Below are 54,822 nucleotides of genomic sequence, written 5' to 3'. Positions count from 1 at the left end.
CGTCGGCACGGGTCGGTTATGCGAGCGCGTCGCAGTTCAGCCGCGAGTTCAAGCGGCTGTTCGGCCGCAGCCCGGGAGACGAAGTACGCTGGATGCGCGAAATCGGCAGCCGGCCGGTCGAGTCGGAAGTCGGCGCGTAGCGCCTGGCCTCGTGCGCCGGTGATGCGTGCCGGTGATTCCCGGGGAAGCCGCCGGGTGCGGCGCTCAGCGCCGTACGACCTTGCGCCGCTGCGCGCTGATGCCCGCGTAGTCGGGCAGCGTGTCGACGCGTTTGGCCGTCGCCTTCGCATACAGCGGCATCAGGTCCGGCAGGCGGTTCAGCAGATCCTGCCGCCGCGCGGCGCTGTACGGATGCATGTAGATGAAGCCCGACGCCTTGTTCGCGCGCGTCGCCGCCGCGAGCTTGTCCCACAGCGTGATCGCCGCGCGCGGATCGAAGCCCGCGCGGGCGGCGATGTCGCCGCCGATCACGTCGGCTTCGGTTTCGTCGGTCGGGTCGTAGCGCAGCGTCTGCAGGCGTTCGCCGAGGTTCAGCGCCTGCGGCAACGGATCGCCGACGCCGAACAGCGGCGGCAGCGTGGCGGCGCGCAGCGATGTTTGCGACGTCGCGCTGAAATTGCTGCGCGCGTGTTCGCGCAGCGCATGCGCGATGCCGTGTGCGATCAGCACGCCGAACTCGTCGTCGTTCAGGCGGACGCGATCGAGCAGCCCGCCGTACACGAGCACCTTGCCGCCCGGCAGGCAGGTGATGCGGATGTCGCGCGAGCGGATCACGTTGACGTCCCACGCCCAGCTCTTCACACGATCGTTCCACTTCACCGAATACGGCGCGAGCTTCATGACGATCGCGCGCAGCCGCTTCACGCGCGGCTGGTTCGCGGGCAGCAGGCGGTCGCTGTCGGCGGCGGCCTGGACGATCTGCGCGTATTCGTTCGCGGTGAGTTGTTCGAGCAGCGGCGACGGGATCAGCGTGCGGAACGCGATCGCATTGCCGTAGCGAACCTGCTGCGGCGCCGGCGTATAGGCTTTCGCGGGCACGGCGGCGCCGGTCGGCTGCGCGGCTTCGGCTGCAGGCGGGGGAGCGGATGCAGCCGGTGTGGACGGCGATGCCGGGGCAGCGGGCGCGGAGCCGGCCATGGCCGCAACGGTGTCGGACGCATGAGCGCTTCCCGCCGCGCCGAGCATCGCGAAGCCGACGCCCAGCGCGGCGGCGACGCGCGCCACGCGATGCAGGCGGTCATTGCGCACGGCTGGCCTCGCCGTTGCGCGCGGTGCCGTTCCACGGCGCGATCTTGAACAGCAGCAGCATGCCGGGGATCGCGAGCGCGGTGCACACGATGAAGTAGTCGAACCAGCCGATCTTCGCGACGATGAAGCCGCTCGCGGCCGATGCGAGGGTGCGCGGCACGGACGCCAGGCTCGTGAACAGCGCGAACTGCGTGGCCGTGTAGCGCGGATCGGTCGTGCTCGCGATATACGCGACGAACGCGGCCATCGTCAGGCCGGTCGTGAAGGTTTCGACGCCGTAGACGATCGCGAGCGCGACCGTCATCGGGCTGAATTGCGGCGTGACCGCGACGCCGAACACGGACAGCGCCGCCGCGATCGCATGGCTCGTCGATACCGTGAAGTCGTACAGCATCGCGAGCACCGGCGAGCCGGGGCCGAGTTGCGCGAGCCATGCGAAGCCGAGCGTCGACACCATCTGCAGCGCGCCGAAGATCCACAGCCCGCGGCCGATCCCGATCTTCACGAGCCAGACGCCGCCGATGATGCCGCCGGCGACGCTCGCGACGAGCGCGGTGGTCTTCGCGACGATGCCGATCTCGGTGCGCGTGAAGCCGATGTCGAGGAAGAACGACGTCGACAGCGTGGTGGCCATCGTGTCGCCGATCTTGAACAGGAAGATGAACGCGATGACGAGCAGCGCGCCGCTCCAGCCGTCGCGCTGGATGAATTCGCGGAACGGCAGCACGATCGCGTCGCGCAGGTTGCGCGGCGGCGCGCCGACGACTTCCGGTTCGCGCACGAGCAGCGTCATCAGGATGCCCGGCAGCATGAACGCGCCGGTGAGCGCGAACACGGCGTCCCACGGCATGTGGTCGGACAGGATCAGCGCGAGCGAGCCGGGGATCAGCGCGGCGAGCTTGTATGCGTTCACGTGCACCGCGTTGCCGAGGCCTTGCTCGGTGTCGCGCAGCAGTTCGCGGCGATAGGCGTCGATCACGATGTCGGAGCTTGCGCCGAAGAACGCGACGAGCGTCGTGAGCGCGGCAACCGTCCAGATCGAGTCGCGCGGCGACACGAAGCCGAGCGCGGCGATCGCGACGGCGACCAGCACCTGCGTGAGCAGCATCCAGCCGCGCCGGCGGCCCGGCCGCCAGCCGGGCAGGCGCGGGATGTAGCGGTCCATCAGCGGCGCCCACAGGAACTTCCACGTATACGGGAACTGGATCAGCGCGAACAGGCCGATTTCCTTCAGGTTCACGCCCTCGGAGCGCAGCCATGCCTGCACGAGGTAGACGAGCGTGAACAGGGGCAGCCCCGACGTGAAGCCCAGGAACACGCAGATCAGCATGTGCGTGTTCAGATAGGCGCGCCAGCCGGGGTGATCCTCGTGAGCGGTGAGTGCGGGCGCCTCGTGTGGCGTTTTGGACATGGACGGAAACTGGGTAGCGTTGACTGATGGCGGCGGCAGCGCAGGCGGCGGCGCGGGTAGCACAGGAGCGCGGCCGTACGTGCGTGCGGGCCGTCGGCGTCCGTCAACGGCCCCCCCGGCTCAGCTGCGCTTGACGCGATAGACAGCAAGACTACCACGCCAGTTCGCTCCCCATCGAATCGGCTGGCCTTCGTGCAGCACGATGCGGTCGAGGATCGTGACGCCGACTTCGGGCGCGAGCGCCTCGAAATCCTTGATCGTCAGCACCCGGACGTTCGGCGTGTTGTGCCACTGGTAAGGCAGCGACTTCGACACCGGCATCCGGCCGCGCAGCACCGACAACCGGTGCGCCCAGTAGCCGAAGTTCGGGAACGACACGATGCATTCGCGTCCGACGCGCGCGGTTTCGCGCAGGATCGCGGCCGTCTGGTGGATCGTCTGAAGGGTTTGCGACAGGATCGCGAAATCGAAGCTGTGATCCTCGAACAGGCGCAGGCCGTCCTCGAGGTTCTGCTGGATCACGTTGATCCCGTTCTTCGCGCTGGCGAGCACGCCCGCGTCGTTCAGTTCGATCCCGTAGCCGGACACGTCGAGTTCTTCCGACAGCAGCGACAGCAGCGAGCCGTCGCCGCAGCCGAGGTCGAGCACGGTCGCGCGCGGTTCGACCCAGCGGGCGATCGCGCGGAAGTCCGCGCGGGCGGACAGGGAATTCAGTGCTTGCTGGTTCATGCCCCCACCTCGATGGCGATTCGTTCGTAATACGCGCGGAGCAGGTTGTGATAGCGCGCGTCGTCGAGCAGGAACGCGTCGTGGCCGTGCGGCGCGTCGATTTCCGCGTAGCTGACCGTGCGCTTGTTGTCGAGCAGCGCCTTCACGATCTCGCGCGAACGCGCCGGCGCGAAGCGCCAGTCGGTCGAGAAGCTCGCGATCAGGTATTTCGCCTGCGTGTGCGCGAGCGCGGCCGTCAGGTTGCCGTCGAACGCCTTCGCCGGATCGAAGTAGTCGAGCGCGCGCGTGATCAGCAGATAGGTGTTCGCGTCGAAGTAGTCGGCGAACTTGTCGCCCTGATAGCGCAGGTACGACTCGACCTCGAACTCCACGTCGAAGCTGAAGTTGTACGCGTCGAGCGCGCCGTCCGCACGGCGCAGCGCACGGCCGAATTTCTCGGCCATGTCGTCGTCGGACAGGTACGTGATGTGGCCGATCATCCGCGCGACGCGCAGGCCGCGCTTCGGCTTCACGCCGTGTGCGTAGTAGTCGCCGCCGTGGAAGTCGGGATCGGACAGGATCGCCGAGCGTGCGACCTCGTTGAACGCGATGTTCTGCGCGGACAGCTTCGGTGTCGACGCGATGTCGATGCAGTGCGCGACGCGCTCCGGATACATCAGGCTCCACGCGAGCGCCTGCATCCCGCCGAGGCTGCCGCCCATCACGGCGGCGAAGCGCTCGATGCCGAATGCGTCGGCGACGCGCGCCTGCGCGTGCACCCAGTCCTCGACGGTGACGACGGGGAAGCGCGCGCCGTACGGCTTGCCGGTCGACGGATCGATGCTCATCGGGCCGGTCGAGCCGAAACACGACCCGAGGTTGTTCACGCCGATCACGAAGAAGCGGTTGGTGTCGAGCGGCTTGCCGGGGCCGACCATGTTGTCCCACCAGCCGGTGCTGCGCGGATCGTCCGCGTAGACGCCAGCGACGTGGTGCGACGCGTTGAGCGCGTGGCAGACGAGCACCGCGTTCGAGCGCGCGGCGTTGAGCTCGCCGTACGTCTCGACGACGAGCTGATAGTTGCCGATCACGCTGCCGCTTTGCAAGCGCAGCGGTTCGGCGAAGTGCATGGTCTGTGGAGCGACGATGCCGATCGATTCCATTCGTTCCGCCTTATGCCATATGACTGGGCGGCTAAATGGTGTCGGCGAGGCGCGGAGTCGAAGGTGCGCGGCTGACGACCTCTTTAGCCGCATTTGTAGTGAACCGCCGGGGAACGACGCATCGACGCGTCAAGGCCCCGGCCGGTTCGCGCGCCCGCAATCGAGTCAGCAAATCGGCGCGCTTCCGGCCTGCCGCCAAGGGGGCGGCAAGTCGGCAAAGTATAGCGGAATTCCGCCGGAGGCGGATTGCATCGGGGCGTGCGACCCGCTGGCCGCGTTACCAGCAGCGGTACTTTGCCGTGAATTGCCCCGTGGCCACCGAGTAGTCGGACAGGTTTCCTTCCACGCGGAGGCTGGCCGATATCGAGAAGCGCTGGCTCACTTGTCCGGTCGTGCCGAGTCGGATGGAAGCGCGCGTCACTGCAGAATCAGCCGCAAATGCGCATCGGCCTGTTCCCCGGGCGGCTTCTGGAACCCGCCTTTGGCAAAGCGATGCCACCGGCCGATCACATAGCTGACGAGCAGGCTTGCGCGCGCGGCGGGATCGTAATCGGCCGGCAGCACGAACGGCGCCGCGCCGTCGGGCGCCTGGGATTCGGTGCGCGCGACCCGCAGGCACTGCTTGACGGTCGCCTCGATCCGGTCGAGCAGCTGGTTCACGCGCTCGGTGAGCCGCTCGTCCTCGCCGACCAGCGCCTCGCCGGTCAGCACGCGCGTCATGCCGGGGTTCTTCGCGGCGAAATTGAGCATCGTCAGCGCGATCGTGCGTGCCTGCAGCACGCCGTTCGGCTCCTTCGCGACGATCTGGTTGACGAGGCCGAACAGCGCCTGCTCGATGAACTCGATCAGCCCTTCGTACATCTTCGCCTTGCTGGAGAAGTGCCGGTACAGCGCGGCTTCCGACACGTCGAGCCGGGCCGCGAGCGAGGCCGTCGTGATTTTTTCGGGCTTCGGCGCCTCCAGCATCGCGGCGAGCGTCTGCAGGATCATCACGCGCCGCTCGCCCGGCTTCGGGCGCGGGCGGGACGGCGTGGCCTGGTCTTCCGTTACGGCTTGGTCCTGCGGGTAAGTCGGCTGCATTTTTGTCGCCCCGATCGTGTGCCCAGTCGCAGCGATTTTAACGAACGAATGCGCTGGTCGACATAATGCGGCCGGCCGATGTTCGGCAGATGACCCGGAAGGTGGCCCGTGATCCATACGGTGCCGATGCCGAGGCGCTTGTAGCGCTTCAGGTGGCTGCGGGTATCCTCGACGAGGATCGCGTCGGCGAGCCGCGCGTGCGCGGCGCGCAGCGTGCGGCGCAGCATCGTGTGATCGGGCTTTGCGCGCCACGCACGCCTGTCTCGCATGTGCTCGATCGCGATCACGCGCTCGAACAGGCGTTCGATGCGCAGCTCGCGCAGCACCGCGCGCGCGTAGTTCTCGGGCGCGTTGGTCAGCACGAACTTGCGGCCCGGCAGCGCGGCGATGATGCGCGCGAGGCCGCGCTCGGCGCGCAGCATCGCGGGCAGGTCGGAAAACGTGTGCACGACCCGCAGGAAGTCGTTCGGATCGATCGGATGGTGGCGCGTGAGGCCGAGGAGCGCGGCGCCGTAGCGCTGCGTGTAGCCGGTGCGCAGGCGATCGGCTTCGACGCGCCCGACGTGGAGCGTGTCGATGATGTATTGCGTCATCGCGCGGTTGATCTCCGGGAAGATCGCGTGCGATGCGTGATGAAGCGTGTTGTCGAGATCGAACAGCCAGACAGGCGAGCCGGCGCGCGGCCGGCTGCGGGAGATGCGCCGGCGTCGCAGCGACGCCGGCAGGTCGGGGCGGGTGGTCTTGCGGCGCGCGCTCAATGCGAGCGGATCATCGTGCCGAACGGCTGCTCGGTCAGGATTTCCAGCAGCACCGAGTGCTCGATGCGGCCGTCGACGATGTGCACCGACTTCACGCCGCTCTTCGCCGCGTCGAGCGCCGACGAGATCTTCGGCAGCATGCCGCCCGAGATCGTGCCGTCCTCGAACAGCGCGTCGATCTCGCGCGCCGACAGGTCGGTCAGCAGGTTGCCGTCCTTGTCCATCACGCCGGGGATGTTGGTCATCATCAGCAGCTTCTCGGCGTTCAGCACCGTGGCGAGCTTGCCCGCGACCAGATCGGCGTTGATGTTGTATGAGAGGCCGTCCTCGCCGAAGCCGATCGGCGAGATCACCGGGATGAATGCGTCGTCCTGCAGCGCCTTCACGACCGCCGGGTTGATCGCCTCGACTTCGCCGACTTGGCCGATGTCGATGTACTGGCCCGGATTGTCGCGGTCCGGCATCAGCAGCTTGCGAGCATGGATCAGGCCGCCGTCCTTGCCCGTCAGGCCCACCGCATGGCCGCCGAAGTGGTTGATCAGCATCACGATGTCCTGCTGGACTTCGCCGCCCAGCACCCATTCGACGACTTCCATCGTTTCTTCGTCGGTGACGCGCATGCCCTGGATGAAGGTGCCGGCCTTGCCGATCTTCTTCAGCGCATGATCGATCTGCGGGCCGCCGCCGTGGACGATCACCGGATTGATGCCGACCAGTTTCAGCAGGATCACGTCGCGCGCGAAACCCTGCTTGAGCCGCTCTTCCGTCATCGCGTTGCCGCCGTATTTGATCACCACGGTCTTGCCGTGGTAGCGGCGGATGTACGGCAGCGCCTCGGCGAGGATTTCTGCCTTCAGCGTGGGGGCGATCTGCGAGAGGTCGATGGGCTCGGACATGGCGGCGGCTCTGGCTGGGAACGGTTGAAACAGGGCGAATTGTACAGGAGTGGCGCAGCGCAGCATCGGGTTTTTGGGCTGGCCGGACGGCCGATCGCGCGGGCCCGGCGCCACGCGCGGCGGCCCGCCGGCCATGGCGCCGGCCATGGCGCCGGACCCTGCGCCGGACCCTGCGCCGCCCCCCGCGCCGCCCCCCGCGCCGCCCCCCGCGCCGCCCCCCGCGCCGGCGGCGCGAGCGGGGCGACGTGCGCCGCGTGCGGCGCGGTGTCGGCGGCACGCATCGGCCGGACGGCAGACGTGCAAAATCCGTGCGCCGCGCTATGCTTGTCGCGTAGGGCGACGTGCATGCCCGCTTTCACGCTTCAGCCATGACCGATTCCGCCGCCGCCGCCCGTCCGACCCCGCGCCGAGCGCGTTGCCCGCACTGCGGGCGCGGCTTCGACTGCGGCGCCGGCACGCAGCCGTTCGAGTGCTGGTGTGCATCGATGCCGGCCCTGCCCGGCGGCGCGCCGTCGGCAGCCGGTACGCGTTGCCGCTGTCCGGAGTGCCTCGCCGACGAGATCGCGCAACGCATGACCGGTGCGGCCGGCTGACGGTTGCCGGCCCGTGCAACCCGATGCGACGCCGGCTCGCCCGGTGCTCCGTTCGTCCCCACCGATCCGGCCCCCGGTAGAGGCGCCGGGCGCTAAACGGGTAAACTGCTCGGATGCAACGAATCACCACCACCGGGCGCGTCAACCTCAGTCACCTGTTCTGGCTGCGCAATCTCGCGATCATCGGCCAGCTCGTGACGATCGGCGTCGTGCAGACCTATTTCGGCGTGCATCTGCCGCTGCCGGCGATGCTGATGGTCATCGCGCTCGAAATCGTTTTCAACGCGCTGACCTGGGTGCGCGTGCTGCGCGCGCGGCCCGAGACCAATTTCGAGCTGCTCGGCCAGCTGTGGGTCGACCTCGGCGCATTGTCGGCGCTGCTGTTCCTGTCGGGCGGCACGACCAACCCGTTCGTGTCGCTGTACCTGCCGTCGCTCGCGATCGCGGCGGCCGTGCTGCCGTGGCACCTGATGATCTGGCTCGCGGCGTTCGCGGTCGCGTGCTACGCGGCGCTCGGCTTCGATTCGGTGCCGCTCAACATGGATAACCCGGCGAACCTGTTCGACTACTACCGCACCGGGATGTGGGCGAACTTCATGGTCAGCGTCGGGCTGATCGCATGGTTCGTCGCGCGCATGTCGAACGCGCTGCGCCAGCGCGATGCGGCGCTCGGCGAGGCGCAGGCGCACCTGCTGCGCGACGAGCGGGCGGTCGCGCTCGGCGTGCAGGCGGCCACCGTCGCGCACGAGATGGGCACGCCGCTGTCGACGATCGCGATGCTCGCGGAGGAACTGCGCGACGCGGCACGCGCCGATCCGGGGCTCGCGCGTTACGAGGGCGACCTGAAGGTGCTGGAAGAACAGATGACGCTCTGCACGTCGGCGCTCGCGCGGCTGCGCAGCCGCGCGAGCGCGCCGGCGAGCCGTCAGCCGGTGGATGACTGGCTCGACACGTTCGTCGAGCACTGGCGCCTGCGGCATCCGCACGTGCAGTTCGAGCTGCTGGGTGCGCGCCCGTCTGGCGTCGCGCTCGACGACACGGTCGCGGCCGGCCAGATCCTGACGATCCTGCTCGACAATGCCGCGCGGGCGAGCCCGCACCGCGTGACGCTGGCCGCGAAGCTCGCGCACAACGACCGGGCGGGCGACCAGATCGAATTCGAAGTATGCGACGACGGCCCGGGCATTCCGGCCGCATTGCGCGAATCGCTCGGCGCGATGCCGGTCGACAGCACGCAGGGCGGACACGGGGTCGGCCTGTATCTTGCGTTCAGCGCGGCCGCGCGCCTCGGCGGCGAGGTCGAGCTGTCCGATGTCACGCCGCGCGCGGCGGGCGGCAACGGGCGCGCGGGTGGCGGTGCGAACGGTCACGCCGCTGCTGCGTCGGGCCAGCGCGCGAGCGAACGAGCGCCAGCCGCGCCGGACAGCCGCCCGGCTGGCGTCACCGGCCGCGGAACCCGCGCGGTGCTGCGCCTGCCGGTGGCGCGCGTCACGGCGCCGGCCGCCTCAACCAACACGTAGACGGAGAAACCACATGAGCGAGAACAATTTCCTGGTGATCGACGACAACGAGGTGTTCGCGGGCACGCTCGCGCGCGGCCTCGAGCGCCGCGGCTACGCGGTCCAGCAGGCGCACGACAAGGAGGCGGCGCTGCGGCTCGCGGCCGGCGGCAAGTTCCAGTTCATCACCGTCGACCTGCACCTCGGCGACGATTCGGGGCTGAGCCTGATCGCGCCGCTGTGCGACCTGCAGCCCGACGCGCGGATTCTCGTGCTGACCGGCTACGCGAGCATCGCGACCGCCGTGCAGGCCGTGAAGGAAGGCGCCGACAACTATCTCGCGAAGCCGGCGAACATCGAGTCGATCCTGGCCGCGCTGCAGACCAACGCGAGCGAAGTGCAGGCCGACGAGGCGCTCGAGAATCCGGTCGTGCTGTCGGTCGACCGGCTCGAATGGGAGCACATCCAGCGCGTGCTCGCGGAGAACAACAACAACATTTCGGCAACCGCGCGCGCGCTGAACATGCACCGCCGCACGCTGCAGCGCAAGCTCGCGAAGAAGCCGGTGCGCCAGTAAGCGGTGCGGCGGCAGCGGCCGGCCGCCCCAACGAAAACGGGCGGCCCCGAAGGAGCCGCCCGTTTCGCATTCGCCACCGCGCGCGTTACAGCACGTAGCGCGACAGGTCTTCGTCCTGCGACACTTCGCCGAGCGCACGGTCGACATACTGCGCGTCGATCGTCACGCGCTCGCCGGCGTGGTTGCCGGCCGAGAACGACACTTCCTCGAGCAGCTTCTCGATCACCGTGTAGAGCCGGCGCGCACCGATGTTCTCGGTCTTCTCGTTGACCGCGTACGCGATTTCGGCCAGGCGGCGAATGCCGTCTTCGGCGAACTCGAGCTGCACGTCTTCGGTGGCGAGCAGCGCCTGGTACTGTTTGACGAGGCTGGCATCGGTCGCGACGAGGATTGCCTCGAAATCCTTCACCGACAGCGAGTCGAGCTCGACGCGGATCGGGAAGCGGCCCTGCAGTTCGGGAATCAGGTCGCTCGGCTTCGCGAGGTGGAATGCGCCGCTCGCGATGAACAGGATGTGATCGGTCTTCACCATCCCGTACTTCGTGTTGACCGTCGTGCCCTCGACGAGCGGCAGCAGGTCGCGCTGCACGCCCTGGCGCGACACTTCGCCGCCGTTGCCTTCGTTGTTGCGCGACGTGATCTTGTCGATCTCGTCGAGGAACACGATGCCGTTCTGCTCGACGTTCTGCACGGCCTTCGTCTTCACTTCCTCGTCGTTGAGCATCTTCGCCGCTTCCTCGTCGGTCAGCAGCTTCAGCGCTTCCTTGATCTTCACCTTGCGGCGCTGCTTCTTGCCGCTGCCGAGGTTCGAGAACATCGAGCGGATCTGCTCGGTCATTTCTTCCATCCCCGGCGGCGCCATGATGTCCATGCCGGCCGACGGCTGCTCGAGGTCGAGCTCGACTTCCTTGTCGTCGAGCTGGCCTTCGCGCAGGCGCTTGCGGAAGGTCTGGCGCGTCGCGTTGTTGTCGTCGTTCGCGTGGTCGGCATTGCCGCCGAAGCCCACCGCGCGCGGCTGCGGCAGCAGGATGTCGAGGATGCGGTCTTCCGCCTGGTCGGTGGCCTTGCTGCGCACCTTGCGCATCTCGGATTCGCGCGTCTGCTTGACCGAGATCTCGATCAGGTCGCGCACGATGCTGTCGACGTCGCGGCCGACGTAGCCGACCTCGGTGAACTTGGTCGCTTCGATCTTGATGAACGGCGCGTCGGCGAGCTTCGCGAGGCGTCGTGCGATTTCGGTCTTGCCGACGCCCGTCGGCCCGATCATCAGGATGTTCTTCGGCGTGATTTCCTGGCGCAGCGGGTCGGCGACCTGCTGGCGGCGCCAGCGGTTGCGCAGCGCGACCGCGACGGCCTTCTTCGCCTTGGCCTGGCCGATGATGTGCTTGTCGAGTTCCGAGACGATCTCGGCAGGGGTCATGGTGCTCATGGGGCGGTCCTTACTCGATCGTTTCGATGATGCGGTTGTGGTTCGTGTAGATGCACATGTCGCCGGCGATCTCGAGCGACTTCTCGACGATCTCGCGCGGCGACAGCTCGGTGTTCTCCGCGAGCGCGCGGGCCGCGGCCTGCGCATAGGCGCCGCCCGAACCGATCGCGCAGATGCCGCCTTCCGGGTCGAGCACGTCGCCGTTGCCGGTGATCACGAGCGTGGTGGTCGCGTCGGCCGTGATCAGCATCGCCTCGAGGCGGCGCAGCATCCGGTCGGTGCGCCAGTCCTTCGCGAGCTCGACGGCCGCGCGGGTCAGGTTGCCCTGGTGCTTCTCGAGCTTCGCCTCGAAGCGATCGAGCAGCGAGAACGCATCGGCGGTGCCGCCCGCGAATCCGACCAGTACCTGGTTGTTGTAGATCCGCCGCACTTTCCGCGCGCCACCCTTCATGACGATGTTGCCGAGGGTTACCTGGCCGTCGCCGCCGAGCGCGACCTTGTCGCCGCGCCGGACCGAAACGATGGTCGTGCCGTGAAATTGCTCCATCTGCGTTCCTTGAGAAAAACGGGGAAGAGTCGGGCGGCGCGATGCGCCGCCGCGTGAATCCGCAGTGCGCCGGGGAGCGGCCCGGCGCGCGTCCGTTTCATTTTAGGGCGGGCGCCGGGATATCAAGAGGGGGACGCAAATCGGCCGGCGGGCCGGGAACCGGTGCCGGAAAAACAAAAAGCGCGCGGCAGGCCGCGCGCTTTCGGGAAGCAGCGTGTCGGAGCGGAACGCCGCTCGATCAGTCGCCGAACAGCTTCTGGCGCAGCTCGCGGCGCTCTTGCGCCTCGAGCGACAGCGTGGCCGTCGGACGCGCGAGCAGGCGCGGGATGCCGATCGGTTCGCCGGTTTCCTCGCACCAGCCGTAGTCGCCGGAATCGATGCGGGCGAGCGACTGCTGAACCTTCTTGAGGAGCTTGCGCTCGCGATCGCGCGTGCGCAGCTCGAGCGCGTGCTCTTCCTCGATCGTCGCGCGGTCGGCGGGATCGGGGACGATCACCGTCTCGCGCAGGTTCTCGGTCGTCTGGCCTGCGTTCTTGAGGATGTCCGCCTGCAACTGTTCGAGCCGATTTTTGAAGAAGGCGAGCTGATCCTCATTCATGTAATCCTTGTCGCTCATCTTCAGGATTTCGGCTTCGGTCAAGAGTTTCTTCGTCATCTGCTTGCTTCTTCAATGTGCGGCAAATCAGGAGATAGTGCCTGCACTTTGGGATTACCCGCAACTGCCGCTTGCAATCATTTGCGATTTGCCGTCGCGGGGCCGAAAGCCTCTGGAAAACCGGTTCTCAAATACCAGGACAGGCCTGGCGCGGATTTGCGCGCGCGGCGAACCGGTACTGCGCGGCAGATCGCATCGGCCGCGGCCGGGTGGCGGATGGGCGATCCGGCGCGGTTGCGATGCCCGGGTAATGGTTCTGCAAGAACCGGGCCTGTTATTGCCGTACTCCAGCGGGCACGTATTGTAACTGAATCGCAAGCGGGCGCCGTATCGGGTCGATCCCCGTCGGCTGCGCCAATATCTAGAAAATATAACGCGCAAATCGCGAAAAAGCGATGACGGCGAAACCCTGCCCGGAAACGGCACCCCGCAAGCCCCGCGGCCGCCCGCGAAGGCGGCCGCACGGAAGGCCTGCGACACCGGCCCGACCGCTCAGGCGAGGCAGGCGTCGAGGCCGTCGGTGATCAGGTCCTGCGGCAGGTCGACGCCGATGAACACCATCTTGTTGGTCTTCTTCTCGACCGGCAGCCACTTCGCGGCGAGGTCGCTGCCCATCATCTGGTGCACGCCCTGGAACACGACCTTGCGGTCGACGCCCTTCATGTACAGCACGCCCTTGTAGCGCAACATCCGTTCCCCGTAGATCTGCAGGATGCCGCCGAGGAAATCTTCCAGCTTGTTCGGGTCGAACGGACGGTCGTTGCGGTACACGAACGACTTGATCTTGTCGTCGTGGTGCGCGTGATGGTGATGGCCGTGGTCGTGATCGTGCGCGCATTGACCGTGATCGTGGTCGCAATCCGCGTGATCGTGATCATGGTCGTGATCGTGGTGATGGTGCGCGTGGTCGTCCTCGGCGAGGAAGTCCGGGTCGATCTCGAGCTTCGCGTTCAGGTTGAAGCCGCGCAGGTCGAAGATTTCCTTGATGTCGGCTTCGCCGAAATTCACGACCTTGATCGTCGCCTTCGGGTTCATGTGCATCAGGCGGTGCTTGAGCGCCGCGACGGCCTGGTCGTCGACGAGGTCCGACTTCGTGATGAACAGGCGATCGGCGAAGCCGACCTGGCGCTGCACCACTTCGTGTTCGTCGAGCTGCGCGTTCGCATGCTTAGCGTCGACCAGCGTGATGACGGCGTCGAGCAGGAAATCGTCGGCGATCTCGCTGTCGATGAAGAAGGTCTGTGCGACGGGGCCCGGGTTCGCGAGGCCGGTCGTCTCGATCACGATGCGGTCGAAGTCGAGCTTGCCTTCGCGCTTCTTCGCGGCCAGATCGCCGAGCGCGCGAGCGAGGTCGCCGCGGATCGTGCAGCAGATGCAGCCGTTGCTCATCTGGATGATCTGCTCGTTCGTGTCCTGGACGAGGATCTCGTTGTCGATGTTCTCTTCGCCGAACTCGTTCTCGATCACGGCGATCTTCATGCCGTGCTGTTCGTTCAGGATGCGCTTGAGCAGCGTCGTCTTGCCGCTGCCGAGGAAGCCGGTGAGGATGGTGACGGGAGTGGCCATGTCGGTCGCCTGTGGTTCGTGAATCGGGGTCAAAACCAGGATGTGTGCGTCGCGCCGTCGACTCGCGAGCCGGGGCGCACAACCATCCATTGAAACATACCTGTCAAGCCCTCGCCCGTCGTCCGGACGACAGGCGAGAGCGCGGTTCCGCCAGCGCACGAACGGCCGGCGAACGGGTGTCCGTCTAGATCGGGGCGATCAGACGATTTGCAACAGCAGCCCCTTCAGATATTCGCCCTCCGGGAACGCGGCGAGCAGCGGGTGATCGACGCCCGCGCCGAGCCGCTTCAGGATCCGTGCGTCGACCTTCGCGTCGGCGGCCGCGCCCGCGACGATCTTCTGGAACAGGTCCATGTCGATCGCGCCCGAGCACGAGTACGTGAACAGCAGGCCGCCCGGACGCAGCAGCTTGAAGCCGCTCAGGTTGATGTCCTTGTAGGCGCGCGACGCGCGATCGACGCTGTCGCGGGTCGGCGCGAACTTCGGCGGATCGAGCACGATCAGGTCGAAGCGCTCGCCTTCGTCGACGAGGCGGCGCAGCGTCTTGAACGCGTCCGCGTCGAGCCAGGTCGCGCGGTCGGGATCGAAACCGTTCGCGACGACGTTCTGCTGCGCGAGCGCGAGCGCGTCGCCCGACGAGTCGATCGACACGACGCGTTTCGCGCCGCCCTTGAGCGCCGCGAGCGAGAAGCCGCCCGTGTAGCAGAAGCAGTTCAGTACGTCGCGGCCGTCCGCGTATTGCGCGACGAGCGCGCGGTTGTCGCGCTGGTCGACGTAGAAGCCGGTCTTGTGGCCGTTCGGCACGTCGACGTGATAACGCACGCCGTTTTCGTTCGCGATCAGCGTAGCGGGCGGCGCGTCGCCGGCGAGCACGCCGGTCGTCTGCGCGAGCCCTTCCTTGTCGCGGATCGACACGTCCGAGCGTTCGTACACGTTCGGGCAGCCGGTCGCGCCGCTGAGCGCCGCGACGATCGCATCCTTCCATGCCTCGACGCCCGCAGCCATGAACTGGCACACGAGCTGGCCGCGCGGCACGGCGCCCGGCTCGGCCGTGTCCGCGACGTAGTAGTCGACGATCAGCCCCGGCAGCCCGTCGGCTTCGCCGAACACGAGCCGCACCGCGCCCGTGCCCGACACCATCGTCGTGCGGTGCGCGACCGCGCGCTGCACGCGGCGCTTGAAGAAGGCGTGATCGATCGGCTCGTTCTCGTCGAAGCTCCACACGCGCACGCGGATCTGCGACTGCGGGCTGTACGCGCCGCGCGCGAGGAAGCGGCCGTCGTGCGCGCGCACGACCACGGTCGCGCCGGGGGCGGGCGTGCCGTCGACGCGGTCGATCGCATTGGCGTAGATCCACGGATGCCGGCGCAGCAGCGATTTTTCCTTGGACGGTCTGAGTGTGACGGTTTGCATGATCGGATCGATTGGGGCCGCGGACGACGCCGGCCGTTGCCGGCCGCCGCGCGCGGCGGGTAGGGCGGAACGCGCGTCAGTCGCGCTTCTTCGCGCGCGGATGCGCGCTGTCGTAAATTTTCGCGAGATGCTGGAAGTCGAGCGACGTGTAGACCTGCGTGGCGGCGACGCTCGCGTGGCCCAGCAGCTCCTGTACCGCGCGCAGGTCGCCGCTCGACTGCAGCACGTGCGTCGCGAACGAATGGCGCAGCACGTGCGGGTGGACGTTGGCGGGGATGCCCGCGGCCAGCGCCGCGCGCTTCACGCGGTCGCGCACGACGCCCGGCGCCATCCGGTTGCCGCGCACCGACACGAACAGCGGATGCGGATCGTGCTTCACGAATTCGCCGCGCACCGCGAGCCACGCGTTCAGCGCGTCGATCGCCTTGCGGCCGACCGGCACCTTGCGCTCCTTGTTGCCCTTGCCGCGCACGGTGACTTCGGCTTCGGCGAGATCGAGCCAGCCGGCCGAGCGGTAGCCGTCGGCCTGCGTATACATGACGTCGAGCCCGACCAGTTCCGCGAGGCGCAGCCCGGACGAATAGAACAGCTCGAGGATCGCGTGATCGCGGATGCCTTCGGTCGTGCCGGCGAGCGGCGTATCCATGAGTGCGACCGCATCGTCGACCGACAGCGCCTTGGGCAGCGATTTCTCGCGTTTGGGCGCGCGCACCCCGGCAACGGGATTCGCGGGCAGCTCGACGCGCTGCGCGAGCCAGCGATAGAACGCACGCCATGCGGAAAGCCGGTGCGAGATCGAGCGAGCGGACAAGCCGCCCGCGTGTGCGCGCACGACCGCGCCGCGCATGTCGGCGGCCGTCAGCGCGTCGAGCGGGCGGCCGGCGGCGAGTTTCTTCAGTTCGTCGAGTTCGTGCGTGTACGCACGCAGCGTGTGTTCCGACAGCTGCCTGACGTGTTTCAGGTTCGACAGGTAGGCGGCGATCGGATCGTCGGTCATCGCGGGAGCGATCTCAATGCGGCAGCAGACGCGTGAGCGCGGCGCTCGCGAGCGTCGCGATCTGCGCGAGGAAGTCGGTCGCCATCCCGTCGTGGAAGCGGCGCGGATCGGGCGAGCCGAGCACGAGCAGGCCGAACGCGGGCGCATCGGTGCCGCCGAGCGGCGCACGCAGCGCGAGCAGCGCGACCGACGTGGCCGCGCCGTCGCCGGCCGGCGCGGCTTCGGCGCCTTCCGCCGCATTCGCGGCCGGCGCCGCGAGCGCGGGCGCGAGCCACTGGGCCGCTTCGAATCCGGTGTTCGCGCCGCAGTACGGCGTCGACAGCCCGTTCGTGAAGAGCCGCACTTCCTCGCCGACCTGGCGCGCGAAATCGGCCTGCGCATAGGTGTCGGCGACGTCCCAAACGCGCAGCGCGGTTTGCGGCACATCGAACACGTCGGCGATGCCTTCGGCGATCGTGCGCGGCAGCGCGTACGGGTCGCGTTCCGCGATCACGCGCGCGGTCCAGCGGCTGAACTTCGCGGACAGGCTGTCGTTCTCGTGGCCGTAGCGCACGAGCTCGGCGAGCCGGCGCTCGAGATGCTTGTTCTTGTCGCGCAGCATCTCCATCTGCCGCTCCTGCAGCGAGATCGCGGCCTTGCCGTGCGGGTTCGCGAGACGGATCGTCGCGAGCAATTCCGCGTGTTGCGCGAAGAATTCGGGATTGGCGAGCAGGTAGTCGGCGACTTCGCGATCGTTCATGTGGCTGGAGCGTTCTTCGGTTATCGGACGTTGAAGGGTCAGACGTTCAGGTCGATCTCGCCTTCGAACACGGTGGTGGCGGGCCCGGACATCATCAGCGCGGCGGCTTCGTCGCGCGCGCCGCCCCAGCCGATCGTCAGCGTGCCGCCATGCGTGTGCACGGTCACCGGCGAATCGAGCAGGCCGCGCCGGATGCCGGCCGCCACCGCCGCGCACGCGCCGGTGCCGCATGCGAGCGTCTCGCCCGCGCCGCGTTCGTACACGCGCAGCTTCACCTCGCTGCGCGACACGATCTGCATGAAGCCGGCGTTCACGCGCTGCGGGAAGCGGGCGTGGCGCTCGATCAGCGGGCCTTCGTCGAGCACGGGATACGCTTCGACGTCGTCGACGACCTGCACCGCGTGCGGGTTGCCCATCGACACCGTCGAGATCCAGCGCGTGTGGCCGCCGACGTCGAGTGGCCACAGCGTGTCGTTGCCTTCCGTCCGGCCGTCGAGCCCCGCGGCGTCGAACGGCACCTCCGCCGGCGCAAACACGGGCGCGCCCATGTCGACGACGACTTCGCCGTTGTCCTGCATCGTCAACGTGATCAGGCCCTTCATCACCTGCACGCGCACGCTGCGCTTGTCGGTCAGGCCGCGGTCGCTGACGAACTTCACGAAGCAGCGCGCGCCGTTACCGCAGTGTTCGACTTCGCCGCCGTCGCAATTGAAGATCCGGTACTTGAAATCCGCGCCGTCGACGGTCGGTTTCTCGACGAGCAGCAACTGGTCGGCGCCGATGCCGAAGTGTCGGTTGGCGAGCGCGCGCACCTGCGCCTCGGTGAGCGGCGGCAGCGCGCGCGAATAGCTGTCGAGCACGACGAAGTCGTTGCCCGCGCCGTGCATCTTGGTGAACGAGAGTTTCACTGGGTCCGGAATTCCATGGCGAACAGGGCGGCCGGCACGACGGACGCGGCGCGCCGTCATGCCGGGCGGCGTCGTTCGTCGTGCTGATCTCAACCGCAAATGATACATGCAGCCGACAGGGGCGTCCTGCGCGGGCGGGGCGCCGGGCGCCGTTCGGGCGGCGGAGCGCGGCGATGCCGGCCGATCGGCTGACTGGTCGCGTGGGCACCGAGTCGGCAGATTGAGGTGGTGCGGTGTGGCGAGCGTTGTCGGGACAGGTGAATCCGGCGGTACGCGTCGCGCCGTTTCCAGCGCACGGGATTTCGCCGCGTGCGCGTTTTCGTACCGGTCAAATTGACAAATCAATCAGGCGATTCGTATAGTCTGGCTATACGCCATGTGGGCCATGCCGTCGAATCGCACTCGAGTGTGGGAGGCCCATGATCAAGTCATGGCAGCACAAGGGGCTGGAAGCGTTTTTCACGAACGGGAGCAAGGCTGGCATCCGGCCGGATCATGCGCCGAGGTTGCGGCGCCAGCTTGCCCGTCTCGACATGGCGAGCCAGCCGTTCGACATGAACGTACCCGGCTGGCGCCTGCATGGCCTCGCCGGCGGGCTGGAGGGTTACTGCTCGGTGAGCGTGAGCGTCAACTGGCGCCTGACGTTCAGATTCGAGGGCCCGGATGCCGTCCTGGTCAACTATCAAGACTATCACTGAGGTCATTCAACGCCATGACTCGCATCTTCAATCCGCCCCATCCGGGCGAGGCGCTGCGCGACGACGTCTTGCCGGCGCTCGGCCTGACCGTCACCGAAGCCGCCGCGCAGCTCGGCGTCACGCGCGCGGCGCTGTCGCGCATCCTGCACGGCCATGCCGGCATCTCGCCTGAAATGGCGCTGCGTCTCGAAGCGTGGCTGGGCGAGGAAAACGGCGGGAAGGCGGATCTGTGGCTGGCGCAGCAGTCGGCCTACGATCTCTGGCAGGCGCGCGCGAAAGGCGCGCCGAAGGTAGCGAGGGTGCAGGCGCGCATCTGACGACGCGCCCGCGGTTCGACTCAGTAGAGGCTCGGCTCGCCGGGCGGGCGCGTCTTGAAGCGCTTGTGCACCCAGTAATACTGCTCGGGCATCAGCGGAATCTGCTCTTCGAGGAATTCGTTCATCCGCCGCGCGTCGAGATCGTCGTCGCCGGTCGGGTAGTGATCCCACGGCTTGAACACCTTCAGCCGGTAACCCTGGTAGTTCGGCAGCACTTCGCCGATGAACGGCACGACCTGCGCGCGGCCCGTCTTCGCGAGCCGGCCGACGGCCGTCAGCGTGCACGCGGGCACGCCGAAGAAGGGTACGAACGTCGAATTGCGCAGCCCGTAGTCCATGTCGGCGCCGAGCATCACCGGCTTGCGGTCGCGCAGCCAGCGCAGCACGACGCGCGCGCTGTCCGCGCGGCCGACCATCTCGGCGTCGAAACGCCCGCGCGCCTTCTTCGCTTCTTCCTCGAGTATCGCATTCGAGAACGGCTGGTACAGCGATCCGCAACGGCGCTGCAGTGAACGGTTCAGCCAGATCGAGCCGGCTTCGATGCCGACGAAATGCAGGCCCAGGAACAGCGTCGGGGGCAGATCGGGGTCCGTGAGATCGACCGCGCTGTCGACCTGGATCAGTTTCGCGAGCTTGCGCTCGGAGCCGAACCACTGGACGCTGCGCTCGACGTAGCTGCGGATCGCGTGGCGGAAATGCCGGCCCGCCACTTCCTCGCGCCGCTCGTCGCTCCAGTCGGGGAAGCAGAGTTTCAGATTGGTATGTACGATGCGCTTTCGCCGGCTGGGAATCTGGTACAGCAGCCAGCCGAGGCCGTCGCCGAACCGTGCGGTCAGACCGTACGGCAGCAGGGCGAGCAGCTTCAGCAAGCCGATGGCGAGGTGCGTGCCGAGGCGGCCTAGCATGCGGAATCTCCGTGGGGCCGGCTGGCCGGCGCGTTGCGAATAGGGGGGTAGGACAGCGGACGATGCAGCACGTGTGGCGCTCTGTGACAATTCACGAAAGCCGCTATAATACGGGCTTCGCCGAGTTAACTGACAACTTGCGGGGCGAAGCCGGCTGGCGCGAAGCGCGCTGCCCGGTCCTGGTAATCCGCTAAAGCGTCGCCGCTTCAGGCCAACGAAGCTGGCTACGTGAAACCCACCGTAACCACACAGGAGCCTGAAAAAGTGGCAAACGATTATCTCTTCACGTCCGAATCCGTCTCCGAAGGCCATCCGGACAAGGTCGCGGACCAAATCTCGGACGCGATTCTCGACGCCATCCTCGAGCAGGACAAATACTCCCGCGTTGCGGCCGAAACGCTGTGCAACACGGGTCTCGTCGTGCTGGCCGGTGAAATCACCACGACGGCCAACATCGACTACATCCAGATCGCGCGCGACACCATCAAGCGCATCGGCTACGACAACACCGACTACGGCATCGACTACAAGGGCTGCGCGGTGCTCGTCGCGTACGACAAGCAGTCGCCGGACATCGCGCAAGGCGTCGACCGCGCGCATGACGACAACCTCGATCAAGGCGCGGGCGACCAGGGCCTGATGTTCGGTTACGCATGCGACGAAACGCCGGAACTGATGCCGCTGCCGATCTACCTGTCGCACCGTCTCGTCGAGCGCCAGGCCAGCCTGCGCCGCGACGGCCGCCTGCAGTGGCTGCGCCCGGACGCGAAGTCGCAGGTCACGGTCCGCTACGTCGACGGCAAGCCCGATTCGATCGACACCGTCGTGCTGTCGACGCAGCACGCACCGGACATCGAGCTGCCGGCGCTGCGCGAAGCCGTGATCGAGGAAATCATCAAGCCGACGCTGCCGGCCGACCTGATCAAGGGCGACATCAAGTTCCTGGTGAACCCGACCGGCCGGTTCGTGATCGGTGGCCCGCAGGGCGACTGCGGCCTGACGGGTCGCAAGATCATCGTCGATACCTACGGCGGTGCCGCACCGCACGGCGGCGGCGCGTTCTCGGGCAAGGATCCGTCGAAGGTCGACCGTTCGGCAGCGTATGCCGGCCGTTACGTCGCGAAGAACATCGTCGCGGCAGGTCTCGCATCGCGCGCGCTGATCCAGGTGTCGTACGCGATCGGCGTTGCCGAGCCGACCTCGGTGATGGTCAACACGTTCGGCACGGGCCGCGTGTCGGATGCGGTGATCACGAAGCTCGTCCGCGAGCATTTCGACCTGCGTCCGAAGGGCATCATCAAGATGCTCGACCTGCTGCGCCCGATCTACGAGAAGACGGCCGCTTACGGCCACTTCGGCCGCGACGAGCCGGAATTCTCGTGGGAAGCAACCGACAAGGCACTCGCGCTGGCCGAAGCGGCTGGCGTGGAGCCGACGGCACGCGTCGCATAAGCGTCGTCCGCCCGAAACGAAAAACCCCGGCATGCCGGGGTTTTTTTATGCGTGTCACTCGCCGGCGGGATGACGGCGCGTGACGATCGTTGCGGGCAGCGTGCCGCCGGCTCGGCCTCAGCGTGCGCCGAACCCGAACCAGCCGTTGCTGGCCGCGAGGCGGCGCGGGCGATTGACGCGGCGCTGCGGGCCCAGCGTGCGGCGCAGCGCGAGCGCGCGCAGCGACGACGGCTTCTGCAGCAGCGAGCGCAGGCCGGCGCGGCGGGCGAACGCCTGTGCGCTCATCATCGAGAAGAACGCGTGGAACCACGCGCGGATGCCGTCCAGCCGGCTGTGCGCGTGCGTGTGCTCGGCGAGCGCCTGCGTGCGCGCGCGGTGATGGCGCAGCGGGCGGGCGGGAGCGGACGGCACGACGCGCTTCGCAGCGCGGCTGAGACGGGAAGTCAGACGGAATGGCATGTGAACGATGCTTCGCTTGTATGGATGGCGCCCTTGAAGAGCGCACTGGTATGAACGGCCTCGGATGGCGCAACGGATCTTACCGAAAGTCGTTGCGCGCCGCGCCCGCCAGAATTGACAGGCCGCGACAGGCTACCGGGGTTTCATGACGTGCAAAAGTCGCGATAAACCCTTGTGCCGCAAGCGTGTCGTCGCATACCGCCTGTCGCTGAGGCTCGCGCCGCGCCGCACAGTTCCCTTGAGCCAGATCAAATCGGCGATTGGCATGCCCCTGCGTACGACAATGGCGCTGTTCGCGGCATCCGGCGCCGATTTACAATCGTCACATTCACACAATAAACGTCTGGCATCCCATGTCGTCTTCATTGCAGTCGGAATCGATCCGCGCGCAAGTCGCGGAATTGCGCGAACGCGGCTTCGTCGTCGCGCGCGGCCTCGTCGGCGAAGCGCAGTGCGCGACGCTCAAGCGGATCGCGGCGCGCCAGTTGCAGGAAGCGGCGGAGCCGATCGAGTTCGAGGCGGATTTGCGCTACCCGGGCGCGCCCGAGTCGAAGCATGCGCCGGGCGGGCATACGGTGCGGCGGCTGCTGGACGCCTACACGCGCGATCCGGCGTTCGCCGAGCGCGCGATCGCGCCGGAAATCGGCGCGTGGATGCGCGAGTACTTCGGCGAGCAGCCGGTGCTGTCGCGCGCGCATCACAACTGCATGATGACGAAGCATCCGGCGTACGGCAGCCTGACGGGCTGGCATCGCGACTTCCGCTACTGGTCGTTCGAACGCGCGGACATGGTGTCGGTGTGGCTCGCGCTCGGCCCGGAAACGAATGAAAACGGGGCGCTCTGGCTGGTGCCGGGTTCGCACACGGCCGAATTCGGGCCGGAAGCGTTCGACGACGCGAAGTTCTTCCGCAGCGACCTGCCGGAAAACCGCAAGATGATCGACGCGGCAACCTGCCCGCCGCTCCAGACGGGCGACGTCGTGTTTTTCCACTGCAACACGCTGCATTCGGCGGGGCAGAACCGCTCCGACCAGGTGAAGTTCTCGCTCGTCTACACGTATCACGGCGTGAGCAACCGGCCGGTGCCGGGCACGCGTTCGGCGGCGAAGCCGGAAGTGCAGTTCTAGCAGCGGTTCGGGCAGCGCTGCAGCCGCGTCGATGGTTCGATGCGGCGCGGCGGCCGCATGAGCGGATGAAGAAACGGGCGGCCTGGCCGCCCGTTGCGTTTTGTGCGGCCCGCATCACGCGAGGCGGGCACGTCGTCGTGCGTCGCGCGGCTGCGAGATCAGCGCTTGTTGGCCGGCATCGCGAGGCCGATCAGGCCGATCAGCATCGCGACGGCGCCGCCGGCGATCAGCAGGATCGTTTTCGTGGCGGGCGAGCCGGTGAAGAAGCGCGACACGTTGTCGTTGATCGAATGGAACGACTGGCCGCCGAAATACAGCAGCACGACGCCGCCGACGAGCAGCGCAACCGACATGACCCGGGACATACCAACCTCGCTGTAACGGTGATTCGAGACGCCGCAGTGTAGGCGACGCGCGCAGCCGCGTCCATTGCCGTGCGCGCATCGGCCACGTTCGCTACCATAGCCGTCGTATGTTTCCTTCGCCGCCGGCGCGTGATGTTCGCGCGCGGCGCGCGTCCCTTCCCCGACGTCCTGACGGAACCGACTCATGGCCTACGAAGCAGCTTCCGAACGTTATGCCGACATGCAATACCGCACCTGCGGCAAATCCGGGCTCAAACTGCCCGCCCTGTCGCTCGGCCTGTGGCACAACTTCGGCGACTCGACGCCGATCGCGACGCAGCGCGAGATCCTGCGCACCGCGTTCGACCTCGGCATCAATCACTTCGACCTCGCGAACAACTACGGGCCGCCGTACGGCAGCGCCGAAACCAACTTCGGCCGGCTGCTGAAGGAAGATTTCCGGCCGTACCGCGACGAGCTGCTGATCTCGACGAAGGCCGGCTGGGACATGTGGCCGGGGCCGTACGGCAGCGGCGGCGGGTCGCGCAAGTACGTGCTCGCGAGCCTTGACCAGAGCCTGCAGCGCATGGGCCTCGACTACGTCGACATCTTCTATTCGCACCGCTTCGACGCACACACGCCGCTCGAGGAAACCGCCGGCGCGCTCGCATCGGCCGTGCAGCAGGGCAAGGCGCTGTATATCGGCATCTCGTCGTACTCGGCCGCGAAGACGCGCGAGATGGCCGAACTGCTCGCGCAATACAAGGTGCCGCTGCTGATCCACCAGCCGTCGTACAACATGCTGAACCGCTGGATCGAGCCGGACCTGCTCGGCACGCTCGACGAGATCGGCACGGGCAGCATCGCGTTCACGCCGCTCGCGCAGGGGCTGCTGACGTCGAAATACCTGAACGGCGTGCCGGAAGACGCTCGCGTGAACAAACCGGGCGGCGGCTCGCTGAAGCAGGATCACCTGAGCGCGGAGAACCTCGAGCACGTGCGCAAGCTCAACGGCATCGCCGAGCGGCGCGGGCAGAGCCTCGCGCAAATGGCGCTCGCGTGGGTGCTGCGCAATGGCCGCGTGACGTCCGCACTGATCGGCGCGAGCCGTGCGGAGCAGGTGCGTGAAAACGTCGGCGCGCTGAAGAATCTCGAATTCTCGGCCGACGAACTCGCGGAGATCGATCGCCACGCGATCGAGGGCGGCATCAATCTGTGGGAAAAGCCGTCCACCGATCAGGCGATCTGACCGGCAGCAACGACCGTCGATACGGGATGCGAAGCATTGCATGCCGTATCGCCGCGCACGCACACACGCCGTCGCGTCGCTGCAATGCAGCGACGTGACCGCCGCGCGCCGACGCGTGGCTAGAGGAGTGCAGGCAGGCCCTCGACGAGCAATACCGCAACGCCGACGCCGAGGATGACGCCGAGCACGCGCAGCAGGTTGTGGCGGAATTCGGTTGCGCACGGCACCGCGCCGAGAAATAGCGCTCCGGCCAGCGCCATCGGAATCAACAGGATGAAGTCGCCGATCGTGAAATAGGTCGTCATGCGTGTCTCCGTAGTCGGCCGGAACAGGCGCATGCGCGTCTTCCAGCCCCATGCCGGGCATTTCTCTTGTTGGGCCGACCGATTCGCGATTGCGAGCGGGTCGGACAGTTCGAGTATAGGCAAGCTCGCCGCGATTTTCGCTATCCGAACCATTAAAAGTATGCGGAAAACCCCGGGGATTCCGCATTTTTCCCGCGAATTGGACGAATGCCTTGCGCCAGTCTTTCCCGTTCCTTTCGATTGGCGCGGAAACGTCGTACGTGTTCGCTACGGGCTGCCGCACCCGCGGGCGCGGCAGCCCGGCCGCTTACGCGCGATCGGGTTGCGCGCGAACGGCGGGCGTGCGGAACACGAGCGCGAGGCCCCCGACGATCGCCCCCATGCCGGCGAGCGCGAGCGGTTCGGGCCGGTTGCCGAGCCAGAGCGCGTCCATCAGCGTGGTGACGACGGGCACGAGATAGAACAGGCTCGTCACGTTGACGAGATCGCCGCGCTGCATCAACCGGTAGAACAGCAACTGCGCGATCACCGAGATCACGATCCCGAGCCACAGCAGCGGCACGACGAACGCCCAGCCGATCTCGAGCGAGATCGGCCGGAACGGCAGGATCGCCACGCACAGCACGAGGCCGATCGCGTTCTGCAGCGGCAGCACGTCGGCAGGCGCCGCGCGCACGCGCTTTTGCAGCAGCGAGCCGGCGGTCAGCGCGACGAGCGCCGTGAGCGCGCAGGCGACGCCGATGACCGGCAGGCCGGCACCGCCCACGCCGCGGCACACGACGAGCGCGAGACCGGCCAACGACAGCCCGAGCCCGGCGATACGCATCGGTTGCCAGCGCCGCTCGACGATCGCGAGCGTGAGGATCGGCTGCACGCCGAGGATCGTCGCGAGCACGCCCGGCGCGATCCCGCGATCGAGCGCGAGCAGGTAGAAGATCGAATAGCCGCCCATCATCAGCAGGCCGGTCAGCGCGGCCATGCGGCGCTCGCCGCGTGGCGGCAGCCAGCGTCCGCGCATGATGGCCAGCGCGAGCAGCACGAGTGACGCGAGCGCGAATCGCGCGGTGAGAAAGACGAACGCGGATGCGTGATGCAGACCGAGTTCCGCGAAGATCGCGCCGCTGCTCCACAGCAGGACGAAGAGCGACGTCACGCCATGCGCGGCGAGCGCGCGTTTGAACGAAACCATGTGAATCCACCTGTCGAACGGATCGAAACGTTCCATGTCGCGCGTGCGGGAACGCGTCGTGCGCGATCGCGCACGAACGGCCCGAACGGGCAAATGGAAAACGGAAACCGAAAGCCGGCTGGTCAGCCGACGCGTGCCGCCGGCGGGGGCGGCGCGGCGCCGACGCGCGGCGGTGCGACAGGAGGAGGGAGGACCGACGGATGCGCGCACGCCTGCGGCCGCGATTTTGCGAGAGCGGACGTGAGCGGATGCATCGTGTCGAAATGCGCTTGAACGCGAATGAACGTCAAAGGTAACGCAAGGCGGCCGTGCAGCGCAACCGCTGGCGCACCGGCACCGCCATACGCTATGGCGCCACGACACTACGACATCACGCCGCACGCCGCGCGTCGGTAGCTGCGTGAGTCTCGTTCGAGGTAGGGGGCGCGGCATTGAGGCGCGAGGCCGCGGGCGTGGTTCCGTTCGCTGCGCTCACGCGAAGTCTCCTCGCGACCGGGCAAAGGGCAGACGATACGCCTGTCGTGCGATTCGCGTGCGCGCCGCGCGTATGGCCGGATTCGGCGGACAGTCACATTCGACAGGGTATGATGGGGGTATCCGCCCGTGCAAGCGCACGCGCGGCGCAGTGGTTGATTGGAGACATTCGACGAATTCGCGGCACTTCGCCTGCTTCTTCTTCTTTTCGCGCTTCGATAAACCGTGAACAATGGGATCACGCGCAACACCCCGACGAGGGCGGCGCGGATCGTGCATTTGCCGGCTCGCCAGCGAGCCGGGTTTCAAGTTTCAAGAGTGGGGAACCATCATGCATGTCGGGTCGATTGTCTGCACTACCCATATCGCAGTGCCGAAGGGCGCGCGCGGCATCGTTCAGCGCGTTCTGGGCGACATGGCCATGGTGACCTGGTACGCGGGCGTGCCGGGCGAGTCGAAGGAACTCAACACCGAGCCGTTCTTTCTCGAGGACCTGATCGACACCGGCGAATCCGTGCTGCCGGCCGGCGCCGCGATCCACTGAGCGCGCGTGCCGCACCGGGCGCTCGTGTTTCGGCGCGGCTGACGGCACAATGCGGGGCATGAAAGACGACACTTCCGCCCCCGCAGCTCCCGCCGGCCCGCCGTTCGCCGGCCTCACGCCCGAGTGCGTGCTCGACGCGCTCGACAGCGTGCTGATGCCGTCCGGGCTGCGCACCGACGGGCGCCTGCTCGCGCTCAACAGCTACGAAAACCGCGTCTACCAGGTCGGCATCGAAGACGGCCCGCCGGTCGTCGCGAAGTTCTACCGGCCCGCGCGCTGGTCGGACGACGCGATCCTGGAAGAACACGCGTTCGTCGCCGAGCTCGCCGCGCGCGAGATTCCGGCGGTGCCCGCGCGCGCGTTCGACGGCCGCACGCTGCATGCGTTCGACGGCTTCCGCTTCTCGATCTTCGAGCGGCGCGGCGGCCGCGCGCCCGATCTCGACCGCAGCGACACGCTCGAATGGCTCGGCCGCTTCATCGGCCGGATTCACGCGGTCGGCGCGACCGAGCCGTATGTCGCGCGTCCGGTGCTCGACATCCGCACGTTCGGCTACGAGCCGCGCGACTACCTGCTCGCGCACGATTTTCTTCCCGACGATGTCCGGCCCGCCTACGAGACGGCGGTGAACCTCGCGCTCGAAGGCGTCGAGGCCGCGTTCGAGCGTGCGGGCGAGATTCGCCTGCTGCGCACGCACGGCGACTGCCATCCGAGCAACGTGTTGTGGACCGACGCAGGCCCGCATTTCGTCGACTTCGACGATAGCCGGATGGCGCCCGCCGTCCAGGATCTGTGGCTGCTGCTGCCGGGCGATCGCGAAGGCGCCTCGCGCGCGCTCGCGGACCTGCTCGCAGGTTATGAGGACTTCTGCGAATTCGAGCCGCGCGAGCTGCATCTGGTCGAAGCGCTGCGCACGCTGCGCTTGATCCACTACGCGGCCTGGCTGGCGCGCCGCTGGGACGATCCGGCGTTTCCGGCCGCGTTCCCGTGGTTCAACACGCATCGCTACTGGGAAGCACGCGTGCTCGAGCTGCGCGAGCAGATCGGCGCGATGCAGGAAGGGCCGCTCTGGCCCGTGTGACGTGCGACGGCGCGCGCGGCAGCGTCGCCGTGCGGCGTTCGCGGGCGGGCCGGCGCGTGTGGCGCTCGGCCCGCATCGCTCAGAACTTCAGCATCATCCTGATGACCGCGGCGAAGCGCTTGCCGTAAGGCGGTGCGATCAGCCCGCGGGTATTCAGGCGCGCCTGCGTGAGCACGGGCTTCATCTTCGAGAACGTCACGAAGCCGTCGTAGCCGTGATACGCGCCCATCCCGCTCGCGCCGACGCCGCCGAACGGCAGGCTGCCGCACGCAATGTGCAGCAGTGCGTCGTTCACCGTCACGCCGCCCGAGATCGTTTCGCGCATCACGCGCTCGACCGTGCCGCCATCCTCGTCGAACAGGTACAGCGCGAGCGGCCGCGGCCGCGCGTTCACGTACGCGATCGCCTCGTCGAGCCGCTCGTACGGCACGAGCGGCAGCAACGGCCCGAAGATTTCCTCCTGCATCAGTTGCGACGCGGCCGGCACGTGCGTGACCGCGCACGGCACGAAGCGGCGTGACGCGGGATCGGACTGCGCGTCCGACAGCGGATGCAATTGCGCGCCTGCCGCCTCCGCGTCGGTCGCCAGCTGCTGCAGCCGGGCGTAATGGCGCGGCGACACGATCGTCGTGTAGTCGCCGTTGGTCGACAGGTCCGGATACAGCTTCGCGAAGCGCGCTCGTGCCCGCTCGATGAACGCGGCTTCCATCCCGCGCGGCAGCAGCACGTAGTCGGGCGCGATGCAGGTCTGGCCCGCGTTCAGCGTCTTGCCGCCGATGATCGCGTCGACGGCCGCATCGAAGCGCGCATTCGGACCGACGATCGCCGGCGACTTCCCGCCGAGTTCGAGCGTGACGGGTGTGAGGTTGTCGGCCGCGGCGCGCATCACATGGCGGCCGACGTGCGTCGACCCGGTGAACAGCAGGTGATCGAACGGCAGCGCGCTGAATGCGGCGCCGATCTCCGCATCGCCGTTTACGACCGCGACGTGGTCGCGCGAGAAGGTGTTCGCAATCAGTTGCTCGAACAGCGCCGACGTGCGCGGCGTCAGTTCGGACATCTTGATGATCGCGCGGTTGCCGGCCGCGAGCGCGCAGATCAGCGGCCCGGCCGCGAGCAGGAGCGGATAGTTCCACGGCACGACGATGCCGACCACGCCGAGCGGCTGCGGCAGCACCTTCGCGCGCGCCGGCCGCAGCCATTTGTTCATCGGCTTGCGGATGGGCTTCATCCAGCGCTTGCCGTGCTTGAGCGCATCGTCGATCTCTTCCTTCGCCATCCAGATTTCCGACAGCAGTACTTCCTGCTTCGCGCGATGCCCGAAGTCGGCGCTGATCGCATCGGCGAGCGCATCCGCGTGATCGAGCAGCATCGTGCGCAGCGCGCGCAGGTGCTGCGCGCGGGTGTCCCACTCCGGATACGGCGCGCGCAGGTAGGCCGCGCGCTGGTCGCGCAGCAGCGACGTCAGCGCATCGACCGACGGCGCCGTTTGCGGGGCCAGTTCGGGCAGGTCGTTCTTCATGTCGTCTACTCCAGTTGGGCGTGGCACGTCGGCCAGCAGTCAGGCCGCACGTACCCGCTCGGCGAGCGTGGTGGGGCGGGTCGGGATGGCGCGCGTCGCGCGGCACGGGGCCGGATGCGATGCACGGTCGAAAACAGGGTGCAACGTGCGGCAAGCGTCGTATCCGCGCGACGGTATTCGTGTTCGAAAACGGGATTGCTCGGGGTGCGCGTGCGGCTCGTTGCGACTTCCGAATGGTGCGCGATCGCGAATTGCCGATGCTTGCCGGCGCACCGAAGCGGCATGACGCGATGCGCGCGACGATGCATGAATCGGCAGGTCGAGCCGCGCATGCGACGCGCCGTTCAAACGGTCGGCGATACGCGGCGTCGTTCGATTTCGACCGGCCGCGCGCACGGTGTTGCACGTCACCGCCAAGGCATCCGTTTGAAATGAAATGCGGGCCGCGCGCGGTGCGTCCGGGCAACCCGGTCGGCACGCGGCCTGCAGAACGTCGCGCTGCATCGTCGTCTCCCCAGTTTCGCGACGGCGCGGCTTCTGGCGGCCGCTGCATCGCGTCGAATTCATCGATACATCTTAAATTTAGTTCACGCGGGCGTTTAGAGGAATCGCTCTTGAATCGGCGTGCCGCGCGCGCGACGGCCATTCCTACAATGCCCGAACATTACAAGCGGGAGCCGGGCCGCGCCGGGCGCCGTTCATGACACGAAGGAGACGTGACATGCAATACGACTACATCATCGTCGGCGGAGGATCGGGCGGGTCGAGCCTCGCGAGCCGCCTCGCCGATGCATGCCCCGACGCGACGATCGCGTTGATCGAGGCCGGTTCGCACACGGCGCGCAACCTGCTCGTCAACATGCCGGTGGGGATCGCGGCGCTCGTGCCGTTCAAGCTCGGCACGAACTACGGTTACGAAACGGTGCCGCAGCCGGGCCTCGGCGGCCGCCGCGGCTACCAGCCGCGCGGACGCGGGATGGGCGGCTCGAGCGCGATCAACGCGATGATCTACACGCGCGGCCATCCGGGCGACTACGACGAGTGGGCACAACTCGGTGCGACGGGCTGGGGCTGGCAGGACGTGCTGCCGTATTTCCGCCGCGCGGAAGGCAACGCGCGCGGCGCCGACGCCTGGCACGGCGCGGACGGGCCGCTGACGGTGTCCGATCTGCGCTTTCGCAATCCGTTCTCCGAACGATTCATCCAGGCCGCGCACGCGGCCGGTTATCCGCTCAACGACGACTTCAACGGCGCGACGCAGGAAGGCGTCGGCTTCTATCAGGTCACGCATCGCGACGGCTCGCGCTGCAGCGTTGCACGTGCGTACATCTACGACCGTGACCGGCCGAACCTGCATGTGATCACCGATGCGACGGTGCTGCGCGTGGGCTTCGACGGCAGGCGCGCGGTCGGTGTGGTGGTGTCGCGCGACGGACGCGTCGAGACGCTCGGCGCGCGCGCGGAAGTGATCCTGTCGGCCGGCGCGTTCAATTCGCCGCAACTGCTGATGTGCTCGGGGATCGGGCCGGCGGAACAACTGCGCCGGCACGGGATCGCGGTCGTGCAGGACGCGCCGGATGTCGGCACCAACCTGATCGACCATATCGACTTCATCATCAACACGCGCGTGAATTCGTCGGAGCTGGTCGGCATCTGCCTGCGCGGGATCGCGAAGATGGCGCCGGCGCTCGCGCGCTATTTCTCGAGCCGCACGGGGATGATGACGAGCAACGTCGCGGAGGCCGGCGGCTTCATCAAGAGCGATCCGTCGCTCGATCGTCCGGACCTGCAGCTGCATTTCTGCACGGCGCTCGTCGACGATCACAACCGCAAGATGCACTGGGGCTTCGGTTATTCGCTGCACGTGTGCGCGCTGCGCCCGTTCAGCCGCGGCACGGTCGCGCTCGCGAGCGGCGATGCGCGCGACGCGCCGCTGATCGATCCGCGTTTCTTCAGCGATACGCGCGATCTCGACCTGCTCGTGCGCGGTGCGCAGGCGATGCGCCGGATCCTGTCGCAGGCGCCGCTCGCGTCGCAGGGCGGGCGCGAGCTGTACACGCGGGCGGGCCAGAGCGAAGCCGAGCTGCGCGCGACGATCGTCGCGCACGCCGACACGATCTATCACCCGGTCGGAACCTGCCGGATGGGCTCGGATGCGCGCGCGGTCGTGGATCCGCAACTGCGCGTTCGGGGTGTCGAAAGGCTGCGGGTGGTGGATGCGTCGGTGATGCCGACGCTGATCGGCGGGAACACGAATGCGCCGTCGGTGATGATCGGCGAACGCGCGGCGGACTTCATCGTCGCGGCGCGCCGGGGCAGCGTGCCGCGCGGCGAGGCGGCCGCGGCCGCGCACGGCCGCTGAGCGGCACATACTCGCACATACCGGCACATACCGGCACGCGAGCGACGCGATGCTCAGGCGAACGTATCGACGAGGCCCGCGCGGCTCACGGTGGCGGCGGCCGATGCGGATTGCGCGGCGTCGACCGGTGCGTCGACGGCTGACGATCCGGCGCGCGCGCGCGGCGACGACCGGCCGCCGGCGAAGCTTTGCTGCGGGTTCTGCTGCTGCGACGCGAAGCCGCCGTCGCTGACCGTCGCGCTGCCCAGGCCGAGCCCGCCCGCTTCCATCGCCTCGCGCAACTTCGGCAGCGCGGCTTCCACCGCGTCACGCACCTGCGCGTGCTGCGATACGAACAGTGCATGCGCGTGGTTGTCCGCGACGCGCAGCACGACCTGCAGCGGGCCGAGGTCCGGCGGGTTCAGCGTCAGCTCGGCGCTCTGCTGGTGCGCATTCGACAGGAACACGACCTTCTGGCTCAGCGCATCCGTCCAGTCGGCGGTGCCGACGTGCGGGGCCAGCACGTGCGGGTTGGCCGCGGCAATCGTGCTTGCGGCGGGCGATGCCTGGAGGTTCGCCTGGGCGGCTGCCGCAGCCGTGGCGGCGGCAGCGACCGTTGCGTCGGCGGCCGGGCTGGCGGTTTCTTCGGCGGCCGCGAATGCATGTTGCGCGGCGGGTTGGGCCGTTGCGCCGGCCTGCAGCGCCGGTGCGGCGGCCTGCGTGGCGGGCTGCTGTGTCGCGGGCGCGCCTTTGGCGTCGGCGAGCGCGCGGTCGAACGTCGGGACCTTCGGCGTCAGCGGGGCGGCGGCCGAGGCCGACGTCGTCGCTGCCGGTGCGGGCGCTGCGGCCGCCGCCGCGCCCGCCGCCGCGCCCGTCGCGGGCATCGCGATCGCGCCCGCGCCGCCGGTCAGCTTCGCCAGCGCGGCCTGCAGCGCGTCGCGACCCGGCGCGGGGGCAGCCGGCTCGGCGGCCGCATCCTTGCCGGCATGATTCGTCAGCGCGGCCGTGGCGTCGGGCTGGCCGGACACGGCCGTCGTCTGCGCGGCAGTGGCGGTGCTGTCGGCATCGGCCGGCGCCGCGTCGTTCGTGCGAGCCAGCAGCTGCGCCTGCACGGCGGCGGCCGCTGCGAGCGCGGCGGCGTCGGGATTGGGCGTCGCGTTCGCGTCGTCGGTCGGCTTGTCGTCGCCCGTGCCGGACGGCTTCGTGCCGGCGGCCGGCGTCGCCGACACCTGTTTCGTCGTGGCGTCCGGCATGCCGGCATTCGTCGCGTCGTGCCGCGTGTCGACGCTTTGCTTCAGCGTCTGCGCGAACGGCACGGCGGCCGGGCTGGCGGCGGCATCGTTGCCGGCGGTCTTGCCGGCGGCGGCCGACGAACCCGCGTCGCGGACGGCCTTGAGTGCGGTGCCGGCGGTGTCGAGCAGCGCGCCGAGCAGGGGCAGGGGAGGCATGACGATTCTCTCGTTCGAAAGCGGTGAGCGGCTACGCCGAGCGGGCGGCGTCGGCCCGCATGCGCAGGATCTTCGCGGCGTGTTCGTCGGCGTCGCGCTGTTCGCGCTTCGCGGTACGCTGCGCTTCCTGCGCGACGCCGCGCGCCTGCAGGATTTCGTATGAGCCGACGGTGCGTTTCTTCTGTTGCCAGTTCGGGCGCGCCTCGTCGATGCGGCGTTCAGCTGCGGCCAGCACGTTGCGCTGCTGCGCGATCGCAGCGTCGAGCGTGTCGATGAACGCCTGGAAATTGCGCCAGTTGCCGGCCGGCATCCCGCTCTGCGCGGACTGCGCGAAGCGTGCGTGGTATTCGTCGCGATAGCGCAGCAGCGCATCGAGCTGCTCGGCGGCAGCGGTGCGGTCGCGCTGCGCGGTGCCGAGCTGCTTCGCGGCCGTATCGAGATCTTCCTGCGCGCGGTCGAGCAGCAGTTGAAGGGGAAAGCCGTGTGCCATCGGGATCAGCCTCCGTGTACGTCGAACAGCGCATCGAGCGCGGCGAGGCTCGATTCGAACGGTGCGCATTCGCGAAAGCCCTGCTGCAGGAACGATTCGATGCGCGGGTAGAGCGCGATCGCGCGGTCGAGCTGCGCGTCGCGGCCGGGCGCATAGGCGCCGACCGCGATCAGGTCGCGATTGCGCTGGTAGCGCGACAGCATCTGCTTGAACTGCCGAACGCGGTCGAGATGCGGTTCGTCGATCAGCGCGGTCATCGCGCGGCTGATCGACGCCTCGATGTCGATCGCCGGATAGTGGCCGGCCTCGGCGAGCGCGCGCGACAGCACGACGTGGCCATCGAGGATCGCGCGCGCCGAGTCGGCGATCGGGTCCTGCTGGTCGTCGCCTTCGGTCAGCACCGTGTAGAACGCGGTGATCGAGCCGCCGCCTTCGGGCCCGTTGCCGGTGCGCTCGACGAGCGCGGGCAGCTTCGCGAACACCGACGGCGGATAACCCTTGGTCGCGGGCGGCTCGCCGATCGCGAGCGCGATCTCGCGCTGCGCCATCGCGTAGCGCGTCAGCGAATCCATCAGCAGCAGCACGTGCTTGCCCTGGTCGCGGAAATACTCGGCGAGCGACGTCGCGTAGGCGGCGCCCTGCATCCGCAGCAGCGGCGACACGTCGGCCGGCGCCGCGACGACGACCGAGCGCGCGAGCCCGTCCTCGCCGAGGATCTGTTCGATGAATTCCTTCACTTCGCGGCCGCGTTCACCGATCAGCCCGATCACGATCACTTCCGCGCTGGTGTAGCGCGCCATCGTGCCGAGCAGCACCGACTTGCCGACGCCGGAGCCGGCGAACAGGCCCATCCGCTGCCCGCGGCCGACGGTGAGCAGGCCGTTGATCGCGCGCACGCCGACGTCGAGTACGTGGTGGATCGGCTCGCGATCGAGCGGGTTGATCGACGGCGCCGACAGCGGCGCATCGACCTTCGACCCGAGCGGGCCGAGGCCGTCGAGCGGGCGGCCCGACGCGTCGACGACGCGCCCGAGCATTTCCCAGCCGACCGGCAGCCGCTTGGCGCCCGCGAGCGGATCGGCGACGGGCGCGGCCTCCAGCGGCCATACGCGCGCGCCGGGCAGGACGCCGGCGACGTCGGTGGTCGGCATCAGGAACAGGCGATCGCCGGAGAACCCGACGACTTCCGCTTCCGCGTGCGGCAGCGTGCTGCCGGGCGGCAATTCGATCGTGCATTCGGCGCCGACCGACAGGCGCAGCCCGATCGCCTCGAGCACGAGGCCCGCGGCGCGCGTGAGGCGCCCGCACGGCCGCAGCGGCAGCGCGCGGTGGCTGCGTGTCGCGAGCCCGTTCAGGTGCGTGCGCCAGTGCGCGAGATGCGGATTGTGCGGCGCGCGTGGCGTGTCGCAGGCGGCATCCGTCGCGTGTGCCGGCGCGTCGTGCGCGGTGTCGTGCGGACCGTCGGGGCCGAACGACGCGAGCGCGAGTTCGCGCTCGAGCGGCGTCATTCCGTCGTGCAGGATCGATTCGGGCGTGGGCGTCACCATGCGCTCACCTTGCCGATCGCGGCGGCGACGCGCTGCCAGCGGGTGGGCAGCGTCGCGTCGACCTCGCCCGTCGCGGCGTGCGCGCGGCAGCCGCCGCGCTCGATCGACGCGTCGGTGCGCACGTTCCAGCCGAGCGTATCGAGTTCGTCCTGCAGATAGGCTTCGACGACGGGCAGGTCGGCCGGATTCACCGCGAGATGCGGCGCGCCGGACAGCGCCGGTTCGGCGGCGAGCACGTCGCGCACCGCCGCGACGAGCGCGGCCGGATCGTGCTTCACGTGCTGGCGCACGACCTGCTGCGCGATGTCGAGCGCGAGCTGCGCGAGGTCGGACGCGAGATCGTGCTCGATGCTCGACACGGCTTCGCGGAACGACGCGGCGAGCGCCGCGAGCTGCGCGGCCTGTTTGCGGGCTTCGGCCTGGCCGGCTTCGAAACCCTGCTCGCGGCCCTGGTCGAAACCGGCCTGATAACCCAGCGCCTGGCCTTCGACGTGACCGGCCGCATGGCCTTCGGCATGCGCGGCGTCGCGCACGCGCTGCAGGTCCGCGGCGAGCGCGGCGGCGGCCGCTGCGGCAGCGTCGGGCGGCGGCGGGGGCGGCGGCGGATCGAACGACGCCATCTCCCACCGCTGGTACGCGGTGAGGGTGCCGGCGGGCTCGCGCGCGGAATCAGACATACGCGTCTTCCGCCTTGCCGCCGATCACGACCTGGCCGCTTTCGGCGAGATTGCGGACGATCTGCAGGATGCGGCGCTGCTGCGTCTCGACTTCGGACACGCGCACCGGGCCGCGCGCGTCGAGATCCTCGGCGAGCAGTTCGGCCGCGCGTTGCGACATGTTCGCGAGGAACTTCTGGCGCAGCGCGGGCGGCGCGCCCTTCAGCGCGATGATCAGCGTTTCCGACTCGACTTCCTTCAGCACCATCTGGATCGCGCGATCCTCGAGGTCGAGCAGGTTCTCGAACACGAACATCTGGTCGATGATCTTCTGCGCGAGCTCCGCGTCGTACTGGCGCACGCTTTCGAGCACGCCTTCCTCATGATTGCTCGTCATGAAGTTCAGGATCTCGGCCGCGGTGCGGATGCCGCCCATCGGGCTGCGCTTCAGGTTGTCGCTGCCGGACAGCAGGCCGGTCAGCACGTCGTCGAGCTCGCGCAGCGCGGCCGGCTGGATGCCGTCGAGCGTCGCGATCCGCAGCAGCACGTCGTTGCGCAGCCGCTCGGTGAAGCACGATGCGATCTCGGACGCCTGGTCGCGGTCGAGGTGCACGAGGATCGTCGCGATGATCTGCGGATGCTCGTTCTTGATCAGTTCGGCCACCGCGCCCGAGTCCATCCACTTCAGGCCCTCGATGCCGCTCGTGTCGCTGCCCTGCAGGATCCGGTCGATCAGCACGCCGGCCTTGTCCTCGCCGAGCGCCTTGGTCAGCACCGAGCGGATGTAATCGCTCGAATCGAGCGACAGCGCGGTGTGCTGCTCGGCTTCCCTCGCGAACTCCTGCAGCACGTCCTCGACCTGCTCGCGCGTGACGTTCTTCAGCGCGGCCATCGCGGCGCCGATCTTCTGCACCTCGCGCGGCGCGAGGAACTTGAATACTTCAGCGGCCTCTTCCTCGCCGATCGACATCAGCAGCAGCGCGCTCTTGGTCAGGCCTTCAGCGTTCATCGGACACCCAGTTCTTCACGACGGTGGCGACGATCTTCGGATCCTGGCGGGCGATCGTGCGCGCGTAGTCGAGGTTGCGTTCGTAGCGGTTCTTTTCGTTCTCGAAGCCGAGCAGCAGCGCATCGGGCTCGTCGGCCTTGTCCGGGGCGGGCAGGCCGTCGAGCACGACCGCATCCTCCGGCGCCGCGAGCGCCGGCGCGGCCGGCTCGGGCGGCGGAAACGCGCGGCGCATCGCCGGGCGCACGAACATGAAATAGAGCGCCGCCGCGGCCGCCGCGATGCCGAGCCACTTCGCGGCTTCCTTCGCCATCGCGATCATGTCCGGCTGGCGCCACCACGGCAGGTCGGCGTACGGATCGCTCGCGGTCGAGAACGCGCTGTTCACGACGTTCACCGAGTCGCCGCGCTTCTCGTCGTAGCCCATCGCGTCCTTCACGAGCTGCTCGATCTGCGCGAGCTTCGCGGGTGGCAGCGGCTGCATCGTCACGTGGCCCTTCGCGTCGGCCACCGGCTGGTAATTGACGACGACGGCGACCGACAGCCGCTTCACGTTGCCCATCGGCTGCTCGACGTGGCGGATCGTCTTGTCGAGTTCGTAGTTGGTCGTCTGGTCCTTGCGGTCGCTGACGGGCGTCGACTGCGGCCCGCTCTGGCCGTTGCCGGCGACGATCGGCGCGGAGGCCGGCTGCGGCGGCGTGTTCGACAGCGCGCCCGGCACGCCCGAGGCGCCGCCCTGCGCGAGTTCGGTGGCCGTGCTGGTCTGCTGGCTTCGGATCGCGGTCTGCTGCGGCGAGGCGTTCGGGCCGTAGCTTTCCGAGGTCTGCTCGAGCCTGGAGAAATCGACGTCGGCGCTGACCTGCGAGCGCGCGTTGCCGGCGCCGAAGATCGGCGCGAGGATCGCGTCGATGCGCTTCTGCGTGTTGCGCTCGACCTGCTGCACGTACTTGAGCTGGCTCGCGTCGAGGCCGGAGGCCGACGCCGTCTGGGTCAGCAGGTTGCCGTCCTGGTCGACGATCGTCACGTTCTTGGCCGGCATGTCGGGCACGCCGGACGACACCATCCGCGTGATTGCCTGCACCTGGCCCTCGTCGAGCACGCGGCCCGGGTAGAGGTCGACGAACACCGACGCGCTCGGCGCTTCCTTGTCGCGCACGAACACCGACGGCTTCGGGATCGCGAGATGCACGCGCGCCGTTTTCACCGCGTTGATCGACTCGATCGTGCGCTGCAGCTCGCCTTCGAGCGCGCGCTGGTAGTTCACCTGCTCCGCGAACTGGCTGATGCCGAATTTCTGGTTGTCCATCAGCTCGAAGCCGACCGAGCCGCCCTTGGGCAGGCCCATCGCGGCGAGCTTCAGGCGCGTTTCGTGCACCTGGTTCGACGGCACCAGGATCGCGCCGCCCGCGTCGGCGAACTTGTAGGGAACGTTTGCCTGCTGGAGCGCGGTGATGATCGCGCCGCCGTCGCGGTCCGACAGGTTGCTGTACAGCACGCGATAGTCGGGCGCGCGGCTCCACAGCACGAGCGCGGTGATCGCGGCGACGGCGAACGCGACCGCGATCACGAACGGCAGCTTCGGGTTGCCCTTCATCCGCGAGATGCCGGGGATGCGTTCCGCGAAGCCGCCGAACCCGAAGTCCGCGCCGGCGCCGCCTGCTCCCGGCAACGCGGCGGCCGCGGTGGCGCCTGGCACCGGGCTGGCGAGGCCCGTGCGGGCGTCGGGGTTGATCAGCGAGTTGGCCTGCGAATCCATGCGTGGAGTTTCTCCGGAGCGGGACGACTGAGCCGCTCGGACGAGCGGACGGACAATGACACGATGCGATTATCGGGACCCGGGCGCGACTCCGATCGACCGAAAAGAGCGGGGTTTCCCCCGTACTTTCGCGGCTTTGGCGCGCGCCGCGCTGCTATCCTTTTTCGCGATCCGGCATGGTGCGCGTCGTGCGGCGCCGTCGGAAACGCCCGGTGTGCCCGGGTCTCATCTCTTACAGGTCTGGGGACAGCATGGCTGCCAACGTCAGCGGAATCGGTTCGGTGTTGCAACAGATGCAGGCGATGGCCGCGCAGGCGAGCGGCGGCGTCGCGAGCCCGGCGGCGGCGCTCGCCGGCTCGGGCGCCGCGACGGCCGGAACGTTCGCGAGCGCGATGAAGGCGTCGCTCGACAAGATCAGCGGCGACCAGCAGCACGCGCTCGGCGAGGCGCACGCGTTCGAGGTCGGCGCGGCGAACGTGTCGCTGAACGACGTGATGGTCGACATGCAGAAGGCCAACATCGGTTTCCAGTTCGGGCTCCAGGTCCGCAACAAGCTCGTGAGCGCGTACAACGACATCATGCAGATGTCGGTTTGACGCGCGGGCATCCGGCGACGGGCGTCCTGGGGCAGCCGCCCAGAGGAGCAGCCCGCCTGCCGCGCAGGCGGCCCGCGCACCTAAAGCTTTCCAATTCCCTTCCGATAACTCTGGAACGAGGCCGCGTCGTGCATCGCAAGGCGGCGGCCACCGCATAGCCAACGCATCACAAGGAGAAGCGCATGTTTTCCCCAGGACACGCTGGAGCCAGTGCGTACGCGCGTGTCGGCGTCGAGACGGGGGTGATGGGCGCCTCGCCGCACCGGCTGATCGCGATGCTGTACCAGGGCGCGCGGCAGGCCATCGCGCTCGCGCGCATGCATTTGCAGCAGGGCAACGTGTCCGCACGCGGCGAAGCGATCGGCAAGGCGATCGGGATCGTCGAGAGCGGCCTGCAGGCGTCGCTGAATCGCGACGCGGGCGGCCAGATCGCCGGACGCCTCGACGCGCTGTACACCTATATCGGCCGGCGCCTGCTGGAAGCCAACCTGAATGCGAGCGACGCGATGCTGGTCGAGGTCGACGGGCTGCTCGCGACGCTCGAGGAAGCATGGACGGGCATCGCTCCGGAAGTCGCGCGCATGGCCGCGCAACAGGCGGCGGGCGCGGCGCGATGAATCTCAAGGCCGAATACTTCGCTCGCTACGAGGCGCTCGCGGCCGTGTCCGGCCGCATGCTGTGCGCAGCGCGCGGCGCGGACTGGCGCGCGCTGCCGGAGTTGCAGGCCGAATTCCTGAGGCTCGTCGACGGATTGAAGGCGGCCGCTCCGGGTGTCGCGCTCGACGAAGCGGACCTCGGCCGCAAGCTCGCGCTGATCCGCCGCATCCTCGCCGACGACGCCGCGATCCGCGATCTCGCGAGCCCGGAAGTCGCGCGGTTGTCCGCGCTGTTCGAGGCGCGGCGCTCGACCGAGGTATTGACCGATCTCTACCGCGCTCGCGGATAGTGCCCGTTTGCCGGGGCGGCGGTAGCCGCGTGCCCGGCATCGCAACGATATGGCTGAGGTGAGCAGGCTTCGATCATGACCGGTATCGACTCCGTTGCGGCCGCCCTGCTGGCGAGCCGCCTCGACAGCCTGCTGGCCGGCACCGTGACGGCGCCCGCCGGCGGCGGCGCCACCGTGCAGGTCGGCACGCCGGGTGCCGGCGCGTCGTCGCCGCCCGCGACGGGGGCCACGCCGGCCGCGCCGCCGGCGTCCGCGCAGACGGCGCTGTCCGATGTCGCGCTCGTGCTCGATGCGATCTCGCGCTCTGGCGGTGTCGCGACGCCCGTGATCGCCGGGCGCACGCCGCTGCTGGCCGACCCTTCCGTGCTGCTGGGCGTCGCGGCGACCGCGCCGCCGGTCGGGCAGAGCGCCTCCGATCCGGCCGCTTCGGCCGCCGCTTCTTCCACTGCTTCCTACACCGCTTCTTCCAGCACTTCTTCAACCGCGTCGCCCGCGTCCGACGTCGCGGCCACGCGCGCTGCGGCTGCCGCACCACCCGTCGCGGCGCTGCGCGCGGCGCTCGCGCAGGCCGTGAGCGAAAGCGGCCTCTTCTACGAATCCCATCTCGCGCAGTGGCTGGCCGGCCAGCGCCCGCTCGCCGCGCTGATGCGCGAACCGCAGGCGCGCCTCACGACCGTGCCGGTGCAGCCCGCCCCGGATGCCGCGCAGCACGATGCGCCCGATGTGCTCGACGAACTGCTCGCGCCGCGTCTGCCGTTGCCGGCGGCCGCGCCGCGATTCGCCATGCAACCGGGCGCGCCCGCGCCGGGCGGTGCAGTGCTGCACGAGCCTGTGCAGAACGCCCAGCTGGTCGCCCGGCCGGGTACCGCGTCGGGCACGGCCGCGCTGACCGACCCGCTCGGCGACCATCCCGACCCGCGCTGGACGCCGGCGCGCGCCGAACTGGCCGCCGCGTCGGCCGATCCGCAGGCGCAGGCATCGGCTCCCGTGCATCCGGCCGCCGTGCCGATCGTCCGGCAGCAGCTCGACGCACTCGCGACGGACCAGTTTCGCTGGGCCGGCGAGGCATGGCCCGGTGCGCGGCTCGACTGGACGATCGAGCCCGACGATCCGGGCGGCCGCGCGTCGCGCGGCGGCGACGACACGGGGGACGGGATCGCCTGGCGCACCCGGCTGACGCTCACGTTGCCGTCGCTCGGCACGGTCGACGCGGAGCTGGTGTTGAACGGCAAGCAGCTCGTCGCGCGGCTGCGCGCGAATTCGGCCGGCGCCGACCGGCTCACGCGAAACGAGGCGGCGTTGCGGCAACGGTTCGAGGGATCGGGCCTGCAGCTCGGCGGACTGTCGATCCGCGCGGTCGGCGACGAGCCGGACGGCTTCGATCCGCTCGTCGCGCAGGCCGCCGCTGCCGCGTATGCGCGCAGTGCGGCTGGCGGCGTGCCGGGCGCCGACGACGAGGTGCCGCGATGAGCATGACGTCGCGCAAGCGCGCGGCCGCGCTCGTCTACGATCCGAAAGGCGGCGATGCCGCGCCGCGCGTGGTCGCGAAGGGGTATGGCCTGCTCGCCGAGATGATCGTCGCGCGTGCCCGTGATGCGGGGCTGTACGTGCACACCGCGCCGGAGATGGTGTCGCTGCTGATGCAGGTCGACCTCGACGACCGGATTCCGCCGCAGCTTTACCACGCCGTCGCGGATCTGCTCGCGTGGCTGTACGCGCTCGATCGCACCGAGCCCGAACCGGATGACGCCGCGCCACGCTTTCCGTTGCCGCCGCTGCGCCGCTGAGTCGCTGAGTCGCTGAGTCGCTGAGTCCGCGTCCACGCCTCCCCCCGGGTTTTCTTGCGAAATGCTGTCCGGGTCTTTCGTGATCATTTCGTCGGCATTTTTCGTCTATTGACCGGAATCTGCGTGCGATCTGTATGCTTTTTCGGTTATCTCTGGACTTTCTCGCCCGCTCCATCGTGTGCCGGCGGATTGAGCGGCCGCGTCATTTGTGTAATGATATCCATTCTCATTTTCATGCTGTCCGGGCGGCGCACGTTTTCCGTGCGCCGCCCGTTGCTTTGAACGAATGGATACTCTCGCGTGAACGCGCCCGAAACGATCGCCCCGCCGCAGGCGGGCAGGCCCCCTGCGGGCGTTACCGTGCTGCACCCGGCCGCACGGCCCCTGAGCGACGCCGAACTGGCGGTGCGCCGCCAGCGCTCGCGCCGCGCGACCTTCATCAAATGGCTGCGCAAGGTGCATGGCTGGATCGGACTGTGGGGCGCGGTGCTCGGATTGCTGTTCGGCGTGACGGGCGTGCTGCTGAACCACCGTGCGCCGCCGCTGAAGATCCCGACCGGCGAACCGCAGGTCGAGCAGATGCAGATCGCGTTGCCGGACCCGGTGCCGAAGTCGCCCGCCGCGATGACGAAGTGGCTCCAGCAGGAACTGCACTTCGACGGCCGGCCGGGCCGCGTGCGCAAGGAGCCTGCGCAGCTGGTCGCCTGGGGCGACAAGCGCGTGATGCAGCCCGAGCACTGGCAGATGGGCTTGTTCGGTCCGCACCAGAACCTGCAGGCGGAATACTGGGTCGGCAACGGCTACGTGTCGGTGAAGCGCACCGGCAACACGTTCCTGACGACGCTGAACAACCTGCATCGCGGCGTCGGCATGAATCTCGGCTGGGTGCTGCTGATGGACACGATCGCAGGTTCGCTGATCCTGTTGTCGCTGACGGGCGTGCTGCTGTGGACGGAGCTGAACAAGCGCCGCACGGTCGGCGTCGTGCTGGTGGCCGGCTCGGTCGCTGCAGCGCTCGCGGCGGGACTTGCCTGACGTCGGCATCGACGCGCGCCGGTTTTCCGCCGACGCATGACGGCCATCCGGCGCGGCCTTGCACCGCAGCGACGGCGTCAAGAAAACGCCGGGCCGCCCCAGGTTTTCCGCCCCGAAGGAAGTCTCCTTGGGGGGCTGGCGCGAAGCGACCGGTTTGGAGGGGGCCTCAGAGGCCGCAGGCCGTGCCGCCGTTTGCCGCGATCTCGCGGGCGGCCTTCGCGCCCTCGACCTGCAGGATCGTCGGCAGCGACACGTTGTTCTTCGCGGCAGTCACTTCGGCGAGGATCGAGATCGCGATTTCGGGCGGCGTGCGGCTGCCGATGTAGATGCCGGCCGGCCCGTGCAGCCGCGCAAGTTCCGCCTCGCTCAGGTCGAATTCGAGCAGCCGCTCGCGCCGCGCCGCATTGTTGCGTCGCGAGCCGAGCGCGCCCACGTAGAACGCGGGCGTCTTCAACGCCTCCATCAGCGCGAGATCGTCGAGCTTCGGGTCGTGCGTGAGCGCGATCACGGCCGAACGCGCGTCGAGCTTCATGTCGAGCACCGTGTCGTCGGGCATCGTGTGCACGACGCGCGTGCCCGGCACATCCCACGCATCCGTGTATTCCTCGCGCGGATCGCAAACCGTCACCTGATAGTCGAGGCCGACCGCGATCTGGCACAGATAGCGCGACAACTGCCCGGCGCCGATCACGAGCATCCGGTAGCGCGGCCCGTGGATCGTCACGAGCCGCTCGCCGTCGAACGCGAGCCCGTCGGTCGCCTGCGCGGGTGCCAGCGACGCGCGCCCGGTCGCGAGCGTCATCGTGCGCGTGACGAGGCGGCCGGCTTCGACTTCCGCGCACAACGCGGCGATCCCGCTGTCGCGCGTGAGCGGCTCCAGCACGAGCTGGATCGTGCCGCCGCAGGGCAGCCCGAAGCGGTGCGCTTCCTCGGCCGTCACGCCGTACTTGACGGCTTCCGGGCGCGCGTCGGCCGCGATCCCGCTCGCATGCACGCGGGCGATCAGGTCGTCCTCGATGCATCCGCCGGACACGGAGCCGACCACGAGCCCGTCCTCGCGCACCGCGAGCATCGCGCCTTCGGGGCGCGGCGACGAGCCCCATGTCTTCACGACCGTCACGAGCAGCACGCGGCGCCCTTCGTCGAGCCAGCGCGCGCTGGATTTCAGTACATCGAGATCGACGCTTTCCATCATCCTGTTCCTGTTGCCGGACGGCCCGCCGGGCCGGGCCGTCGTTCGATGGCGGGATTATGAACCGGCCGGCGCGCGCGTGCCGGCAGCGTGCAGATCGTGGCGGCAAATCCGGACGATCGGGCAAGAAATCGCGACGATCGGGCAGCGATCGTGCGCGGGCGGGGCGAAGCGGCGCATGTCGCGCCGCCCGCGCGGGTGCGCCTGTGGCGGGGACGATTCGGGCGGGGACGATTCAGGCGGGAGGGAGCGGGGCGCACGGCACCGGTGCCGGCCCGGCGTGGCGTCGTACCGCTACACGCTGGGTGCTGCGCGCGGCGTGCGCGCGCAGCGGCGGCGGTCAATGCGCGTCGTGGTGACCGTGCGCGAGCTTCGAGTGGCGCCGCGAATACAGGAAGTAGATCACGAGGCCGATCACGAGCCAGATGCCGAACGCGGCCCACGTGACGGGCTGCAGGTTCAGCATCAGGAACAGGCACGCGCCGACCGCGAGGATCGGCACCACCGGCACGCCCGGGCAACGGAACGCGCGCGGCAGTTCCGGGTGCGTGCGGCGCAGCACCAGCACCGCGATCGACACCATCGAGAACGCGGCGAGCGTGCCGATGTTGATCAGCTCGGCGAGCACGTTGAGCGGCACGAGCGCGGCGATCAGCCCGAAGAACAGGCCGACGAGCCAGGTCGTCAGGAAGGGCGTCGCGTAGCGCGGATGCACGCGCGACAGCGTCGCCGGCAGCAGCCCGTCGCGCGACATCGCGAAGATGATCCGCGTCTGGCCGTAGCTCATCACGAGGATCACGGTCAGCATGCCGAGCACCGCGCCGAGGTCGATGAAGCCCGCGACCCACTTCTCGCCGGCGATCTGCAGCGCATACGAGATCGGGTGCGACACGTTCGCGTACTGCGCCGACGGCACGATGCCGGTCGCGACCGCCGCGACCGTCACGTACAGCACCGCGCACACCGCGAGCGACGCGATGATGCCGATCGGCAGGTCGCGCTTCGGGTTCTTCACTTCCTCGGCCGCGGACGACACCGCGTCGAAGCCGATGAACGCGAAGAACATCACGGCCGCGGCGCCGAACACGCCGTTCCAGCCGTGCGGCATGAACGGCTTCCAGTTCGCGGGCGTCACGTGGAACACGCCGACCGCGATCACGAGCAGCACCACCGACACCTTGATGAACACCATGATGTTGTTGATGCGGGTCGACTCGCGGATGCCGATCGACAGCAGCGTCGTGATCACCAGCATCACGAGGAACGCCGGCAGGTTGAACCACGTGACGACGCCCGGAATCGCGCCGGGTGCGGCCGTCAGCACGGTCGGCAGCGAGAGCCCGAAGCCCTGCAGCAGCGACTGCAGATAGCCCGACCAGCCGACCGACACGGCCGACGCCGCGAGGCCGTATTCGAGCATCAGGTCCCAGCCGATGATCCACGCGACGAGCTCGCCGAGCGTCGCGTACGAGTACGTGTAGATCGAGCCCGCGACCGGAATCGTCGACGCGAATTCGGCGTACGACAGCGCCGCGAGGCCGCATGCGATCGCGGCGATCACGAACGACAGCATCAGCGCGGGGCCGGCCTGCACGGCGCCCGTGCCGGTCAGCACGAAGATGCCGGTGCCGATGATCGCGCCGATGCCGAGGAAGGTGAGGTCGATTGCGCCGAGCGCTTTCTTGAGCCCGGCGCCGTGCGCGCCGGCGATCATGCGATCGACGTTTTTCTTGCGGAAGAGGGACATTGCGGATGTGTCTCCGGCGCGCGCGAGCGCGGCGGCGCCGAGTGAGTGAAAACCCGCAATTTTAGCCGATTTGGCGTGAAAGACCCGCTGCGGCGCAGCGGCGTGCTCCGGAATCGCCCGACAAAACAAGCGCTTGCGCGCAGCATTCGGCGGCCGGCGCCGGCGCGGCGCAGGCCGGCGCGGTGAACGGCGCGATTCCGGTGAATCCGGCGGATCAGGCGCCCGACGCGGGCGTCATCTCGACGAGCCGGTTGCTCATCACGTAGAACGTCAGTTCCGCGTTGTTCGACAGCCGCATCTTCTCGAGCAGCCGCGACCGGTAAACGCTGACCGTCTTCACCGACAGCGACAGCGTGTTCGCGATGTCGGTGAGGCGCTTGCCCGACGCGAGCATGCAGAGCGTCTGGTATTCGCGGTCGGACAGCTTCTCGTGCGGCAGCGGTTCGTTCTCGAACGACACGTATTCGGCGAGCGCCTCGGCCATCGCCGGGCTCACGTACTTGCGGCCGGCCGCGACCTGCTGGATCGCGCCGATCATCTGCGCGGCATTCACCGTCTTCGACAGGTAGCCGGAGGCGCCGGCCTTCAGCGCGCGCACCGCGTACTGGTCCTCGCGGTACATCGAGAACATCAGCACCGGCGCGCCCGGCAGCTTGCGCTTGATGCGCTTGAGCACCTCGATGCCGTTCGCGTCCGGCAGCGAGATGTCGAGCAGGATCACGTCGAAGGCCTGGCGGTCGATGGCGGCCATCGCATCGCTGCCGGTCTCGGCTTCGGTCACGTCGCGCGCGACACCGCGGTCGATCAGCAGGTGGCGGATCCCTTGGCGGACGATCGCATGATCGTCCACGAGCAGGATGTTCAGGCTCATGGCGACCTCACGAAAGCGACGCGCGGCGCGCTGCGGCCGGTACCGCGAACAGCGAGTCCCACGCGAAGCGCGCGATGACGCGCGTGCCGCGGCCCGCTTCCGGCGCACGCGCGTCGAAGCTGCCGCCGAACGCCTCGCAGCGTGCGCGCATCCCGGCGAGGCCGTAGCCGGCGCGCCGGCTGCGGGTAAAACCGGTCCCGTCGTCGGTGACGATCAGGGACAGATGCGTGTCGTCCGTATCGATCTGTACGTCGACGGACGTCGCGCGCGCATGCTTCGCGACGTTCGACAGTGCTTCTTGAGCGACACGGAAGATCGCGAGCGCGCCGGCGCCGCCGAGTTGCGTGAGCCGCGCGTCGGCCGCGCAGACGAAGCTCGTACGCAGGCCAGTGCGGGCCGCGTGGCTGTCGGCCCACGTCGACAGTGCGCCGACGACGCCGCCGTCGAGTGCCGGCGTGTCGCGCTCGTCGATCAGCCTGCGGTTGGCGTCGGTCGCGGCGTCGAGCGACCGCTGCGCCAGCTCGAGCGCGCGCAGGCAGCCCTCCGGCGCATCGGCCGGCAGCCAGGTTTGAACGTTTGCGAGCGCGAAACGCGCGGCGGTGAGTTCGGCGCCGAGCCCGTCATGCAGTTCGCCGGCCAGATGGCGGCGGGCCGCTTCGTCGGCGGCCGTCAGCTGAAGAGACAGCGCCGCGATCCGGGCGGCGGACGTGTCGCGGTTGGGCAGGGCTTCGGCCACGGGGGCTGCTGCCGCGCCGTCGCGAGGCACGCGCGGCTGCGACGGGAACGGGGCGTGGGCGCCCGGGGGCGCGTTGAGCGACGTATCCATGACTCTCCCTGCTGTCAGAAAGCGGTTCGGGCACCGGCTGGCTGCGTGGATCGGCTGCCGTTTCGATGACGGTCGCCGTCAGAGAATCGCCCCTTGCCGAGGTAACAGAAGTTACAACTTGTAACGTTTGAGTCCGACCCTTCAATGACCGTCCCGACGCCAACCATGCGGGCCGAATAATATCTCAAAAATTTTGAAAAGGTCATGTCAGACGGAGGTTTAAGGGTAAATGTGAATAATCGGAATGAAGCGGGCTGTAGGAAAAACACCGACACGAAAGCACCGGCGCTGCGCGTATCCAAATGTAACGATTTGACATGGAATAGTCCCAGTTTGTTACGAATTCGCCAAGTAGGGACGAAAAAAAACCGGAGCTTTTGCTCCGGTTCTTGATACGGCACAAATTCGGGGTTCGATCAGTCCACGAATGCACGCTCGATCACGTAGTGACCCGGCGCGCTGTTCTTGCCTTCGACGAGGCCGGCCTGCTTCAGCAGGTCGGTCGTGTCCTTCAGCATCGCGGTGCTGCCGCACAGCATCACGCGGTCGTTTTCCGGCGAGAACGCCGGCACGCCGAGGTCCGTGAACAGCTTGCCCGTCGCGATCAGGTCGGTGATCCGGCCCTCGTTGTCGAACGCTTCGCGCGTGACCGTCGGGTAGTAGACGAGCTTTTCCTTGATGATGTCGCCGAGATACTCGTGGCCCGGCAGGTCGTGCTTGATGTAGTCCATGTACGCCAGCTCGCCCTTCAGGCGGCAGGTGTGCGTCAGGATGACCTTGTCGAAGCGTTCGTAGATGTCCGGGTCGCGGATGATCGACATGAACGGCGCGAGGCCCGTGCCGGTCGACAGCATCCACAGCGTCTTGCCGGGCAGCAGGTTGTCGGCGACGAGCGTGCCGGTCGGCTTCTTGCCGATCAGCACCGAGTCGCCCACCTTCAGGTGCTGCAGGCGCGACGTCAGCGGGCCGTTCTGGACCTTGATGCTGAAGAATTCGAGGTGCTCTTCGTAGTTCGGGCTGACGATCGAGTAGGCACGCGCGAGCGGCTTGCCGTCGACCTCGAGGCCGACCATCGTGAATTCGCCGTTGTTGAAGCGCAGGCTCGGCTCACGGGTGCAGGTGAAGCTGAAAAGCGTGTCGGTCCAGTGATGGACGGATTGGACGGTGGCGGTGTCGTATTTGCTCATGGCTTTGAAAACGGACGCGCGTAGCGGACGCGTGTAACGGGCCCAAAAACGGGCAAAAAAACCGAGTGCGTCGGCCCGATCGCGGATCGGCCGGCCGGCGCGTCGGACACGCGCCTTCTCGATGACAGACGTTTGAGGAACTCTTTATTTTACCCTGCTTGGGGCAGATGCGGGCTTGACCCGCGCGGCTGCGCGGATTTGGCGCAACGGAATCTTGCAAACAGCTTTCAGTAATCGGCAGCGAGCTTCGCGCCGCGAACACGCTGGTCCGGAACGCGCACGCTTTCGAGCCGGTCAGGCAGGTGAACCGGCCGCTGCGATATGCGCTTCGGTAGTCGCGGGCATGCGGTGCTGCCGCGTCACTGCGAATCGAGGCGCAGCCGCGCGATATACGGCAGGTGGTCCGACAGCCACGCGGTTTCGCCGGACGGCGCCTGCCATTCGAGCGGCGTCAGCCCGCGCACGAACATCTTGTCGAGCGCGAGCGCCGGGGAGAACGCGGGGAACGTGCGGCCCGACTCGCCGAGCAGCGTCGCGACCTCGGACAGCCCGATCTCGGCGAACAGCGCGACCGAATCGTTGCGCCAGTCGTTGAAGTCGCCGGCGAGCACGAGCGGGTCGTCGCCCGCGTTGCGCACGATCCAGTGCGCGATCCAGTGCATCTGGCGCAGCCGCGCCGCACGCGTGAGCGCGAGGTGCGCGCACAGGAGCGTGACGGGCCGCGCGCCGGCGAGCGTCGCGCGCGCGACCAGCAGCCCGCGCCGCTCGAAGCGGTGCGCGGAGATATCCCAGCGGCCGCCGAGGTCGAGCGGGTGCGGCGACAGGATCGCGTTGCCGTGCCGCCACGACGGCTTGAACACGTTCGGTCCGAGCGCGATCTGCCAGTCGAGCGCTTGCGCGATCTCGGTGGCCTGGCAGTGCCACACGTCGTCGACCGCGTCGTCCATCGGCGCGCCGAAGCCGGGGGCGAGCATCGGACGCGGCATGCGGCGCGCCATCGCTTCCTGCAGGAAATACACGTCGGCGTGCGTCGACTGCATCCAGTTGCGCATCGCGTTCCATGCGGTGAAGCCGAGCGGCGAGCGGCCCTTGTGCAGGTTCCAGCTGACCGCGGTGATTTCGTCGGGCGCGGCGTGCGGTTCGGCGAACGGGAGGGACAGGGCGTCGGCGGACATGGCGCTCAGTCCTTCGCGACGTGCGCGCGCACGCGGTAGACGAGATGCGGGCGTTGCTCGACGAGCGTCCAGTCGGTCCATGCGTCGCCGCCGACCGACAGCCCCGGATGGCTCGCGACGATCTGCCGCGGCGACGCGGGCACGCACGGATCGCTGCGCGTCGCGTTTTCGTCGTCGAGGGTTTCCTGCACGTCGAGCGCGAGCGACACGGTGCGGGCGGCGTCGTCGACGGTGAGCGGCGCGACCGTCACCGAGCGCGAGCGCTCGGTCGGCACGACGCGCGCGGCGTTGCCGCAGCCGACGGGCACGGCGGACGGATAGCGATGGGTGTCGGTGCGGGTCTGACCGACGGTGGTGCGTTGCTGGAACGTGTCGATCGTCTGACCGTCGCGCACCACCTCGATCTCCCATGCGACGGCTGCCGGTGCGGCGCTCTGCGCATGGGCCGCGAGCGCGGCGCTCGCGAGCAGGACGGCCAGGCCGTGTTTCAGCATGAAACTTCTCCGGAAACGCGGGGTAGCGGGGAACGGACGCACATCTTACGCCCGATCGATCCGGACGGTCGCGTGACACGATGCGTCGCCGCGGGTTCGCAGCACGATCTGGTCCTGATCGAAAGGTAGGTGCGCGTCACGCGTTTTCAAGCGAAAAAGCGCGCGAACTCGGCGACGCTCGCGCGCTCGGTGACGAGGCGGTTCTCGATCGCGTGCGGGTCCGCATGGCCGAGCGACATCCCGCACACGAGTTGCTCGTTGGCCGGGATGCCGAGATGCTCGGCGACGATCCGGTGGAACGGCACGAACGCGGCTTGCGGGCAGGTGTCGAGGCCGCGTGCGCGCGCGGCCGTCATCACGCCCTGCAGGAACATCCCGCAGTCGAGCCATGCGCCGTGCGTCATCACGCGGTCGAGCGTGAAGAACAGTGCGACCGGCGCATCGAAGAAGCGGAAGTTGCGCGCATGCTGCGCGTGCATGCGGGCCTTTTCGTCGCGGCCGATGTTCAACAGACCATACAGGTCCCAGCCGACCTTGCGGCGCCGGTCGATGTACGGCGACACCCATTCGCGCGGATAGTAGTCGTACTCGGCGACGTATTTCTCGTCGCGCGCCGGATCGTCGTATGCCGCTGTGAGGGCCGCGGCGAGCGCGTCGCGGGTCGTGCCGGTCGCGACGTACACGTGCCACGGCTGGATGTTGGTGCCCGACGGCGCGCGGCTCGCGGCTTCGAGGATTGCCTCGAGCGTGTCGCGCGGCACGGGCGTCGGCAGGAACGCGCGAATCGCGCGGCGCGACTTGAGCGCGGCGTCGACAGCGTCGACGGCGTGGGTCGCGTCGGGATCGACGCGCGGGGCAGCAGCGGGGACGGACATCGGCAACCCTTCGAGACGAAGCGCGCGGCGCCGTGCGGGCGCCGTGGCGAGGCCGGCGCGACGGCCGGTGAACCATCGATCATACGCCGCGCGGCGCGACGCCGCAGCGCGCGCACGGTGTTAGCAGCAGACCGCGGTGGCTGCTTGCTTGCACGCCGATGCGGGATCGCTACACTGAAATCGTAAGGGTCTGATGATCGTGTGACGGCAGCAGTGGCGAGGTTGGTATGACGACGGCGATGGTGAAACAGGAACTGGCGGTGGCGTCCTTCAGCACGGTGTACGACCTCGAGCAGGTCGAGACCGCGTTGAACGAGCTGAACGAGAGCGCGAGCGACGCACTGCGCGCCACCTACGAGCGGATGCTCAAGACCGGCAATCTGCGCTTTTGCGTGAAGCCGAACCGGATGCCGTCGTTCGACGAACTCGGCGACGCGCTGCCCAATTTCACCGAACCCCTCGACGACGTGCGCAAGCAGGTCGCGCTGTGCCTCGAGACCGACGACCGGCTCGAACTGATGCCGATCCTGCTGCTCGGGCCGCCCGGCATCGGCAAGACGCATTTCGCGAAGGCGCTCGCGCAGCTGCTCGGCACCGCGTACCACTACGTGCCGATGAGTTCGCTGACAGCCGGCTGGATCCTGTCGGGCGCATCGTCGCAATGGAAGAACGCGAAGCCCGGCAAGGTGTTCGAAGCGCTCGTCAACGGCAGCTACGCGAACCCGGTGATCGCGGTCGACGAGATCGACAAGGCGGGCAGCGACGCGCAATACGATCCGCTCGGCGCGCTGTACGCGTTGCTCGAGCACGACACCGCGCGCGCGTTCGTCGACGAATTCGCCGAGGTGCCGATCGATGCGGGCAACGTGATCTGGGTCGCGACCGCGAACGATGCGCAGGCGATCCCGGAGCCGCTGCTGAACCGGATGAACGTGTACGAGATCGCGCCGCCGGACGCGGCCGGCGCGCGCCGGATCGCGCAGACGATCTACGACGAGATCCGCACGTCGCACGCGTGGGGGCGGCGCTTCCCCGACACGCTCGACGACGACGCGCTCGACGTGCTGGCCGCGACGCCGCCGCGCACGATGCGCCGTGCGCTGCTGCATGCGTTCGGCGCCGCGCGGCTCGACGGCCGGGACGTGATCGCACCGTCCGACATCCGCGCCGACGAGGGCGCGGCGAAGCGCCGGCCGATCGGGTTCTGAGCCGGCGGCGCGCGCCTCGCCGCGGCCTGCGCGCGTCGCGCCGTGCGGCGCGGCGCACGCGACATGCCGATGCAAGCGCGTTCGGCAGGCGGGCGAACCGGGACGTACAATTCTCTTCTCTCCCCTCGACGCGTGAGCGACGCGAAACGCCATGGAGCAGATGGATTGTGTGGTGATCGGCGCGGGTGTCGTCGGTCTTGCGATTGCGCGGGAGCTGGCCGCGCGCGGACGCGAAACGATCGTGCTCGAGGCGGCCGACGCAATCGGCACGGGCACGAGTTCGCGCAACAGCGAGGTGATTCACGCGGGGCTCTACTACTCGCGCGGCTCGCTGAAGGCGATGTCGTGCGTGCGCGGGCGCGACCTGCTGTACGAGTTCTGCGAGACGCGTCACGTGCCGCACCGGCGCGTGGGCAAGCTGCTCGTCGCGACGAGCGCCGCGCAGGTGAAGCAGTTGAAGGCGATCGCCGCACGCGCGGCGGAAAACGGCGTGCTCGACCTGATGCCGCTCACGCGTACCGAGGCGCAGACGCTCGAGCCCGCGCTCGATTGCGTGGAGGCGCTGTTTTCGCCGAGCACCGGCATCGTCGACAGCCACCAGCTGATGCTCGCGCTGCTCGGCGACGCGGAGCGCGACGGCGCGGTGTGCGCGCTGAAATCCCCGGTAGAGTCGATCGACGTGTTGCGCGGCGGCCGCTTCGTCGTGCGCACCGGCGGCGACGCGCCGACCGAAATCGAGGCCGCGTGCGTGATCAACAGCGCGGGCCTCGGCGCGCAGGCGCTCGCGCGCCGCACGCGTGGCCTCGATCCGCGATGGGTGCCGCCGCTCTATCTCGCGCGCGGCAACTACTTCAGCCTGTCCGGCCGCGCGCCGTTCTCGCATCTCGTCTATCCGATACCCGACCGCGCGGGGCTCGGTGTGCACCTGACGCTCGATCTCGCCGGGCAGGCGCGCTTCGGCCCGGACGTCGAGTGGGTCGATGCGCTGCGCTACGAAGTCGATCCGGCGCGCGCGCAGGCGTTCTACACGTCGATCCGCACGTACTGGCCCGACCTGCCGGACGACGCGTTGCAGCCGGCCTACGCGGGGATCCGGCCGAAGCTCGCGGGGCCCGGCGAGCCGCCGGCCGACTTCATCGTGCAGGGCACGGCGCAGCACGGCGTGCGCGGCCTCGTGAACCTGTTCGGCATCGAGTCGCCGGGGCTGACCGCGTCGCTCGCGCTCGGGCAGCGCGTCGCCGACATGACGTCGCATGGCTGACACTCACGGCCCGCATCCGTGCGGGCCGGCCGTGCGAAACCCCGGGCGAGACCCGTGTGAAATCCCTTGTGTGAAATCCCTTATCTCCGGCATTTCGGCGCGCACATTCATGCGCTTGAGCGTTATTCTGTTGAACGGCCGTCGCCAGAACGGCTTTCAAACCGATAACGTTGGAGCGAGTCCCCCATGAAAACATCCCGTCGGAGTTTCCTGATCACGAGCATCGGCGCCGTGTCCGCGCTGGCGCTGTCGCGCGAAGCGCTGGCCGATGCGCCGATGCTGTCGGAAACGGATCCGACCGCCGTGGCGCTCGGCTACAAGGCCGATGCGACGAAGGTCGACAAGACGAAGTATCCGAAATACGCAGCGGGCCAGGATTGCGCGGCCTGCATGCTGTACCAGGGCAAGAAGGGCTCGGCGTCGGGCCCGTGCGGTGCATTCCCGGGCAAGCAGGTATCGGCGAAGGGCTGGTGCAGCGCATTCTCGAAGATGGGTTGATGCCCGCGGCGGCATCGTGCGATGCCG

57 protein-coding genes and 1 pseudogene (1 of these 58 cut by a window edge) are annotated in these 54,822 nt (G+C 68.5%); 21 read left to right on the top strand and 37 right to left on the bottom strand.

Annotated features, from left to right (window positions below; all coding sequences use genetic code 11):
* Window positions 1-140, top strand: partial view of an AraC family transcriptional regulator gene (locus tag DID98_RS12175; RefSeq protein WP_044847827.1) — the end only. 805 nt of this gene lie to the left of the window's left edge; only the last 140 of its 945 coding nucleotides appear in the window; its start codon lies off the left edge, out of view; it ends in the stop codon at window positions 138-140.
* Between the two features lie 64 nt (window positions 141-204).
* Here the strand turns inward: DID98_RS12175 and DID98_RS12170 are convergent, their stop codons facing one another.
* The 7 genes from DID98_RS12170 to argB all read right to left on the bottom strand — a co-directional run bounded on the left by DID98_RS12170 (window position 205) and on the right by argB (window position 7,264).
* A complete protein-coding gene (locus DID98_RS12170) occupies window positions 205-1,248 on the bottom strand; it encodes a M48 family metallopeptidase (protein WP_124570761.1) in 1,044 nt (347 codons plus the stop codon).
* On the bottom strand, window positions 1,238-2,659 hold the full coding sequence (locus DID98_RS12165) for an AmpG family muropeptide MFS transporter (RefSeq protein WP_124570760.1): 1,422 nt from the start codon (window positions 2,657-2,659) through the stop codon (window positions 1,238-1,240). Before DID98_RS12165 ends, DID98_RS12170 begins: the two co-directional genes overlap by 11 nt.
* 120 nt (window positions 2,660-2,779) lie before the next feature.
* Entirely contained in the window at window positions 2,780-3,388 is a 609-nt protein-coding gene (gene metW / locus DID98_RS12160; protein WP_044847830.1) for a methionine biosynthesis protein MetW, read from the bottom strand.
* A complete protein-coding gene (locus tag DID98_RS12155) occupies window positions 3,385-4,530 on the bottom strand; it encodes a homoserine O-acetyltransferase (RefSeq protein WP_044847831.1) in 1,146 nt (381 codons plus the stop codon). Before DID98_RS12155 ends, metW begins: the two co-directional genes overlap by 4 nt.
* Before the next feature lie 417 nt (window positions 4,531-4,947).
* Window positions 4,948-5,610, bottom strand: a complete 663-nt coding sequence (gene slmA / locus DID98_RS12145; protein ID WP_124486693.1) for a nucleoid occlusion factor SlmA — start codon at window positions 5,608-5,610, stop codon at window positions 4,948-4,950.
* A complete protein-coding gene (locus DID98_RS12140) occupies window positions 5,577-6,368 on the bottom strand; it encodes an HAD-IA family hydrolase (RefSeq protein WP_124486692.1) in 792 nt (263 codons plus the stop codon). Before DID98_RS12140 ends, slmA begins: the two co-directional genes overlap by 34 nt.
* Complete coding sequence (argB, locus tag DID98_RS12135) at window positions 6,365-7,264, bottom strand: acetylglutamate kinase (protein ID WP_006490510.1); 900 nt, start codon at window positions 7,262-7,264, stop codon at window positions 6,365-6,367. Before argB ends, DID98_RS12140 begins: the two co-directional genes overlap by 4 nt.
* A gap of 368 nt (window positions 7,265-7,632) precedes the next feature.
* On the opposite strand from argB, the gene DID98_RS12120 reads away from it, so the two are divergent.
* The 3 genes from DID98_RS12120 to DID98_RS12110 all read left to right on the top strand — a co-directional run bounded on the left by DID98_RS12120 (window position 7,633) and on the right by DID98_RS12110 (window position 9,933).
* A complete protein-coding gene (locus tag DID98_RS12120) occupies window positions 7,633-7,857 on the top strand; it encodes a cysteine-rich CWC family protein (protein ID WP_124570759.1) in 225 nt (74 codons plus the stop codon).
* A gap of 113 nt (window positions 7,858-7,970) precedes the next feature.
* On the top strand, window positions 7,971-9,377 hold the full coding sequence (locus tag DID98_RS12115; protein ID WP_124570758.1) for an ATP-binding protein: 1,407 nt from the start codon (window positions 7,971-7,973) through the stop codon (window positions 9,375-9,377).
* Between the two features lie 13 nt (window positions 9,378-9,390).
* A complete protein-coding gene (locus DID98_RS12110; protein ID WP_044847841.1) occupies window positions 9,391-9,933 on the top strand; it encodes a response regulator transcription factor in 543 nt (180 codons plus the stop codon).
* An 85-nt stretch (window positions 9,934-10,018) separates the two neighbouring features.
* Here the strand turns inward: DID98_RS12110 and hslU are convergent, their stop codons facing one another.
* The 8 genes from hslU to dapF form a co-directional block, all read right to left on the bottom strand.
* Window positions 10,019-11,362, bottom strand: coding sequence for an ATP-dependent protease ATPase subunit HslU (hslU, locus tag DID98_RS12105; protein WP_124570757.1), 1,344 nt, complete (start codon window positions 11,360-11,362; stop codon window positions 10,019-10,021).
* 10 nt (window positions 11,363-11,372) lie between these two features.
* Window positions 11,373-11,909, bottom strand: a complete 537-nt coding sequence (gene hslV / locus DID98_RS12100; RefSeq protein ID WP_006760749.1) for an ATP-dependent protease subunit HslV — start codon at window positions 11,907-11,909, stop codon at window positions 11,373-11,375.
* Window positions 11,910-12,147: 238 nt separating this feature from the next.
* The gene (gene dksA / locus DID98_RS12095) at window positions 12,148-12,564 is read right to left on the bottom strand and encodes an RNA polymerase-binding protein DksA (RefSeq protein WP_006477498.1); all 417 of its coding nucleotides are present in this window, start codon (window positions 12,562-12,564) and stop codon (window positions 12,148-12,150) included.
* 492 nt (window positions 12,565-13,056) lie between these two features.
* On the bottom strand, window positions 13,057-14,130 hold the full coding sequence (locus DID98_RS12085) for a GTP-binding protein (protein ID WP_124486689.1): 1,074 nt from the start codon (window positions 14,128-14,130) through the stop codon (window positions 13,057-13,059).
* A 198-nt stretch (window positions 14,131-14,328) separates the two neighbouring features.
* On the bottom strand, window positions 14,329-15,543 hold the full coding sequence (locus DID98_RS12080; protein WP_124570756.1) for a class I SAM-dependent rRNA methyltransferase: 1,215 nt from the start codon (window positions 15,541-15,543) through the stop codon (window positions 14,329-14,331).
* Window positions 15,544-15,619: 76 nt separating this feature from the next.
* Window positions 15,620-16,540, bottom strand: a complete 921-nt coding sequence (gene xerC, locus DID98_RS12075) for a tyrosine recombinase XerC (protein ID WP_124486688.1) — start codon at window positions 16,538-16,540, stop codon at window positions 15,620-15,622.
* 13 nt (window positions 16,541-16,553) lie between these two features.
* Complete coding sequence (locus DID98_RS12070) at window positions 16,554-17,279, bottom strand: DUF484 family protein (RefSeq protein ID WP_124486687.1); 726 nt, start codon at window positions 17,277-17,279, stop codon at window positions 16,554-16,556.
* Window positions 17,280-17,317: 38 nt separating this feature from the next.
* Window positions 17,318-18,187, bottom strand: coding sequence for a diaminopimelate epimerase (gene dapF, locus DID98_RS12065; protein WP_124486686.1), 870 nt, complete (start codon window positions 18,185-18,187; stop codon window positions 17,318-17,320).
* 419 nt (window positions 18,188-18,606) lie between these two features.
* Here dapF and DID98_RS12060 point away from each other — a divergent pair, with 419 nt between their 5' ends.
* Window positions 18,607-18,885, top strand: coding sequence for a type II toxin-antitoxin system RelE/ParE family toxin (locus tag DID98_RS12060; RefSeq protein ID WP_124486685.1), 279 nt, complete (start codon window positions 18,607-18,609; stop codon window positions 18,883-18,885).
* A 14-nt stretch (window positions 18,886-18,899) separates the two neighbouring features.
* A complete protein-coding gene (locus DID98_RS12055) occupies window positions 18,900-19,202 on the top strand; it encodes a HigA family addiction module antitoxin (protein ID WP_044847849.1) in 303 nt (100 codons plus the stop codon).
* 20 nt (window positions 19,203-19,222) lie between these two features.
* Here the strand turns inward: DID98_RS12055 and lpxL are convergent, their stop codons facing one another.
* Window positions 19,223-20,107 carry a lauroyl acyltransferase LpxL gene (lpxL, locus tag DID98_RS12050; RefSeq protein ID WP_044847850.1) on the bottom strand — a complete coding sequence of 295 codons (885 nt, stop codon included), beginning with the start codon at window positions 20,105-20,107 and terminating at the stop codon, window positions 19,223-19,225.
* Window positions 20,108-20,371: 264 nt separating this feature from the next.
* Between lpxL and metK the strand changes: the two genes are divergently transcribed.
* The gene (gene metK / locus DID98_RS12045; protein WP_044847851.1) at window positions 20,372-21,559 is read left to right on the top strand and encodes a methionine adenosyltransferase; all 1,188 of its coding nucleotides are present in this window, start codon (window positions 20,372-20,374) and stop codon (window positions 21,557-21,559) included.
* Window positions 21,560-21,676: 117 nt separating this feature from the next.
* Here metK and DID98_RS12040 read toward each other — a convergent pair whose 3' ends face one another.
* Complete coding sequence (locus DID98_RS12040; RefSeq protein ID WP_044847852.1) at window positions 21,677-22,018, bottom strand: hypothetical protein; 342 nt, start codon at window positions 22,016-22,018, stop codon at window positions 21,677-21,679.
* A 353-nt stretch (window positions 22,019-22,371) separates the two neighbouring features.
* On the opposite strand from DID98_RS12040, the gene DID98_RS12035 reads away from it, so the two are divergent.
* Window positions 22,372-23,145, top strand: a complete 774-nt coding sequence (locus DID98_RS12035; protein ID WP_124486684.1) for a phytanoyl-CoA dioxygenase family protein — start codon at window positions 22,372-22,374, stop codon at window positions 23,143-23,145.
* A gap of 158 nt (window positions 23,146-23,303) precedes the next feature.
* Here DID98_RS12035 and DID98_RS12030 read toward each other — a convergent pair whose 3' ends face one another.
* Window positions 23,304-23,510, bottom strand: coding sequence for a DUF3185 family protein (locus DID98_RS12030; protein WP_124570755.1), 207 nt, complete (start codon window positions 23,508-23,510; stop codon window positions 23,304-23,306).
* Window positions 23,511-23,694: 184 nt separating this feature from the next.
* Between DID98_RS12030 and mgrA the strand changes: the two genes are divergently transcribed.
* Window positions 23,695-24,738: an L-glyceraldehyde 3-phosphate reductase gene (gene mgrA / locus DID98_RS12025; RefSeq protein WP_124570754.1), complete on the top strand. Its 1,044-nt coding sequence runs from the start codon at window positions 23,695-23,697 to the stop codon at window positions 24,736-24,738.
* Window positions 24,739-24,857: 119 nt separating this feature from the next.
* Here the strand turns inward: mgrA and DID98_RS12020 are convergent, their stop codons facing one another.
* Complete coding sequence (locus tag DID98_RS12020) at window positions 24,858-25,043, bottom strand: hypothetical protein (protein WP_014895742.1); 186 nt, start codon at window positions 25,041-25,043, stop codon at window positions 24,858-24,860.
* Between the two features lie 307 nt (window positions 25,044-25,350).
* Window positions 25,351-26,232, bottom strand: coding sequence for a DMT family transporter (locus DID98_RS12015; protein ID WP_124570753.1), 882 nt, complete (start codon window positions 26,230-26,232; stop codon window positions 25,351-25,353).
* Between the two features lie 805 nt (window positions 26,233-27,037).
* Here DID98_RS12015 and DID98_RS12010 point away from each other — a divergent pair.
* Window positions 27,038-27,250, top strand: a complete 213-nt coding sequence (locus DID98_RS12010) for a hypothetical protein (protein ID WP_011886311.1) — start codon at window positions 27,038-27,040, stop codon at window positions 27,248-27,250.
* Between the two features lie 49 nt (window positions 27,251-27,299).
* Window positions 27,300-28,331, top strand: a complete 1,032-nt coding sequence (locus DID98_RS12005) for a serine/threonine protein kinase (protein ID WP_124520550.1) — start codon at window positions 27,300-27,302, stop codon at window positions 28,329-28,331.
* Between the two features lie 79 nt (window positions 28,332-28,410).
* Here DID98_RS12005 and DID98_RS12000 read toward each other — a convergent pair whose 3' ends face one another.
* Together DID98_RS12000 and DID98_RS11995 are read right to left on the bottom strand one after the other, a co-directional pair.
* Window positions 28,411-29,853 carry a coniferyl aldehyde dehydrogenase gene (locus tag DID98_RS12000; protein WP_124570752.1) on the bottom strand — a complete coding sequence of 481 codons (1,443 nt, stop codon included), beginning with the start codon at window positions 29,851-29,853 and terminating at the stop codon, window positions 28,411-28,413.
* A 39-nt stretch (window positions 29,854-29,892) separates the two neighbouring features.
* On the bottom strand, window positions 29,893-30,357 hold the full coding sequence (locus tag DID98_RS11995) for a hypothetical protein (protein WP_124570751.1): 465 nt from the start codon (window positions 30,355-30,357) through the stop codon (window positions 29,893-29,895).
* 217 nt (window positions 30,358-30,574) lie between these two features.
* Here DID98_RS11995 and DID98_RS11985 point away from each other — a divergent pair, with 217 nt between their 5' ends.
* Window positions 30,575-32,215, top strand: coding sequence for a GMC family oxidoreductase (locus DID98_RS11985; protein WP_124486677.1), 1,641 nt, complete (start codon window positions 30,575-30,577; stop codon window positions 32,213-32,215).
* Between the two features lie 53 nt (window positions 32,216-32,268).
* Here DID98_RS11985 and DID98_RS11980 read toward each other — a convergent pair whose 3' ends face one another.
* From DID98_RS11980 to fliF, 6 genes are read right to left on the bottom strand one after another with little or no spacing between them, the layout of a single operon-like run.
* Complete coding sequence (locus DID98_RS11980; RefSeq protein ID WP_124570750.1) at window positions 32,269-33,642, bottom strand: flagellar hook-length control protein FliK; 1,374 nt, start codon at window positions 33,640-33,642, stop codon at window positions 32,269-32,271.
* 31 nt (window positions 33,643-33,673) lie between these two features.
* Window positions 33,674-34,132 carry a flagellar export protein FliJ gene (gene fliJ, locus DID98_RS11975; RefSeq protein ID WP_044849246.1) on the bottom strand — a complete coding sequence of 153 codons (459 nt, stop codon included), beginning with the start codon at window positions 34,130-34,132 and terminating at the stop codon, window positions 33,674-33,676.
* A gap of 5 nt (window positions 34,133-34,137) precedes the next feature.
* A complete protein-coding gene (fliI, locus tag DID98_RS11970; protein ID WP_124486675.1) occupies window positions 34,138-35,679 on the bottom strand; it encodes a flagellar protein export ATPase FliI in 1,542 nt (513 codons plus the stop codon).
* A complete protein-coding gene (gene fliH, locus DID98_RS11965; protein WP_124486674.1) occupies window positions 35,673-36,356 on the bottom strand; it encodes a flagellar assembly protein FliH in 684 nt (227 codons plus the stop codon). The genes fliI and fliH overlap by 7 nt, the downstream gene beginning before the upstream one ends.
* Window positions 36,349-37,344: a flagellar motor switch protein FliG gene (gene fliG, locus DID98_RS11960; protein WP_124486673.1), complete on the bottom strand. Its 996-nt coding sequence runs from the start codon at window positions 37,342-37,344 to the stop codon at window positions 36,349-36,351. Before fliG ends, fliH begins: the two co-directional genes overlap by 8 nt.
* Window positions 37,334-39,097 (bottom strand): flagellar basal-body MS-ring/collar protein FliF, encoded by a 1,764-nt coding sequence (fliF, locus tag DID98_RS11955; RefSeq protein ID WP_044849242.1) that lies wholly within the window; start codon window positions 39,095-39,097, stop codon window positions 37,334-37,336. Before fliF ends, fliG begins: the two co-directional genes overlap by 11 nt.
* 251 nt (window positions 39,098-39,348) lie before the next feature.
* On the opposite strand from fliF, the gene fliE reads away from it, so the two are divergent.
* The 6 genes from fliE (at window position 39,349) to DID98_RS11920 (ending at window position 43,461) form a co-directional block, all read left to right on the top strand.
* Window positions 39,349-39,693 (top strand): flagellar hook-basal body complex protein FliE, encoded by a 345-nt coding sequence (fliE, locus tag DID98_RS11945; RefSeq protein ID WP_124570749.1) that lies wholly within the window; start codon window positions 39,349-39,351, stop codon window positions 39,691-39,693.
* Window positions 39,694-39,875: 182 nt separating this feature from the next.
* Entirely contained in the window at window positions 39,876-40,310 is a 435-nt protein-coding gene (fliS, locus tag DID98_RS11940) for a flagellar export chaperone FliS (RefSeq protein ID WP_124570748.1), read from the top strand.
* Entirely contained in the window at window positions 40,307-40,639 is a 333-nt protein-coding gene (locus DID98_RS11935; RefSeq protein ID WP_044849239.1) for a flagellar protein FliT, read from the top strand. Before fliS ends, DID98_RS11935 begins: the two co-directional genes overlap by 4 nt.
* Before the next feature lie 75 nt (window positions 40,640-40,714).
* Window positions 40,715-42,109 carry a flagellar hook-length control protein FliK gene (locus DID98_RS11930; RefSeq protein WP_124570747.1) on the top strand — a complete coding sequence of 465 codons (1,395 nt, stop codon included), beginning with the start codon at window positions 40,715-40,717 and terminating at the stop codon, window positions 42,107-42,109.
* Window positions 42,106-42,426 carry an EscU/YscU/HrcU family type III secretion system export apparatus switch protein gene (locus tag DID98_RS11925; RefSeq protein ID WP_124520546.1) on the top strand — a complete coding sequence of 107 codons (321 nt, stop codon included), beginning with the start codon at window positions 42,106-42,108 and terminating at the stop codon, window positions 42,424-42,426. The genes DID98_RS11930 and DID98_RS11925 overlap by 4 nt, the downstream gene beginning before the upstream one ends.
* 300 nt (window positions 42,427-42,726) lie before the next feature.
* Window positions 42,727-43,461, top strand: coding sequence for a PepSY-associated TM helix domain-containing protein (locus tag DID98_RS11920; RefSeq protein WP_124570746.1), 735 nt, complete (start codon window positions 42,727-42,729; stop codon window positions 43,459-43,461).
* A gap of 166 nt (window positions 43,462-43,627) precedes the next feature.
* Here DID98_RS11920 and DID98_RS11915 read toward each other — a convergent pair whose 3' ends face one another.
* The 9 genes and pseudogenes from DID98_RS11915 to DID98_RS11875 form a co-directional block, all read right to left on the bottom strand.
* A complete protein-coding gene (locus DID98_RS11915) occupies window positions 43,628-44,653 on the bottom strand; it encodes an XdhC family protein (RefSeq protein ID WP_124570745.1) in 1,026 nt (341 codons plus the stop codon).
* A 340-nt stretch (window positions 44,654-44,993) separates the two neighbouring features.
* Window positions 44,994-46,400, bottom strand: coding sequence for an amino acid permease (locus DID98_RS11910; RefSeq protein WP_124520544.1), 1,407 nt, complete (start codon window positions 46,398-46,400; stop codon window positions 44,994-44,996).
* 214 nt (window positions 46,401-46,614) lie between these two features.
* Window positions 46,615-47,271, bottom strand: a complete 657-nt coding sequence (rqpR, locus tag DID98_RS11905; RefSeq protein WP_124486667.1) for a response regulator transcription factor RqpR — start codon at window positions 47,269-47,271, stop codon at window positions 46,615-46,617.
* A gap of 7 nt (window positions 47,272-47,278) precedes the next feature.
* A complete protein-coding gene (gene rqpS, locus DID98_RS11900; protein ID WP_124570744.1) occupies window positions 47,279-48,097 on the bottom strand; it encodes a quorum system sensor histidine kinase RqpS in 819 nt (272 codons plus the stop codon).
* A 416-nt stretch (window positions 48,098-48,513) separates the two neighbouring features.
* Complete coding sequence (locus DID98_RS11895; RefSeq protein WP_059535031.1) at window positions 48,514-49,284, bottom strand: ferredoxin--NADP reductase; 771 nt, start codon at window positions 49,282-49,284, stop codon at window positions 48,514-48,516.
* Between the two features lie 250 nt (window positions 49,285-49,534).
* Window positions 49,535-49,660, bottom strand: a pseudogene (locus DID98_RS36225) (LysE family translocator); the annotation flags it as partial.
* Complete coding sequence (locus tag DID98_RS11885) at window positions 49,644-50,459, bottom strand: endonuclease/exonuclease/phosphatase family protein (protein WP_124486665.1); 816 nt, start codon at window positions 50,457-50,459, stop codon at window positions 49,644-49,646. The gene DID98_RS11885 and the pseudogene DID98_RS36225, both read right to left, overlap by 17 nt.
* Before the next feature lie 5 nt (window positions 50,460-50,464).
* A complete protein-coding gene (locus DID98_RS11880) occupies window positions 50,465-50,953 on the bottom strand; it encodes a hypothetical protein (RefSeq protein ID WP_124570743.1) in 489 nt (162 codons plus the stop codon).
* A gap of 146 nt (window positions 50,954-51,099) precedes the next feature.
* Window positions 51,100-51,828 carry a nitroreductase gene (locus DID98_RS11875; RefSeq protein WP_124570742.1) on the bottom strand — a complete coding sequence of 243 codons (729 nt, stop codon included), beginning with the start codon at window positions 51,826-51,828 and terminating at the stop codon, window positions 51,100-51,102.
* A gap of 227 nt (window positions 51,829-52,055) precedes the next feature.
* Between DID98_RS11875 and DID98_RS11865 the strand changes: the two genes are divergently transcribed.
* The 3 genes from DID98_RS11865 to DID98_RS11855 all read left to right on the top strand — a co-directional run bounded on the left by DID98_RS11865 (window position 52,056) and on the right by DID98_RS11855 (window position 54,795).
* On the top strand, window positions 52,056-53,036 hold the full coding sequence (locus DID98_RS11865) for an AAA family ATPase (protein ID WP_044848851.1): 981 nt from the start codon (window positions 52,056-52,058) through the stop codon (window positions 53,034-53,036).
* Between the two features lie 151 nt (window positions 53,037-53,187).
* Window positions 53,188-54,297, top strand: a complete 1,110-nt coding sequence (locus DID98_RS11860) for an NAD(P)/FAD-dependent oxidoreductase (protein ID WP_124486661.1) — start codon at window positions 53,188-53,190, stop codon at window positions 54,295-54,297.
* Between the two features lie 186 nt (window positions 54,298-54,483).
* The gene (locus DID98_RS11855; protein WP_021163765.1) at window positions 54,484-54,795 is read left to right on the top strand and encodes a high-potential iron-sulfur protein; all 312 of its coding nucleotides are present in this window, start codon (window positions 54,484-54,486) and stop codon (window positions 54,793-54,795) included.
* Window positions 54,796-54,822 lie beyond the last annotated feature (27 nt).

The sequence above is a fragment of the Burkholderia sp. Bp8984 genome, from assembly GCF_003853755.1.
Taxonomy (GTDB): Bacteria; Pseudomonadota; Gammaproteobacteria; order Burkholderiales; family Burkholderiaceae; genus Burkholderia.
The sequence above is the reverse complement of the archived record's forward strand: the minus strand, read 5'-3'. Positions and strand labels throughout refer to the sequence as shown.

What these genes read in the sequence shown, in the direction of transcription:
- DID98_RS12165 (WP_124570760.1), bottom strand. Translation starts at nt 2,659, where the DNA reads ATGTCCAAAACGCCACACGAGGCGCCCGCACTCACCGCTCACGAGGAT.
- metW (WP_044847830.1), bottom strand. Translation starts at nt 3,388, where the DNA reads ATGAACCAGCAAGCACTGAATTCCCTGTCCGCCCGCGCGGACTTCCGC.
- DID98_RS12155 (WP_044847831.1), bottom strand. Translation starts at nt 4,530, where the DNA reads ATGGAATCGATCGGCATCGTCGCTCCACAGACCATGCACTTCGCCGAA.
- slmA (WP_124486693.1), bottom strand. Translation starts at nt 5,610, where the DNA reads ATGCAGCCGACTTACCCGCAGGACCAAGCCGTAACGGAAGACCAGGCC.
- argB (WP_006490510.1), bottom strand. Translation starts at nt 7,264, where the DNA reads ATGTCCGAGCCCATCGACCTCTCGCAGATCGCCCCCACGCTGAAGGCA.
- DID98_RS12120 (WP_124570759.1), top strand. Translation starts at nt 7,633, where the DNA reads ATGACCGATTCCGCCGCCGCCGCCCGTCCGACCCCGCGCCGAGCGCGT.
- DID98_RS12115 (WP_124570758.1), top strand. Translation starts at nt 7,971, where the DNA reads ATGCAACGAATCACCACCACCGGGCGCGTCAACCTCAGTCACCTGTTC.
- DID98_RS12110 (WP_044847841.1), top strand. Translation starts at nt 9,391, where the DNA reads ATGAGCGAGAACAATTTCCTGGTGATCGACGACAACGAGGTGTTCGCG.
- hslU (WP_124570757.1), bottom strand. Translation starts at nt 11,362, where the DNA reads ATGAGCACCATGACCCCTGCCGAGATCGTCTCGGAACTCGACAAGCAC.
- hslV (WP_006760749.1), bottom strand. Translation starts at nt 11,909, where the DNA reads ATGGAGCAATTTCACGGCACGACCATCGTTTCGGTCCGGCGCGGCGAC.
- dksA (WP_006477498.1), bottom strand. Translation starts at nt 12,564, where the DNA reads ATGACGAAGAAACTCTTGACCGAAGCCGAAATCCTGAAGATGAGCGAC.
- DID98_RS12085 (WP_124486689.1), bottom strand. Translation starts at nt 14,130, where the DNA reads ATGGCCACTCCCGTCACCATCCTCACCGGCTTCCTCGGCAGCGGCAAG.
- DID98_RS12080 (WP_124570756.1), bottom strand. Translation starts at nt 15,543, where the DNA reads ATGCAAACCGTCACACTCAGACCGTCCAAGGAAAAATCGCTGCTGCGC.
- xerC (WP_124486688.1), bottom strand. Translation starts at nt 16,540, where the DNA reads ATGACCGACGATCCGATCGCCGCCTACCTGTCGAACCTGAAACACGTC.
- DID98_RS12070 (WP_124486687.1), bottom strand. Translation starts at nt 17,279, where the DNA reads ATGAACGATCGCGAAGTCGCCGACTACCTGCTCGCCAATCCCGAATTC.
- DID98_RS12060 (WP_124486685.1), top strand. Translation starts at nt 18,607, where the DNA reads ATGATCAAGTCATGGCAGCACAAGGGGCTGGAAGCGTTTTTCACGAAC.
- DID98_RS12055 (WP_044847849.1), top strand. Translation starts at nt 18,900, where the DNA reads ATGACTCGCATCTTCAATCCGCCCCATCCGGGCGAGGCGCTGCGCGAC.
- lpxL (WP_044847850.1), bottom strand. Translation starts at nt 20,107, where the DNA reads ATGCTAGGCCGCCTCGGCACGCACCTCGCCATCGGCTTGCTGAAGCTG.
- DID98_RS12040 (WP_044847852.1), bottom strand. Translation starts at nt 22,018, where the DNA reads ATGCCATTCCGTCTGACTTCCCGTCTCAGCCGCGCTGCGAAGCGCGTC.
- DID98_RS12035 (WP_124486684.1), top strand. Translation starts at nt 22,372, where the DNA reads ATGTCGTCTTCATTGCAGTCGGAATCGATCCGCGCGCAAGTCGCGGAA.
- DID98_RS12030 (WP_124570755.1), bottom strand. Translation starts at nt 23,510, where the DNA reads ATGTCCCGGGTCATGTCGGTTGCGCTGCTCGTCGGCGGCGTCGTGCTG.
- mgrA (WP_124570754.1), top strand. Translation starts at nt 23,695, where the DNA reads ATGGCCTACGAAGCAGCTTCCGAACGTTATGCCGACATGCAATACCGC.
- DID98_RS12020 (WP_014895742.1), bottom strand. Translation starts at nt 25,043, where the DNA reads ATGACGACCTATTTCACGATCGGCGACTTCATCCTGTTGATTCCGATG.
- DID98_RS12015 (WP_124570753.1), bottom strand. Translation starts at nt 26,232, where the DNA reads ATGGTTTCGTTCAAACGCGCGCTCGCCGCGCATGGCGTGACGTCGCTC.
- DID98_RS12010 (WP_011886311.1), top strand. Translation starts at nt 27,038, where the DNA reads ATGCATGTCGGGTCGATTGTCTGCACTACCCATATCGCAGTGCCGAAG.
- DID98_RS12005 (WP_124520550.1), top strand. Translation starts at nt 27,300, where the DNA reads ATGCGGGGCATGAAAGACGACACTTCCGCCCCCGCAGCTCCCGCCGGC.
- DID98_RS12000 (WP_124570752.1), bottom strand. Translation starts at nt 29,853, where the DNA reads ATGAAGAACGACCTGCCCGAACTGGCCCCGCAAACGGCGCCGTCGGTC.
- DID98_RS11995 (WP_124570751.1), bottom strand. Translation starts at nt 30,357, where the DNA reads ATGCAGCGCGACGTTCTGCAGGCCGCGTGCCGACCGGGTTGCCCGGAC.
- DID98_RS11985 (WP_124486677.1), top strand. Translation starts at nt 30,575, where the DNA reads ATGCAATACGACTACATCATCGTCGGCGGAGGATCGGGCGGGTCGAGC.
- DID98_RS11980 (WP_124570750.1), bottom strand. Translation starts at nt 33,642, where the DNA reads ATGCCTCCCCTGCCCCTGCTCGGCGCGCTGCTCGACACCGCCGGCACC.
- fliJ (WP_044849246.1), bottom strand. Translation starts at nt 34,132, where the DNA reads ATGGCACACGGCTTTCCCCTTCAACTGCTGCTCGACCGCGCGCAGGAA.
- fliI (WP_124486675.1), bottom strand. Translation starts at nt 35,679, where the DNA reads ATGGTGACGCCCACGCCCGAATCGATCCTGCACGACGGAATGACGCCG.
- fliH (WP_124486674.1), bottom strand. Translation starts at nt 36,356, where the DNA reads ATGTCTGATTCCGCGCGCGAGCCCGCCGGCACCCTCACCGCGTACCAG.
- fliG (WP_124486673.1), bottom strand. Translation starts at nt 37,344, where the DNA reads ATGAACGCTGAAGGCCTGACCAAGAGCGCGCTGCTGCTGATGTCGATC.
- fliF (WP_044849242.1), bottom strand. Translation starts at nt 39,097, where the DNA reads ATGGATTCGCAGGCCAACTCGCTGATCAACCCCGACGCCCGCACGGGC.
- fliE (WP_124570749.1), top strand. Translation starts at nt 39,349, where the DNA reads ATGGCTGCCAACGTCAGCGGAATCGGTTCGGTGTTGCAACAGATGCAG.
- fliS (WP_124570748.1), top strand. Translation starts at nt 39,876, where the DNA reads ATGTTTTCCCCAGGACACGCTGGAGCCAGTGCGTACGCGCGTGTCGGC.
- DID98_RS11935 (WP_044849239.1), top strand. Translation starts at nt 40,307, where the DNA reads ATGAATCTCAAGGCCGAATACTTCGCTCGCTACGAGGCGCTCGCGGCC.
- DID98_RS11930 (WP_124570747.1), top strand. Translation starts at nt 40,715, where the DNA reads ATGACCGGTATCGACTCCGTTGCGGCCGCCCTGCTGGCGAGCCGCCTC.
- DID98_RS11925 (WP_124520546.1), top strand. Translation starts at nt 42,106, where the DNA reads ATGAGCATGACGTCGCGCAAGCGCGCGGCCGCGCTCGTCTACGATCCG.
- DID98_RS11915 (WP_124570745.1), bottom strand. Translation starts at nt 44,653, where the DNA reads ATGGAAAGCGTCGATCTCGATGTACTGAAATCCAGCGCGCGCTGGCTC.
- DID98_RS11910 (WP_124520544.1), bottom strand. Translation starts at nt 46,400, where the DNA reads ATGTCCCTCTTCCGCAAGAAAAACGTCGATCGCATGATCGCCGGCGCG.
- rqpR (WP_124486667.1), bottom strand. Translation starts at nt 47,271, where the DNA reads ATGAGCCTGAACATCCTGCTCGTGGACGATCATGCGATCGTCCGCCAA.
- rqpS (WP_124570744.1), bottom strand. Translation starts at nt 48,097, where the DNA reads ATGGATACGTCGCTCAACGCGCCCCCGGGCGCCCACGCCCCGTTCCCG.
- DID98_RS11895 (WP_059535031.1), bottom strand. Translation starts at nt 49,284, where the DNA reads ATGAGCAAATACGACACCGCCACCGTCCAATCCGTCCATCACTGGACC.
- DID98_RS11885 (WP_124486665.1), bottom strand. Translation starts at nt 50,459, where the DNA reads ATGTCCGCCGACGCCCTGTCCCTCCCGTTCGCCGAACCGCACGCCGCG.
- DID98_RS11880 (WP_124570743.1), bottom strand. Translation starts at nt 50,953, where the DNA reads ATGCTGAAACACGGCCTGGCCGTCCTGCTCGCGAGCGCCGCGCTCGCG.
- DID98_RS11875 (WP_124570742.1), bottom strand. Translation starts at nt 51,828, where the DNA reads ATGTCCGTCCCCGCTGCTGCCCCGCGCGTCGATCCCGACGCGACCCAC.
- DID98_RS11865 (WP_044848851.1), top strand. Translation starts at nt 52,056, where the DNA reads ATGACGACGGCGATGGTGAAACAGGAACTGGCGGTGGCGTCCTTCAGC.
- DID98_RS11860 (WP_124486661.1), top strand. Translation starts at nt 53,188, where the DNA reads ATGGAGCAGATGGATTGTGTGGTGATCGGCGCGGGTGTCGTCGGTCTT.
- DID98_RS11855 (WP_021163765.1), top strand. Translation starts at nt 54,484, where the DNA reads ATGAAAACATCCCGTCGGAGTTTCCTGATCACGAGCATCGGCGCCGTG.